Here is a 51,600-nt window from a genome sequence, read left to right on the forward strand (position 1 = left end):
CCCGCGCCCCGCCAGGGGCGCGGGGAACTGCGCGGGGAACCCCCCGTCAACGCGAAGATCCGCCCGGGGAAGGGAACTCCCCTCCCCGGGCGGATCCGCGGGCAGCACGTGTCAGATGTGGACCGAAGGTCCGCTCTCGTTCACGCCGCGGCGGGTGAGCAGGCCCAGGCCCGCCGCCGCCAGGGCGACGACCGCGGCGACCACGAAGGCCACGCCCATGCCGCTGACGAACGAGGAGTGCACGGCGTCGGCGACGCCGCGGGCGAACTCCGGCGTGGCGCTCGGGCCGAGGTCGGCCGCCTGCGGGGCGACGCCGAGCTGCGCGCCCTGCTTGAGCAGTTCGCCCTGTTCGCCGGTCGGGAAGGGGGCGCCGGTGGCGGCCCACTTGCCGGGCAGTTCGCTGGTGACCTTGGAGGCCATCACCGCGCCGAGCACGGCGGTGCCGAGGCTGCCGCCGACCTGCATCGCGGCCTGCTGGAGGCCGCCGGCCACGCCGGACAGCTCCATCGGGGCGTTGCCGACGATGACGTCGGTGGCACCGACCATGACCGGGCTGAGGCCCAGGCCCATCAGCAGGAACCAGAGCGACATCACGCCGGTGCCGGAGTCGACGTCCAGGGTGGACATGCCGAGCATCGCGGCGGTGGTGAGCACCATGCCGCCGACGATCGGGATCCGCGGCCCGACCTTGCCGATCAGGACGCCGGCCACCGGCGCGCCGACGATCATCATGCCGGTCATCGGGAGCAGGTGGACGCCGGCGTCGACCGGGGCCATCCCGTGCACGTTCTGCAGGTAGAAGGTGACGAAGAAGATGCCGCCGAAGAAGGCGAAGGCCATCAGCACCATCAGCAGGGTGCCGGCCGAGAGCGGCACCGAGCGGAACAGCGAGAGCGGGATCAGCGGCTCCTTGGCGTACTTCTGCCAGATCGCGAAGAACACCAGGGCGAGCAGCGCGCCGCCGAGGAACAGCAGGGTGGTGGGGTCGCCCCAGCCCCAGGTCGGGGCCTTGATGATGCCCCAGACCAGCATGAACATGGCGCCGGAGAGCAGCACGATGCCGGGGATGTCGAAGGACTTGGCGGCGTTCTCGGCCCGGACGTCCTTGAGCACCAGCAGGCCCAGCACCAGGGCGATGATGCCGACCGGGATGTTGATGTAGAACACCGACTCCCAGTTGACGTGCTCGACCAGCAGGCCGCCGACGATCGGGCCGGCCGCGGTGGAGGCGCCGATGACGCCGCCCCAGATGCCGATCGCCATGTTGAGCTTTTCGGCCGGGAAGGCCCCGCGCAGCAGGCCGAGCGCGGCGGGCTGGAGCAGCGCGCCGAACAGGCCCTGGAGCACGCGGAAGAGGATCACCTGCTGGATCGAGCCGGCGAAGCCGATCGCGGCGGAGGTGGCGGCGAAGCCGACCGCGCCGACCAGGAAGGTGGTCTTGTGGCCGAACCGGTCACCGATCTTGCCAGCGGTGATCAGGAAGACCGCGAGGGCCAGCAGGTAGCCGGAGGTGACCCACTGGATGTCGGAGGGGGTCGCGTTCAGGTCCTTGGCGATGGCCGGGTTGGCGATGGCGACGACGGTGCCGTCGAGGGCGACCATCATGACGCCGACGGCGACGGTGAGCAGCGTCAGCCAGGGGTGTCCCCGCAGCCGGCCGCCGGCGGCCGCAGCCGCTTCCTTGTCGAGTACTACGGACTGGCTCATGTCTCGGGACTTCCCCGTTCGTGTGGTGACGCTGGGACCGCTGGGAACGAAAAACGGCGGCGTCCGGCCCTCACGCCCGTCCCCACGAGCTCCAAGACAGACGGACACCGCCATCGCGGAACATTATGTCAGCTGCTGACATTCGACAAACGGTGACTCCTGTCATGTGATGCCAGTTCACGATCACGGCGCTATCGTTGGCCCCATGGCCATGCCCACCACCGCCGCCGACCCGCAGCCCGTCGGCCTGCGGGAACGCAAGAAGCGGCGCACCCGGGACGCCCTGGTCGACGCCGCCCACCGGCTGTTCCTCTGCCACGGCTACGGACGCACCACGGTGGACGAGATCGCGTCCGAGGTGGAGGTCTCCCAGCGCACCTTCTTCCGGTACTTCGCCAACAAGGAGGAGGTCGCCCTCGCCGTGCTGGCCGAGGCCGAGGAGGCGTTCCTGGCGTGCCTGCGCGCCCGCCCGGCCGGCGAGAACCCGCTGGAGGCGATGCGCGGCGCGGTCCGCGAGGTCTGGCAGACCGTCGACCGCGGGCGGGGCAGCGGCCCGGCCGCGCTGGAGCTGTTCGAGCTGATCGAGTCCACCCCGACGCTGCTCGCCGCCCACCTGCGGCACACCATCCAGCAGGAGGTGGAGGTCGCCCGGGTCCTCGCCGAGCGCGAGGGCCTCGACCCGGCCGTCGACCTGCGCCCCCGCCTGCTGGCCGCCGTGTTCGGCACCGTGGTGCGGATCTCGCACCTCTCGTACGCCGCCGCCCCGGCCGTCGACGGCCACTCGATGGACGGCATGCTGGCCCTGATCGAGCGCCACTTCGACCAGTTGGGCCCGGCCCTGGCCGGCTCCTGGCGCTGACCCGGCCGGGCGCCCCGCGCCCACCCCCTACCGCGGTGGCACCCGGACGCGCTACCGGGGTATGAGGACAGCGCCGCCTCCCCGGCCTACCCTCGGCCCGGTGACCATCCGGGAAGACTTCCTGCGCGCCCTCACCGAGCCCCTCGGCGTCCGCCGCCCGCCGCTGGCGACGGCCCGCCGGGCGTGGATCCGGGCGGTCCCGTACCTGCTGGCGGGGGCCGCGGTCGGCGCCCTGCTGCCGACCGGCATCGTGGCCCTGATCCGGTTCCACGGGGTGGACCCCTCGCTGGCCACCGTGCTCGCCGTGGTGCAGTCCGGGGTGCTGCTGCTGGGCCTGACCCGGCCGCTGCTCGCCTGGCAGCTGATGGTGCCGTCGGTGCTGGTGGGCGCGGCCGCCGCGCAGGGCACCGCCGCCGAGCAGCCCTGGCCGTGGCCGATCACCACGCTGCTGTCGTACCTGTTCCTGATGGTGCTGCTGGCGATCCGCGAGCGCGGCCGCACCCTGCTCGCCGTCTGGGTGGTCACCTTCCTCGGCTGCAGCCTGAGCTGGACGGTCTTCAACCAGCACTTCGACGGCACCTCGGTGGTGGTCACCGCGCTGTCCGGGGCGGTCCTGCTGCTCGGCTGGAGCCTGCGCGGGCGCGGCGAGGCCAAGCGGCTGCTGGCCGAGCAGGAGCAGATCTCCGGGACCGAGCGGGCCCGGCGCACCCTGCTGGAGGAGCGCGCCCGGATCGCCCGCGAGCTGCACGACGTGGTCGCCCACCACATGTCGGTGATCACCGTCCAGGCCGACAGCGCGCCCTACCGGATCGAGGGCCTGCCCCCGGCCGCCGTCGAGGAGTTCGGGCAGATCGCCGCCGCCGCCCGCGGCTCGCTCGCCGAGATGCGCCGCCTGCTGGGGGTGCTGCGGGCCGACGGGAGCGCCCCCGACAAGGCCCCGCAGCCCGGCCTGGCCGACCTGCCGAAGCTGCTGGCCACCGCCGGGCAGGCCGGGGTGCGGGCCGAACTCGCCGTCGAGGAGGGGGTGTCGGCGCTCGGCCCGGTGCCGGACGCGGTCGCCCTGTCCGCGTACCGGGTCGTCCAGGAGGCGCTGGCCAACGTCGTCCGGCACGCCCCCGGCGCCACCGCCGAGGTCCGGCTCTCCCCCGCGGACGGCGCGCTCGCCCTGACCGTCCGCAACGGCCCGCCGCCCGGCCGGGCCGCCGCCGTGGAGAGCTCCGGCGGCACCGGGCAGGGACTCGTCGGAATGCGCGAGCGCGTCCGCCTGCTGGCTGGCACCCTGGACACCGGCCCGACCGCCGACGGCGGCTACCGGGTGAGCGCCGTCCTGCCGCTGCACGGCGCCGCGACCGGCACCGGCCCGGGCGCCGAAGCGGAAGCAGGCGCAGGCACCGACGCAGGCACCGACCCCGGGGAGAGCACCGCATGACCATCCGCGTCCTGATCGCCGACGACCAGGCGATGGTCCGGGCCGGGTTCGCCGCCCTGCTGAACGCCCAGAGCGACATCGACGTGGTCGGCGACGCGGCCGACGGCCGGCAGGCGGTCGAGGCCAGCGGCCGCACCCGCCCCGACGTGGTCCTGATGGACGTCCGGATGCCCGAGATGGACGGCCTGGAGGCCGCCCGCCGGCTGCTCGACCCGCCGCCCGGGGTGGTCCACCGCCCGCGCGTGCTGATGCTCACCACCTTCGACGTCGACGACTACGTGTACGAGGCGCTGCGGGCCGGCGCCAGCGGCTTCCTGCTCAAGGACGCCCCGCCCGCCGACCTGATCTCGGCCGTCCGGATCGTCGCCGCGGGCGACGCGCTGCTCGCCCCCTCGGTCACCCGCCGCCTGATCGCCGACTTCGCCCGCAGCCGCCCGGCCCCGCGCCGCGACCCGCGGCTGCGCCTGAACGGCCTCACCCCGCGCGAGACCGAGGTGCTCGAACTCATCGCCCGCGGCCTGTCCAACCAGGAGATCGCCGCCCGCCTCGTCCTCGCCGAGCAGACCGTCAAGACCCACGTCGGCCGGATCCTCGGCAAGCTCGACCTGCGCGACCGCGCCCAGGCCGTCGTCCTCGCCTACGAGAGCGGCCTGGTCCAGCCCGGCGTGCAGTAGGGCGCACCCGCTACCCCTCCGGTATGACCCGCGGGTTGGCTCCGCGGGGTGACGCCCGGCCGCCCGTCCCGTTCCTACCTTCCTCCTCGTTGCCGAACGAGCGGAGGAGGAGCGGATGTCGTCGCGTCTGCGTCGGGGGACGGCCGCGGTCGGGCTGGTGCTGGCCGCGGTGCTGGGGGTGGGGTCGTGGGCGTCGGCGGACGCGCAGACGCCGCTGACGGGGCCGCCGCCGGGAACGGCGGCCTGGCGGGCCGACACCGCGCTGGGGGTGCGGCTGCCCGATCCGGCGAGCGCCCCGCCCGCCGAGGTCGCCGCGTTCTTCGCGGGCCTGGCACCGGCCCGGCGCGAGTCCCTCGCGGTGCGCCACCCGCAGGTGGTCGGCAACCTGGACGGCGCCCCGGTCGCCCTGCGGCTGCGGGCGAACGCGCTGGCCGTCGCGGAGGAGCGGGAGCACCAGCTGGCCCGCGCCCGGGACGCCGCGCTGCCGTCCGCCGAGCGCGCCGCGGCCGCCGCGCGGGCCGACCGCTACGGGGAGCTGGCGCACCGCGCGCTGCTGGCCTTCGACCCGCGCGGGCGCGGCCAGGTCGCCGAGGTGTTCGGCGACCTGGAGCACGACGAGCGGACGGCCGTGCTGGTGCCGGGCTCGGACACCGACCTGTCGACCTACGACCGGCCCTCCGCGGCCGGCTACGACACGCCCGCCGGGATGGCCCGCTCGCTGCGCGCCGCGAGCGGCGGCCGGGTCGCGGTGGTGGCCTGGGTGGGCTACACCACGCCGGTCGGCCTGGGGACGGACGCGGCCCGCGAGGAGCTGGCCGAGGCGGGCGCCGTACGGCTGGACCGGCTGCTGGCGGGGCTGGCCCCGGTGACCGGGCGGGTGGAGCTGTTCTGCCACTCGTACGGGTCGGTGGTGTGCGGGCGCTCGGCGCCGGACCCGGCGCTGGTGGCCTGGGTGGTGGCGGTGGCCTCGCCCGGGATGGGCCTGGAGCGGGCGGACGAGCTGCGGGTGCCGGTGTGGGCGGTGCTCCGCAACGCCGAGGACTGGGTCGGCGACGTCCCGCACGTCTCGCTGCTGGGTTTCGGCCACGGCGCCGACCCGACCTCGGGCGGTTTCCGCGCCCGGCTGCTGCCGTCCACCGGTTCGCACGGCCACAGCGGCTACTTCGCGCCCGGCTCGGTCTCCCTCGCGGTCCTCGCCGCCCTCGCCCTGGCCCCCGACGCCTGACCTCCCTGCGGCCCCTCCCCTCCGCCCTTCCCCGCCTCCCTCCCCCACTCCCCCCTTTCCCCCGACCGACCCCGACGGTCCGTCGGCGATCCGAGGAGACCCCGTGACCACTGCCCTGGCCCGACTGCGCCGCACCGCGGCGACGGTCGACGCGAAGACCCCCGCCACCCGGGACCGCGCCCTGGACGGACTGCGCGCCCTGGCCCTGCTGTCCGTCCCGGTCGGGCACTGGCTGCTCGGCGGGTTCACCGCCGGGGGCGGGGTGCTGCACAACGCCAGCCCGCTGGGGGCGCTGCCGTCCATGGCGCCGCTGAGCTGGCTGCTGCAGATGCTGGGGGTGTTCTTCCTGGTGGGCGGCCGGGCCTCGGCGCTGTCGCTGCGCCGGGCGACCGACCGCGGGGTGCCGGTGGGCAGTTGGCTGCGCGGCCGGGTGCTGCGGCTGGTGCGCCCGGTGCTGGGGGTGGCGGCGGTGTGGGCGGCGCTGGTGCCGCTGCTGCGGGGGCTGGGCGTGCCGGACGGGACGGTGCGCACGGGCGCGGTGCTGATGGTGCAGCCGCTCTGGTACGTCGCGATGTACCTGGTGCTGACCGCGCTGACCCCGCTGTGCGTCAAGTTCGGCGCCTGGGCCCGGGGTTGGGGCGCGGCCGGGCTGCTGGCGGCGGTCGCGGCGGTGGACCTCCTGCGGTACGGGCCGTGGGGCGCCTCGATGCCCGGCTGGCTGGGCCTGCTGAACCTGCTGCCGGGCTGGCTGTTCGCCTACCAGCTGGGCGTGGACTGGGCGCACGGCCGGCTGACCCGGGCCGGGGCGAAGCTGCTGGCGCTGGGCGGGGCGGCGCTGTTCGCGGTGCTGCTGCTGGTGTTCCACTACCCGGCGAGCATGGTCGGGGTGCCGGGCGCGGCCCGGACCAACTCGCACCCGCCGTCCCTGCTGGTGCTGGCGCTGGCCTCGGTGCAGGGCGGCGCGGCGGTGCTGCTGAAGGACCGGCTGGGCCGGGCGCTGCGGCGGCCGCTGCTGTGGCTGCCGGTGGTGGTGGTCAACCTGGGCGCGATGACGGTCTTCTGCTGGCACCAGAGCGCGATGTTCCTGACCGCGCTGGCCGGTTCGCGCTTCGGCGCGCTGCCCGGCCTGACCACCGCCCCGGACTCGGTCGGCTGGGCGCTGGCCCGGCTGGCCTGGCTGCCGGTGTTCGGCGCGGTGCTGGCGCTGATCGGCCACTGGGCCCGGCGCTTCGACGCCCCGTGGCCGTCGCGGACCTGGCGGGCGCTGGCGGGCGCGGGCGCGGCGCTGTTCGCGGTGTACGCGCTGGGCGCGGTCTGAGTCGGCGTCAACTGTCGGTGCGGGCGCCTACCCTGACGTCATGGCGACCTTCGAGGAACTGACCGCGCTGGCCCTGGCCCTGCCGGGCACCCACCAGGAGGAGACCTGGGAGCAGGTGACGCTGCGGGCCGGGCGGAAGATCTTCGCGATGGGCCGCCCGGAGACGGGCGAGGCCACGGTGAAGGCCGCCCCGGCCGAGCAGGCCGAACTGGTCGCCGCCGCGCCCGGGGTGTACTCGGTGGCGCCGTACACCGGCCGGTTCGGCTGGGTGCGGGTCCGGCTGGCCGGGGTGGAGGCGGACGAACTGCGCGAACTGCTCACCGACGCCTGGCGTTCGGTCGCCCCGAAGCGGGTGGTGAAGGAGTACGGGGGGTAGCGTCCGGGCGAATGTGACGGGGAACACTGTTTGCTCCCTGCCCCCGGGGTCGGTCGCCCTCTACGCTGGCTGACTAGTAGTTGGCAGTCACAGCACCGTCGGGCCCGTCCCGCCGCGATGTACCGGCCCGAGGGAGTGGACGCCATGCACCGCAGGCGGGTCAAGCGGATCCTGATCGGCGTGTTCGCCGGCTGCGCCGCGCTGGTGGACGCGGGTGCGGCCGCCGCGACGGCCGCCGCCTCCAACGAGCAGCTGACCATCACCACCCCGCCCGCGGGCAGCACCGCCTGGGTCGCCGACCACACCCTCGGCCGCCCGCTGCCGGACCCGGCCACCGCCGACCCGGCCGCCGTGGCCGCGTTCTTCGCCTCCCTGTCGCCCGCCGAGCTGGACCACCTGGTGGCCGAGTACCCGCTGGTGGTCGGCAACCTGGACGGCGCCCCGCCGGCCGTCCGCTACCGGGCCAACCGGGTGGCGATCACCGCCGAGCGGGACCGCGCCCGGCAGCGCGCCGCGGACGCCTCCCAGGACGCCACCACCCGCGCGCTGGCCGTCTCGCGCGCCAACGACTCGGACCGGCTGCTCGCCGGGGACCGGCAGATCCTGGCCTTCGACCCGCGCGGCCGCGGCCTGGTCACCGAGGTCTGGGGGGACCTCGCCACCGCCCAGCGGGTCGCCGTCCTGGTGCCCGGCTCGGACGCCGACCTCGGCCACTTCGACCAGAGCGGCGACCCGCTGCGCTCCCCGGCCGGCATGGCCCGCGCGCTGTACGCCGAGGAGCACGCCCAGTCGCCCGGCACCCGCACCGCGGTGATCGCCTGGACCGGCTACGTCACCCCGCAGGGCCTCGGCCCGGACGCGGTCACCTCCCGGCTGGCCGACGCGGCCGCGCCGCGGCTGAACCGGCTGCTGGCCGGCCTCAAGCAGACCACCCACCCGGACGCGCCGCCCGCGCTGCTGTGCCACTCGTACGGCTCGGTGGTGTGCGGCACCGCCGCCCCCGCGCTGCACGACGCGCAGCCCACCGACGTGGTGGCCTTCGGCAGCCCCGGGATGGGCGTCGACTCGGCCGCCGAGCTGGGCACCGGCGTCCAGGTGTGGGCGGCCCGCAACCTCAGCGACTGGATCGGCAACGTCCCCTACTTGGAGGTGGGCGGCCTCGGCCACGGCGCCGACCCGACCACCCACGCGTTCGGCGCGGTGTCGATCTCCTCGGTGGGCGCCAGCGGCCACACTGGCTACCTGGCCGAGGGCACCGCGAGCCGGCACAACTTCGCCGCCATCGCGCTCGGCCACTACGGCGAGGTCAGCGGCCCGTCCGAGAGCCAGGGCTGACGGGCCGCCACCTCCCCGGCCCTCAGACCTCGCGGGCGTCCGCCGTGGAGCTCATGTCGGCGTAGCGGCCGCCGGAGACCCGGCCGGAGACCGGCTCCAGCTCGGCCAGGTCCTCCTTGTCCAGCACCAGCCGGGTCGCGCCCAGGTTCTCCTCCAGCCGGCTGCGCTTGCGGGTGCCGGGGATCGGCACCACGGCGCTCAGGCCGTGCACCTCGGCCCGCTGCTGCACCCAGGCCAGCGCGACCTGCGCGGCCGTCGCCCCGTGCCGCTCGGCGATCGCCCGGACCGGGGCGACCAGTTCGGCGTTCCCGGCCGCGTTCGCACCGGTGAACTGCGGCAGGTGGCGGCGGAAGTCGCCCGCGTCCAGCTGCCCGGCGTCGGCGAACGCCCCGGTCAGGAAGCCCCGGCCGAGCGGCGAGTACGGCACCAGCGCCACGCCCAGTTCGGCCGCGGCGGGCACCGCGCTGCGCTCCACGCCCCGGGCGAAGAGCGACCACTCGGACTGCAGCGCCGCGATCGGGTGCACCGCGTGCGCCTCCCGCAGCTCCGGGCCGGTCACCTCGGACAGGCCCAGGTGCCGGACCTTCCCGGCCGCGACCAGCTCGGCCATCGCGCCCACCGACTCGGCCAGCGGCACGTTCGGGTCGCGGCGGTGCATGTAGTAGAGGTCGATCACGTCGACGCCGAGCCGGCGCAGCGAGGCGTCCACCGCCGTGCGGATGTACGCCGGGTCGTTGTTGATCCCCCGGTAGGCGGGGTCGTCGGCGCGCCGCTCGATCGCGAACTTGGTGGCCAGCACCACCTGTTCGCGGTGCGCCCGGACGAACGGGCCGATCAGCTCCTCGTTGGCGCCGGAGCCGTAGATGTCGGCGGTGTCGAACAGGGTCACGCCCAGTTCCAGGGCGCGCTCCAGGGTGGCCAGCGCCTCTCCGGTGTCGGTCGGGCCGTAGAACTCGCTCATGCCCATGCAACCCAGCCCCTGCACGCCCACGACCGGGCCGCCGGTGCCGAGCCGGGTGGTCTCGATGCTGCTCATGCGCTCTTCCTGTCCTGTGCGGAGTGGTCCGAGGTCGTCGTCTCGCCGGGGACCGGGTGGTCGGACCCGCCGTAGTGGTCGATCTTCTTGTCGATCACGGCGAGCGTGGCGTGCAGGTCGGCGAGCCGCTGCCGGACCTCCTCGCGGTGCGCGACCAGCAGGTCCCGCCGCTCGGTCCGGGTGCCGTCCCCGGCCCGCAGCAGCTCGACGTACCGGACCATGTCGGCCACCGGCATGCCGGTCAGCCGCAGCTTGGTCAGGAACGCCAGCCGGGCCAGGTCCGCGTCGCTGTAGCGGCGCTGCCCGGCGTGCGAGCGGTCCACCGGCTCCAGCAGGCCGATCCGCTCGTACCAGCGCAGCGTGTGCGCGCTCAGCCCGCTGATCGCCGACACCTCGCTGATGCCGTGCCGCGGCGTCGGGTCCGGTGCGGGCACCGGAGCCCCGAACGCCGTCGCGCACTCCGCCGCCCCCTGCTCGGGCACTGCCATGATCTCCGGACCCCCGTATCGACGACGACGACTGACGCTACCGAGTTGGAGCGCACTCCAAGCAAGCCTGGCACGCCGCCCGCCCTCCCGGGCCCGGCCCGCTGGGTAGAGTGCGCCCATGCAGAGCTTGCGGATGATCGAGGACTGGCCGGTACCCCACGCCGCGGCGGCGGTGGTCCGCGGGAGCGACGGCGCGCTGCTGGGCGCGCACGGCCCGCAGGAACACCTCTTCCCGCTCGCCTCGGTGACCAAGCTGCTCAGCGCGTACGCCGTGCTGATCGCGGTCGAGGAGGGCGTCTTCGAACTCGACGACCCGGCCGGCCCCGACGGCTCCACCGTCCGCCACCTGCTGGCGCACACCTCCGGCCTGGCCTTCGACGAGCACCGGGTGATGGCCGAGCCCGGCAACCGGCGGCTCTACTCCAACGCCGGCTTCGACGTGCTGGCGGCGACGCTGGAGGACGCCGCCGGGATCCCGTTCGCCCAGTACGCCGCGGAGGCCGTCTTCCAGCCGCTCGGCATGCACGCCACCCTGATCAACACCGCCCACCGCGCCCCCGCCGGCGCGGGCGGCCTCTCCACCCTCGCCGACCTGGTCCGCTTCGCCGCCGAACTGCAGTCCCCCAAGCTGCTCGACCCGGCCACCGTCCGCACCGCGACCCGCGAGGTCGCCTTCCCCGGCACCAGCGGCGTCCTCCCCGGCTTCGGCCACCGCCGCCCCAACGACTGGGGCCTGGGCTTCGAGATCCGCGACCACAAGTCCCCCCACTGGACCGGCACCGCCAACTCCCCCGCCACCTTCGGCCACTTCGGCCAGTCCGGCACCTTCCTCTGGGTCGACCCCACCGCCGACCTCGCCTGCCTCGCCCTCACCGACCGCGACTTCGGCCCCTGGGCCGCCGAGGTCTGGCCGCGGCTCAGCGACGCGGTCCTCGCCGAGAACGGCTGACGCCGGCCCCACGGAGGGCGCACCACCGCGTCAAACCCCCGCGAAGCCAGGGGCGCGGGGAACTGCGCGAGCAACCCCGCACCCACTGCGAGATCGCGGGCCGACATCAACTCGCCGCCCGCCTCGCGACCTTGCGGACGCCCACCTGCCGCCGCGCGCAGTTCCCCGCGCCCCTGGCCGCACCGTCCCGCCGAGCACCGCAGCCCTCAGCCGTACGTGACCGGGCTGTGCATCTCCCAGAGCAGCAGTTCGACGCCGTCCTCCCCCGCCGTCGGGTCCGCGAACGCGTCGCCGGTGATCCGGACGGAGTCGCCCGCGACCGCCGAGCGGCCGCCGCCCTGCGGGCCGGGGACGGTGCGGTAGCCGACCGAGCCGGACACCACGTGGACGTAGCGGTAGGGGGCGGCCGGCAGTTCGGGCAGCGGCATCCAGGCCGGGGTCCGGACCAGCCAGAGCGCCGCGTCCCCGCGCCGCAGCCGCAGCGCCCGTTCCGCGTCCGCCGGCCGGCCCGAGGCGAGCAGGGTGAGGCCGTCGCCCTCGGGGACGGTGCGCAGGCCGAGGCCGGGCGCGGCGCCGTACGCGTCGGGCTGGAGCCACATCTGGACGAAGGTGACGGGTTCGGCGGCCCCGCCGGCGTTGCGTTCGGTGTGGGTGATGCCGGTGCCGGTGGACTGCACCTGGACGGTGCCGCGTCGCACGACGCTCGCGTGGCCCGCGTCGTCGCGGTGCGCGAGGGCCCCCGACACCACCCAGGTGACGATCTCGGTCTCGCTGTGCCGGTGCGCCTCGTACCCGGCGCCGGGGGCGAGGGTCTCCTCGTTGCAGGCGAGCAGCGCGCCGAAGGAGGTGTTCTTCGGGTCGTAGTGGCCGGAGAAGGAGAAGGCGTGCCGGGTGGTGATCCCTTCGGCGGGTTCCGACAGGTAGCGTTCGGCGGTGCGCCTGAGGTCGGCGCGGCCGCGCTCCTTCCGGAGCGGACCGGACGCCGGTTCGAGGGGCTCGAATGCCTGCCCGCCCCGGGGCGAAGATTCCACGCTCACGGGCACCACGGTAGCCGGTGTGACGGGTGCCACCGGACGACATCGGGCCCGGCGTGCACGAGCACCCTTCGGCGTGAGGCAGGCTAGTGCCGTGCCAGCCGCTTCAGCGAAACCCGACAAGCCCTCCGACCGGTCGTCCGGCGAGCGCTCCTCCCCGGAGCGGCCCGCCGAGAAGGCGGCGGAGAGGAAGCCCACCCGGCGCGCCGCCGCGTCCGGGCGTCCCGCCGCGGTGCCGGGCCGGGGCCGGATGACGGCCGAGGAGCGCCGGTTGGCGGCCGACCGGGCGGAGTTGCGGGCGGCGACGCTGAAGCGGCTGGAGAAGTCGGCGGGCAAGCTGGCGTCGGCGGCGATCGCGCGGATGGACGACCAGCTGACCTGGTACCGGCGGATGCCGCCGGAGCACCGTTCGTGGATCGGCCTGGTCGCGCAGGCGGGCATCGCGGCGTTCACCGAGTGGTACCGGCGCCCGGAGGCGTCGCAGGCGATCTCCACGGACGTGTTCGGGACCGCGCCGCGGGAGTTGACCCGGGCGATCACGCTGCGGCAGACCGTGGAGCTGATCCGCACCACCATCGAGGTGATGGAGGAGGCCATCGAGGAGGTGGCCGCGCCCGGCGACGAGGCGGGGATGCGCGAGTCGGTGCTGGTCTACGCCCGGGAGATCGCCTTCGCGACGGCCCAGGTGTACGCGCAGGCCGCCGAGGCGCGCGGCGCGTGGGACGCCCGGCTGGAGGCGCTGGTGGTGAACTCGCTGCTGTCCGGGGACGCCGACGAGGGCGTGCTGTCGCGGGCGGCGGCGCTCGGCTGGGGGCAGCCCAGCCAGGTGCGGGTGGTGATGGGCAGCGCCCCGGACGGGGACAGCGAGCTGGTGGTGGAGGCGATCCGGCGCGCGGCCCGGTACGCCAAGCTGCACGTGCTGACCGGTGTGCTGGGCCGCCGCCTGGTGGTGGTGGTCGGCGGCGACAAGGAGCCGGTGCACGCGGCCCGGGCGCTGATCGGCCAGTTCGCGCCGGGCCCGGTGGTGGTCGGTCCGACGGTCGGCGACCTGCTGTCGGCGACCCGCTCGGCGCACGCCGCCGCGCAGGGCCTGAAGGCGTGCGCGGCCTGGCCGGACGCGCCCCGCCCGGTGCTGGCCGACGACCTGCTGCCGGAACGGGCCCTGGCGGGCGACGAGGTGGCGCGCCGTCAGCTGGTGGAGGAGATCTACACACCCCTGGAGGAGGCCGGCTCGGCGCTCCTGGAGACGCTGAGCGTCTACCTGGAGCAGGCGTCCTCGCTGGAGGGGGCGGCCCGGATGCTCTTCGTTCACCCGAACACCGTGCGCTACCGGCTGCGTCGTGTGACAGACGTCACCGGCTATGCTCCGTCAGACGTACGTTCGGCCTTCACCCTGCGCATCGCCCTTGCTCTGGGGCGTCTCGGTTCCGGCTCTGACCAGGGCTGAACCGACTGTAGGGACCCCACAAGCCGACGTGCTTTTCTTCGTCATCGTCGCCTACCCGCCCCCGGGCGTCCGGCGAGAGAGGGTTGAACCGTGCTCGTTATCGTCGCCCCTGGACAGGGTGCCCAGACTCCCGGCTTCCTCAACCCCTGGCTCGAACTGGACGGCGCCGCCGACCGGCTGCGCCGGTGGTCGGCGACCGCCGGGCTCGACCTGGTGCACGCCGGTACCGCGGCCTCCGAGGAGGAGATCAAGGACACCGCCGTCGCCCAGCCGCTGCTGGTGGCCGCCGGCCTGGTGACCGCCGCCGCGCTGTTCCCGCAGGGCCCGACCGGCCCGGTGGGCGCGGTGGCCGGTCACAGCGTCGGCGAGATCACCGCCGCGGCGCTGGCCGGGGTGCTCTCCGAGGAGGACGCGCTGGGCTTCGTCCGCGAGCGCAGCCTGGGCATGGCGGAGGCCGCCGCGGCGACCGCGACCGGCATGACCGCGGTGCTCGGCGGCGACCCGGCCGAGGTCCTCGCGAAGCTCGCCGAGCACGGGGTGACCCCGGCGAACAACAACGGCGGCGGCCAGATCGTCGCGGCTGGCACGCTGGAGCAGCTGGACGCGCTGAAGGCGGACCCGCCGGCCGGTGCGCGGCTGATGCCGCTGAAGGTCGCGGGCGCCTTCCACACCGCGCACATGGCCCCGGGCGTGGCCCGGCTGGAGAAGCTGGCGCCGACCCTCACCGTCGCCGACCCGGCCGTCACGTACCTCTCGAACAAGGATGGCGAGGTGGTCGGCTCCGGCGCCGAGGTGCTCGCCCGCCTGGTCTCGCAGGTCTCCAACCCGGTCCGCTGGGACCTGTGCATGGAGACCCTGCAGCGGATCGGCGCGACCGCCGTGATCGAGCTCTCCCCCGCTGGAACCCTCACCAACCTGGTCAAGCGCAACGTCAAGGGTGTCGCCACGCTGGCCCTGAAGACCCCCGCCGATCTCGACAAGGCCCGCGCACTCGTGGCCGAGCACGGCAACCAGGAGACGACCGCATGAGCGCGACCATCAAGCCGGCCACCGGCGCCCAGTACTCCCGCATCCACGGCGTGGGCGGCTACCGGCCGACCCGGGTGATCCCCAACTCCGAGGTGCTGAACTGGATCGACTCCTCGGACGAGTGGATCCGCACCCGGTCCGGGATCGCCGAGCGCCGCTGGGCCGGCCCGGAGGAGACCGTCGCCGAGATGTCGGTGCAGGCCGCCGGCAAGGCGATCGCGATGTCCGGGATCCGTCCGGAGCAGATCGGCGGCGTGATCGTCGCCACCGTCTCGCACCTGAAGCAGACCCCGGCGATCGCCACCGAGATCGCCCAGCGGCTCGGCTGCGGCACCGCCCCGGCGTTCGACATCTCGGCCGCCTGCGCGGGCTTCGGCTACGGCCTGAGCCTGGCCGACGGCATGGTGCGCGGCGGCAGCGCCGAGTACGTGCTGGTGATCGGCGTGGAGCGGCTGTCCGACCTGACCGACGTCACCGACCGCTCGACCGCGTTCATCTTCGGCGACGGCGCGGGCGCCGCGATCGTCGGCCCGTCCGAGACCCCCGGCATCGGCAAGGTGATCTGGGGTTCGGACGGTTCGCAGGCCGAGGTGATCTCGCAGACCCAGGCCTGGGACACCGCGTTCGCCAAGCCGGACGCCGTCAACGGCGCCGGTGCGGAGACCAAGTGGCCGGCCCTGCGGATGGAGGGCCAGACGGTCTTCCGCTGGGCGGTGTACGACATGGCGAAGGTCGCCGAGCAGGCCCTGCAGGCCGCCGGGATCACCGCCGACCAGCTGGGCGCGTTCATCCCGCACCAGGCGAACATGCGCATCATCGACGCCATGGTCAAGAAGCTGGACCTGCCCCCGAACGTCCCGGTCGCCCGCGACATCGCGGAGACCGGCAACACCTCCGCCGCCTCCATTCCGCTCGCCATGGAGCGGATGCTGGAGCGCGGCGAGGCCAAGAGCGGCGACCTGGCGCTGATCATCGGCTTCGGTGCCGGTCTGGTCTACGCCGCCGCGGTCGTTACTCTCCCCTAGGCGTTTTTCCCCGCCCCACCCCTGGAAACCCGCGCCGGTCCGCCGGACCGGCGCGTTCAACACCGAGAAGGAGCAGCCGATATGGCTACCCGCGAAGAGGTTCTCGAAGGTCTCGCCGAGATCGTGAACGAGATCGCCGGCATTCCCACCGAGGACGTCGCGCTCGACAAGTCCTTCACCGACGACCTGGACGTCGACTCGCTGTCCATGGTCGAGGTCGTCGTGGCCGCCGAGGAGCGCTTCGGCGCGAAGATCCCGGACGACGAGGTCAAGAACCTCAAGACCGTCGGCGACGCGGTGGACTTCATCGTCGCCAACGTCTGACCTCCCGTCAGACCCCCGGTCGGGGCGCGCCCCGCGCGTCCCGGCCGGACCCCTCCCCCTCCTGCCCCGGTCCTCCCCTCAGAAGTGAGAGAAGAAGAACCAGTGACTGCTGAAAACCGCACCGTGGTCGTCACGGGTATCGGCGCCTTCACGCCGCTGGGCGGCGACGCCGCCACTTTCTGGGAGGGCCTGCTGGCCGGCAAGTCCGGGGTCCGCGCCCTCACCGAGGACTGGGCGGCCGAGCTGCCGGTCCGGATCGCCGCCCGGGTCGCGGTCGAGCCCGGCGAGATCCTGCCCCGCCCGCTGGCCCGCAAGCTGGACCGCTCGGCCCAGTTCGCGCTGATCGCCGCCCGCGAGGCGTGGAAGGACGCGGGCTACGAGGCCCCGGCCACCGACGAGGCCAACCCGCTGGCCCCCGAGCGCCTGGGCGCGGTCATCGCCTCCGGCATCGGCGGCGTCACCACCCTGCTCGACCAGTACGACGTGCTCAAGGAGCACGGCGTCCGCAAGGTCTCCCCGCACACCGTCCCGATGCTGATGCCCAACTCCCCGGCGGCCAACGTCGGTCTGGAGGTCGGCGCCCGCGCGGGCGTGCACACCCCCGTCTCCGCCTGCGCCTCCGGCGCCGAGGCGATCGGCTACGCGATCGAGATGATCCGCACCGGCCGCGCCGACGTCGTGGTGGCCGGCGGCACCGAGGCGGCGATCCACCCGCTGCCGATCGTCGCCTTCTCCAACATGATGGCGATGTCCAAGAACAACGACGACCCGCAGCACGCCTCCCGCCCGTACGACAAGGCCCGCGACGGCTTCGTGCTCGGCGAGGGCGCGGGCGTGATCGTGCTGGAGTCCGCCGCGCACGCGGCCGCCCGCGGCGCCCGGGTCTACTGCGAGGCCGTCGGCCAGGGCCTGTCCTCGGACGCCCACCACATCGCGCAGCCCGAGCCGACCGGCGCCGGCGTGGCCCGCGCCATCGACGACCTGTTCGCCCGCAACGAGCTGGACCGGTCCGAGGTCGTGCACGTCAACGCGCACGCCACCTCGACCCCGCAGGGCGACACCGCCGAGATCAAGGCGCTGCGCCGCACCCTGGGCGAGCACCTCGACCACGTGGCGATCTCCGCCACCAAGTCGATGACCGGCCACCTGCTCGGCGGCGCCGGCGGCATCGAGACCGTCGCCACCGTGCTCGCGCTGTACAACCGGATCGCCCCGCCGACCGTGAACGTGGACGACCTGGACGACGACATCGACGCGGACATCGTCCGCGACGAGGCCCGCAAGCTGCCGGTCGAGGGCCGCATCGCCGCCCTCAACAACTCCTTCGGCTTCGGCGGCCACAACGTGGTGCTGGCCTTCCGCACCGTCTGACGCGCCGTCCGTTCCCGGGCATCCGGAAGGGGGTGCGGGGTCTCCTCCCCACGCCCCCTTCCGCCGTCGGTCAGACCACCTGGTGCAGCCAGCGCACCGGCGCGCCCTCGCCCGCGTAGCGGAACGGCTCCAGTTCGTCGTCCCAGGGCTTGCCGAGCAGCTTGGAGATCTCCGCCTCCAGGTCGCCGCCCTCGCTGCGGGAGCGCAGCAGCACGGCGCGCAGCCGGTCCTCGGGGATCAGGATGTCGCCGTGGATGCCCGTGACGGCGTGGAAGACGCCGAGCGCGGGCGTGGAGGAGTACCGCTCGCCCTCCGCCGTGGCGCAGGGCTCGCTGGTCACCTCGTAACGCATCAGCTGCCAGCCGCGCAGCGCGGAGGCGAGCTTGGAGGCGGTGCCGGGCTCTCCCTGCCAGGAGAGCTCGGACCGCCAGTGGCCGGGCGCGGCGGGCTGCCGGATCCAGTCGAGGTTGATCCGCACGCCGAGCACCCCCGCGACCGCCCACTCGACGTGCGGGCACAGCGCGCGGGGCGCGGAGTGGATGTAGAGCACACCACGTGTCGTCACCGGGACCTCCTGGCTGTGGACGAGGGTCGCCTTCCCCAGCTGCCTCGCACCGCCGCCGGCAGGTACTGACCAGTGGCTACCCCGTGAAGCTCAACTTATTCGACATTAGGTCATCAAATCGAGCAAAACGGACAAGCTTTCACCCCATGCTAGTCGGTTCCCCCGACAGGTCTACCCCCGCAGCGCCCACCTCCCCCGAACGGCCGCACGCGCGCGCCCCCACCGGGAACCGCGCTCCGGTGGGGGCGTGCTGACGGCCGGGCAGCCGACGGGACGTCAGACCTTGACGACCATCTTCCCGGTGTTGGCGCCGCGCAGCAGGCCGATGAAGGCCTCGACGGTGTTCTCCACGCCCTCGACCACGGTCTCGTCGAAGCGCAGTTCGCCGCTGCGCAGCCAGCCGCCGACCTCGGCGAAGAACTGCTCGCGCAGCGCGGCGTGGTCGCCGACGATCATGCCCTGCAGCCGCAGCCGCTTGCCGATGGCCAGCGCCAGGTTGCGCGGCCCGGCGGGGGCGGAGGTGTCGTTGTACTGGGCGATCGCCCCGCACAGGGTGACCCGGCCGTGCACGTTGAGCGCGCCGATCGCGGCCTCCAGGTGCTCGCCGCCGACGTTGTCGAAGTACACGTCGATGCCGGCCGGGGCGGCCTTCGCGAGCTGCTCGGCGACCGGGCCGGCCTTGTAGTCGAAGGCGGCGTCGAAGCCGTACTCCTCGACCAGGGTGGCCACCTTCGCCGCGGAGCCGGCCGAACCGACCACCCGCTCCGCACCCTTGAGCCGGGCGATCTGCCCGACCAGCGAGCCGACCGCGCCGGCCGCGCCGGAGACGAAGACGGTGTCGCCCTCCTTGAAGGAGGCGACCTCCAGCAGCCCGGCGTACGCGGTCATGCCGGGCATGCCGAGCACGCCCAGGTAGGCGGAGAGCGGGGCGAGCTCCGGGTCGACCTTCACCGCGTGCGCGGCGCCCAGCGTCGCGTACTCGCGCCAGCCCAGCCCGTGCAGCACGGCGTCCCCGACCGCGAACCCCTCCGCCTCGGAGGCCACCACGTACCCGACCGCCCCGCCGTCCATCGGCGCGCCGAGCGCGTACGGCGGGGTGTAGGACTTGACGTCGTTCATCCGGCCGCGCATGTACGGGTCGACCGAGAGGTAGGCGTTGCGCACCGTGATCTCGCCCGGGCCGGGGCGCCGGACGGGGGCCTCGACCAGGGCGAAGTCCGCCGGGACGGGCCAGCCCTGCGGGCGCGCCGCCAGGTGCCACTCGCGTCCGGTGGCGGGGACGTCCTGCTCTGCTGCCATCACGCACTCCTCAGGGTGAAATGTTCACTAGCTAAAGCAATCGTGGAGATGAAAGGTTCAGGTTGTCAAATGTTCAGTTAGACTCGAAGGCATGGCGCAGCGGGAGGAGCAGGTCATGGCCGAGGAGCAGGCACCGACTGTCGACCCGATCACCCTGGAGGTCGTCGACCTGATGGCGCGCCTGGTCGGGGTCTTCCACCGCGAGTACGAGGAGGCCGCGGCCGCCCGTTCGCTCACCGGCGCCCAGGCCAAGGTGCTGGCCCTGCTGCGGCGCGGGCCGATGCCGATGCGGCACATCGCGCAGACCCTCTCCTGCGAGCCCTCCAACATCACCGGCATCGTCGACCGGCTGGAGGGGCGCGGCTTCGTCACCCGGGAGGCCGACCCGCAGGACCGCCGGGTCAAGCTGGTCGTCGCCACCGACGCCGGCCGCTCGGCCTCCGCCGAACTGCGCGAGTCGCTGAACTTCGCCCGCGAGCCGCTGGCCGCCCTGGCGGGCGAGGAGCGCGCGCAGCTGCGCGACCTGCTGCGGCAGATGCTCGACTCCACCGGCGGCAAGACCGGCTGACCCCCCGTCGGGGGCGCCGCGCGCCGCCCCCGGAAGGCACCCCCGCCGCGGCTCCGCGAGACCGCTGTGGCACTGTGTCACCGGCCCCCGCCCCGGTTCGAAGAAACTCTCGAAAAAGATGGTTCGCGTGTAACCATTCCGTGCGGCGAACCGTCCAAGTAATGACGAGTGCGATCCGCAGTGCCGCGGATCAGCCGGGTGCCTGCCCTCGGGCACGAGTTGCCGCTGCGCGCAGAGAGACCGCCGACCGATGACCGACGCCACGCCGACGACCGCCCCGGCCCGTTCCCGGGGCCGCCGAATAGCCCGGGGCCTGGGGGCCGCCGCCGCCGCGCTGGTCGTCACCGCCGCCGGGGCGGGCGCCTGGTACTACCAGCGGCTGGACCGCAACATCACGACCTTCGCGCCCGAGGGCATCGCCTCCAGCCGCCCCCCGGTCGCCACGCCCGCGCCCACCGGCGGGGTGCCCGTCAACATCCTGCTGCTCGGCTCCGACACCCGCGACGACGGCAACGGCGCGCTGGGCGGCGGCGACGAGGGCGTGGGCCACTCCGACACCGCGATCCTGCTGCACGTGTACGCCGACCACAAGCACGCCGTCGGCGTGTCGATACCCCGCGACACCCTGGTCACCATCCCGCCCTGCCTGCTGCCGGACGGCGGGTGGAGCCCCCGGCGGACCAACCAGATGTTCAACTCGGCCTTCACCGTGGGCGAGTTCCAGGCGGGCAACCCGGCCTGCACGCAGAACACCGTGGAGACGCTGACCGGCCTGCGGATCGACCACACCCTGGTGGTCGACTTCAAGGGCTTCGCGGCCATCACCAGCGCGGTCGGCGGCGTGGACGTCTGCGTGCCCAACGACGTCGACTCCTACGGCATCCACCTCAGCAAGGGCCGGCAGACCGTCTCCGGCCAGCAGGCCGTGGACTACGTCCGGGCCCGGCACGGCATCGGCGACAACTCCGACATCGGGCGGATGCTCCGCCAGCAGGCGTTCATGTCCTCGCTGATCAAGAAGGTGCAGAGCAAGGGCTTCGACCTGACCACCCTGCTGCCGCTCGCCGACGCCGCCACCAAGTCGCTCACCGTCGACCCCGGACTCGGCTCCCCCTACAAACTCGCCGAGTTCGCCCAGTCCCTCCAGGACATCCAGCTCTCCGACATCCAGTTCGTCACCCTCCCCTGGCGCTTCCAGGGCGCGCGCGTCGCCGTGGTCGAACCCGACGCCGGCATCCTGTGGAACCTGCTGCGCCAGGACCGCACCCTCGACGGCCGGCTCACCGGCACCGGCGCCACCCCGAGCGCGAGCCCGAGCCCGGGCTCCGACGCGGGCCCGGACGCCGGCGCCACCCCCGGCTCGCCCTCGCCCGGCACGTCGCCCTCCGCTCCGGCCTCCCCGACCGGCGGCGTCGGCGCCGCCGATCCCGCCCTGCTCGACGTGCCCGTCACCGTGCACAACGCCGCGCTCTCCGGCGGCCTCGCCGGCCGCACCGCGCTCGCCCTGCAGGGCAAGGGCTACACCGACATCACCATCGGCGCCGACACCAAGGCCCGCCGCACCACCCTGATCGAGTACGCCCCGTCCCGGCGGGCCGCCGCCGAGCAGCTCGCCCGGCTCTACCCCGGCGCCGAACTGCGCGCCGGAAGCGTCGACGGCATCGTCCTCACCCTCGGCCAGGACAGCGCCACCCCCAACACCCCCGACCCGAGCACCACCGGCCTGCCCGACGCCTCCGGCGCCACCGGCAGCGGCTCCCCCGCCGCCCTCCCCTCCAGCATCCCGTCCGGGATCGCCGACAACACCCGGCCCGCCGACACCGACCTCTGCAACGACCTCAGCTTCGGCTGACCGACCGCGACGGCACCCGGCGGGGCCGGGCCGGGAGCAGGGCCGGAAGCGGGGCCGGGAGCGGGGCGGCTTCAGTCCACCGGGTCCGGCACCCCGGTCACCACCACCGTCACCCGGCGCCCGCGCAACCCGCCCGCCCGCAGCATCCCGTACGCGCCCCACAGCGCCTTGGCCACGTAGCGGCGCTCCACCGGGACGCCGTGCGTCTCCTCGAACCGCCGGGCGAACCGTTCCAGCTCCAGCGGGACGCGTCCGTAGCCGCCGCCGTGCCAGTCGTGCGACAGCCGCCAGTTGGCGAACTCGCGGCCGTACCCGGCCCGCTGCAGCGCCGTCACCTCCGCCTCCAGGTAGCCCTCCCCGCGCAGCACCGCCACCCCGAGCGCCCGCGGTCCCGCGGGCAGCCCCGCCGCGATCCCGGCCAGGGTGCCGCCGGTGCCGACCGCGCAGCACACCACGTCCCGGGGGCCGAAGTCCGGCTGCTGGTCGGCGAGTTCCCGGGAGATCTGCGCGGCGCCGCGCACGGCCGGGCCGTTGGAGCCGCCCTCGGGCAGCACGTAGTAGCCCTCCCGGTGCTCGTGCCGACCGGAGGACGCCTCCCGGTAGGCGGAGCGCTCGACGAACTCCAGCACCATGCCGTCCCGTTCGGCGCGCGCCAGCGACCAGTTGCGCGGCCGCCCGGCGAGCTCCGCGCCGCGGATCACCCCGGTGCTCGCCAACCCCAGCCCGCGCGCCGCGGCGGCCACCGCCCGCACGTGGGTGGAGTACGCCCCGCCGTAGGTGAGCAGCCCCCGGGCGCCTCGGGCGAGGGCCAGCTCCAGGTTGGGCGCGAGCTTGCGCCACTTGTTGCCGGGCACCGTCGGGTGCGCCAGGTCGTCCCGCTTGAGCCACAGCTCCGCCCCCGCCGCGGCGAACTCCGGATCGTCGACCCTCGTCAACGGCGTGGGCAGGGCAGCAGCAGGAAGCACCCGCCCACCCTAGTGCCGCGTCAGGCAACCTTCGCCCGTCGCGACGCCCGGCACGCACTCTCGCCGCACCGGCCGAAAACCCAAGTACATCCAGTACGAGGGCTTCCGGCCGGCACGCCGACAGCACGCACCGGACGCCGCTCCTTCCCGGCAAAGGCTGCCTGACACGGCACTAGTGCCCGCCCCGGACCGGCCCACTGGGGCACCGCGCTCGGGGCGGGGTGCCCGGGTGTCGCACTCAAAGCGCCGCAGGCTCGGGGCCCGCACGCTCGGGGCGCCGCACGCTCAGAGCACCGCCACTCCCAGTGGTCGCTGTCCGGCCTCCAGCCGGTGGGTGGCCCCGGTGTCGAGGTCGACCAGGGTGATCCCGTCCCAGTAGCCGTCCCGGGTGAAGCCCCCGGTGACGTACGCCGTCCGCCCGTCGGCCGAGACCGCGACGTTCTCGTGCGGGAGGCCGAGCGGGTAGACCCGTTCGCTGCCGTCGGGGTCGCGGACCGTCAGGCTGGGGCCCCGGTCGTCGCGGGTGATCGGGCCGGAGCCGACCACGAACAGCCGCCCGTCCGGGGTGACGGTGGCGCCGTGCTGGTGGGTGTTCGCGGTCATCGGCTCGATCGACACCTGCCCGGTCGCCGGGTCGACCACGGCCAGCCGCTCGCCCTCGAAGGGCAGCAGCAGCCTGCCGTCGCCCGGCCGGACCACCGCGTAGTGCGGTTTCAGCCAGGAGCCGAGCCCGCCCTCGGTGCCGTACGGCGCGACCTGGATCCGTCTCGTGGCCAGGCCGTCCGCCGCGACCACCGTCACGTCGAAGGAGTCGTGACCGGTCGCGTAGACCTCCCGCCCGTCGGTCGAGACGTCCACGTCGAAGGGCCGCCGGCCGACCGGAGCCACCCCGGTGACCTCGCCCTTCGCGGTGTCGACGACCTCCAGCACGCCGGAGCGCCCGGGCACGTTCACCCCGACGTACAACCGGGTGCCGTCCGGCGACAGGGCCAGACCCATCGCGCCGCCCCGGTACTCGCCGGCCCCGGCCGGGCCGGTGTCGGTGCGCGAGGCGACCTTCCGGAGCAGGGTGCGGCTGCCGGTGTCGACCTCGGCGACGCCCTCCGCGGTGCTCACCCAGGCCCGCCCGCCCGGGCCGAGGGCCACCGCGTACGGCGCCGTGCCGACCCGCACCGAGCCGATCGCCCCCTGCGCCGGGTCGACGAAGGTGACGGTGTCGGCCCCGAAGTCGGCCACCAGCAGCGCCCCGGAGGGGGTCCGGGCCGGGGAGCCCGCCGGGGCGGACGGGGCGGCCGGGGCGGCCGGGGCGGGAGCGGATGGGTCGGTCGGGAAGGCCGGGGAGGCGGGAGCGGCTGCCGTCGGCCGGGGCGGGGAGGGCAGGCCGCCCGCCCCGCTGCCGCCGGGGTCGGCGCAACCGGCCAGCAGCACGGCCAGCACGGGGGCGGCCACCAGCAGCAGCGGGCCGGTGTGCCTGCGGCGGGCGGTCATCGCGGCCCCCCCCGGGCGCCGCGGTCTCGGCCTCCCGCAGCAGCGCGGCCAGGGCGTCGAAGCCGCGCCGTTCGGCGTGCTGCCGGGCGGTCACGCCGTCGGAGTCGGCGAGCCGGGGATCGGCGCCCGCGGCCAGCAGCAGCCGGACCACCTCGGCGTGCGCACGGCCGCCCTCGCCGAGGATCACGGCCTCCAGCAGGGCCGTCCAGCCGAGCCGGTTGACGTGGTCGACGTCGATGCCGGTCTCCGCCAGCACGGCCCGCACGTAGGGCACGTGGCCGCGTTCGGCGGCGGGTATCAGACTCACGCCGCCGAACCGGTTGGTCAGCCCGAAGTCCGGCCCGGCGGGCAGCAGGGCGCGCATCATCGGCACGCTGCCGGTGACGCCGGTGACCAGCCACGGGCTGTCCTCCCGCTCGTCCTGCGCGTTCGGGTCCGCCCCGGCGGCGACCAGGAGTTCGGCCACCGGCACCCGGTCGGCGAGCGCGGCGAGCAACAGCGCCGTCCGCCCGTGCGGGTCGCGGGCCTCCGGGTCGGCGCCCTCCGCCAGGGCGGCCCGGGCGGCGTCGAGGTCGCCGGCGTGCGCGGCGGTGAGCAGGCGTCGGTCGATCGCGGTCATCACGGTCCTCCTCCTGAGGGACGGCAGGTACAGCACGGAATGCCTCAACAGGTGCGGGGCGGCGGGTGGGAGCGGACGGGTCGGCGTCCTGACTCCATACTTGCCCCGCTCCAGGCATCGCTTCGTCGGCGAACCGGCCAGACCTGGCTGGCGTTCCGGTGGACCCCGGCATCATCCGATCGGTCGATGCGCGAGCGCGCAGGCCGCGTTTCCGCAGCTCAGCACCGCCCTCCGGGCCGCAGCGGAACGCCCCGCCCGCCGTCGCCCCTGGCCGTGAGCAAAAAGCTGCCCCACCCGCGCCCGCACCGCCCGGGAACCGAACCCCCGACCGCCACCCGGCGGCCCCGGAATTCAGCTCACCCCGGCCCCTGCACCAAGGCGATCACTGGCACCTTGTCGTTGACGGACCGCCCCGGGAACGCCTTGCCGAGCGCGGGGAACGCCTCCCTCGACTCGGGGCAGTCGGCCAGGGCGAGCGCGGCGACCTCGTTGCTTCCAAGGATTGAGGAAGGCACTCGGTTGCGGGAGCCGATCCGCTCGACGTGTGCCTCGAACAGTCCCTGAAGCTTTCCGGTTGCCCAGCGCGTCTGCCCTGAGCCCGGCGTCCCGTTCCGCGAAGCAGCGCAAGCGCTCTGGTGGCGGTCCTCGCGCAGCCGGTCCGGCCGGACGTGCCGGCTGGAGTCGATCAGCTCCAGCGCGAGGGCGGTGTCGAGGATCTCCCGCTCGACTTCGCGCGTCTTCCCCGCGCCCTCCCGACGCCTCTTCTCGTCCCGGTCGCCGCCGAGCCGCTGGGCTTCCTCGACCTTCTGCGCGAGGGCCTTGGCGTCGGGCTCACCGTCCTCGGCGAGGACCCGGGCCTTGGCGATGGGGCCGGCGCAGACCGCGGTCCGGGTGAGGACGACCGCGGCTCGCGGGACGCCGGTGGCGTAGCACCGGTGGGCGTCTTGGACGAGTGGTCGGACGTCGGGGTCGTGGACGCGGGTGAGGCGTTCTTCGAGGTCGATCACCGGCTGGCCGTTCTTCCTGACCTCGCCGGGGTGCCCGCGCCGGGCGCCGCGGCGAGGTGCCGCTTCCGTCGTCGGCCGGGCGGGCGGCGGCGGCCGGGTGAAGGCGTGTCAGGCGGCGGCTCTGCTGCGCCGTGTCCACTGGAGGGTGAACTTTCGGGCTGGAGGAGGGCGAGCGGCGAGCCGGTGCTCTACGATTTGCGTGACCCGTCCGGCGTTTCGCCTGATCAGGGGGCCCCACCGGCTGACTCTCCGTCAGCGGCCGAGGTAGGGCGGGTGGGACTCGAACCCACGACCAAGGGATTATGAGTCCCCTGCTCTAACCGGCTGAGCTACCGCCCCCCGACTCGACCCGCCGGGGCCGACGACGCGGTCCTGGCAGCAGCAGACGGCCGCTCGGGCCGTCCCCGGCAGCATAGCCGGTCGATCACCCGTGGTGCGCGCCGGGGGCGCATCCGAGTACGCACGGTCCGGCACCCGTCCGGGCCACCGCCGCACCCCCTTCCGCACCCCCTTCCGGCCCCTTCCCGGTGCGGCCCAACGGCGGTGGCGGGCCGCCCGTCGGCGGGTGAGGCTGGACCCTCGGGTTGGCGCGAGCGGGAGCGGGTGGCCGGGATGGAGCGGTCCGTGGGTGCGGCGGTGTCGGCCGCCCTGCCGGCGCTGGCGGCGGCCGGCTGCGGCTCCTCCGGGGACGGCGGGCCGGACCCGTCCGGCGGCCCGGTCTCGCCGCCCTCGCCGGTCCCGGCCGCGCTGTCCTCCGGCGGCCCCGCCGCGGCCGTGCGGGGCTGGAGCCGGGAGCGGCTGCGCGCGGCGCTCGACAAGCACCGGGGCACCACCCGGGCCGCCGCGCGGGCCCCGTCGAACAGCCGGGTCGGCGCGGTGTTCGCGCACGGCGCGGACGGCGACCACTTCTGCACCGCCGGCGTGGTGGACAGCCCGGGCCGGAACCTACTGATCACCGCCGCGCACTGCCGGGTCGAGCCGCGGACCGGCCGGACCCGCACCGACCTGGTGTTCGCCCCCGGCTACCGCGACGGTGACGCCCCGTCGGGCGTCCGGCCGCTCGACGCGGTGACCGTCGCCCCGGCCCGGCGCCGCAGCGGCGCCCCGGACGCGGACGTGGCCTTCGCGACCGTGCGGCCGCAGGACGGGCGGCAGGTGCGGGAGGTGCCGGGCGGCAACCTGCTCGGCACCGACCGGGGGTACGCCCTGGAGGTGGAGGGCACCGGCCACCCGAGCGGCGCCGACCAGCCGATCACCTGCGGCAGCACCACCGGCGAGCGGAGCCCCGCCCGACTGCGGATCGACTGCCCCGGCTACACCGGCGGCACCAGCGGCACCTCGTGCAGCGGTTGCTTCGGCCCCCGGGTCCGGGGGCTGTACGAGCAGGCGTCCGGCGGCTCGTGACGTCCCGTCGGCTCCCCGGCCGGGCCCGGCCTCGGACCGCCCCGCGGACGCCCGGGGACGGCCCGGGGAGGGTGGTTGCCCAGCCCGCGCGGACCCTGGTAGATCTTGCTGCGACCGCCGCCCGGCGCCCCGGGCGGGCCGCCGAACGGAAGCGAGCGCCGGTGCCGCGCACCTCCCCCAGCCCGCGGCCGTCCGGAGCGGGGCCGTCCGGAGCGGTCCCGTTCGCGGCCGGTGCGCTGGTGCTGCTGCTGGCCGCCACCGGCTGCGGCTCCGCGGCGCGGTCCGCCGTCGCCCCGGAGCGGTCCGCCGTCCCCGCCCCGGCCGGCCCGGCGGCCGACCGGATCGGCGCGCTGTTCCTCGACGGCCCGGACGGCGCCCGGGTCTGCACCGCGGGCGTGGTGCACAGCCCCGGCCGGAACCTGCTGATCACCGCCGCGCACTGCGCGGCGCCCGGCGGCGTCCCGCTGGACGGCCTGGTGTTCGTCCCCGGCTACCGGGACGGCCGGACCCCGCACGGGACGTGGCAGGTCACCGGGGTCACCGTCCACCCGGACTGGGAGGCCGGGCAGGACGAGGACGAGGACGTCGCCTTCCTCACCGTCGGCCCGCTCGACGGCCGGCAGGTCGAGGACGCGGTGGGCGCCGACGCGTTCGCCGCCGGTCTCGCCCCCGGACAGGAGGTCACCGTCACCGGTTACCCCAACGAGGACGACGCCCCGATCACCTGCCGGGCCCCCGGCAGCGCGCACGGCAGCGCCCAGCAGCGCTTCGACTGCGCCGGGTTCACCAACGGCACCAGCGGCAGCCCGTGGGTCACCGACGACGGCCGGGTGACCGGGGTGATAGGTGGCTACCAGGAGGGCGGCGACACCGCCGACACCTCGTACAGCGTGGTCTTCGGCGCGCAGGTCGACGAACTGTACCGGCGGGCCGCCGGCTGAGGGCGCCCGCCGGGGGGCCGGGGACGGGTCCGGGGAACGGGCCCGGGAAACACGAGGGCCCCCGGCAGTGCCGGGGGCCCTCGCTCTGTACCGATCACCGCGACTTCCGGTGAAGCTCCCCCAATTGGACTCGAACCAATAACCTGCCGATTAACAGTCGGCTGCTCTGCCAATTGAGCTATGGGGGACCGCGCTCCTCCAATTGGACTCGAACCAATAACCTGCCGATTAACAGTCGGCTGCTCTGCCAATTGAGCTATGGAGGATCGTACTTCCGCCGCCAGCACCCCGCCCGCCGGATCGCTCCAGCCCTGCGGTGCTCGCTGCGGGTCATACATTAGCGCACTCAGGGGGGTGTTCCGCCAATCGCTTTGCCCGGACCCGCTCCCCCACCTCGGTCCCGTCCCGCGGCGGGCCGGTCCGGCGCGCCCCGCGCGCGCCCCGCGCGGCTGGCGGGGATGCTGGTGCACGGCGGCCGGCTGGCCCGGACCCGCCACCGGTCGGGTGGTTCGCGACCCGGCCGGACGGGTAGACGCGGCACACAATCGCGCGGCGACGAAGGGTGGTAACCAGGCATGTGGAAGGTGTCGTTGATCGTGGGCCTCGGGATCGGGTACGTCCTCGGTACCCGGGCCGGGCGCGAGCGCTACGAGCAGCTGGCCGGCGCGGCCCGGCAGGTGCGGGACAACCCGCGGGTGCAGGACGCGGCGGGCAAGGCCAAGCAGCAGGCCGGCGCGGTCGCCGGGAAGGCCGCCGGGGCGGTCGCCGACAAGGTCGGCGAGAAGCTGCCCCACGCGCTGACCGAGCACGTCCCGTACTTCGCCAAGCAGCACGGCGAGGACGACGGCTGGGGCACCGTCCGCCCCTGAGCGGGCGCACCCCGCCGGGCCGGGGCGGCCGCCCTTCGGACGGGGTGGTTCCGGTACCGACTGGGCAACACTTGCGGCAGTCGGGCCCGCCCCGGCCACCGTCTGCGGCATGATCTCGGCATGGCCATCGTCGCGGGCATCGACAGCTCCACCACTCGCACCCGGATCGTCGCGTGCGACGCCGACACCGGCGCCGTCCTGCGACAGGGCCGGGCCCCGCACCCGCTGCCCGAGGGCGAGGACGCCCGGACCACCGAGGTCGACCCGCAGACCTGGCTGCACTCGCTGGGCGACGCCGCCGCCGGGGGCCTGCTGGAGGGCGTCCGGGCGATCGGCGTCTCCGCGCAGCAGCACGGGCTGATCGGGCTGGACGCCGGCGGCGTGCTGGTGCGGCCCGCCCTGCTGTGGAACGACCCCCGCTCGGCGGGTTCGGCGGCCGCGCTGCTGGACGCGCTGGGCGGGCCGCAGCCCTGGGTGGAGGCGATCGGCGCGGTGCCCGGCCCCACCTACACCGTCGCCAAGCTGCGCTGGCTGGCCGAGTTCGAACCGGCCTCGGCGCAGCGGATCGCCGAGGTGCTGCTGCCGCACGACTGGCTGGTCTCCCAGCTGCTGGGCGGCCCGAAGCGGCGCACCACCGACCGCGGCGACGCCTCCGGCACCGGCTACTGGTCGCCGGTCACCGGCGAGTACCGGCAGGACCTGATCAAGCTGGCGCTCGGCCACGAGCTGACCGTCCCGCACGTGCTGGGCCCGGCCGAGCCCGCCGGGCACACCCCCGAGGGGCTGCTGATCTCGGCCGGCACCGGGGAGAACATGGCGGCCTCGCTGGGTCTCGGGCTGGGCCTGGGTGACGCGGTGGTGTCGCTGGGCGGCAACGGGACGATCTTCGCGGTGCACGACCGGGCCGTGGTCGACCCGTCCGGCCTGGTCTCCTCGTTCGCCGACGCCTCCGGGCGGCACCTGCCGATGGTGGCCACCCTGAACGCGGCGCAGGTGCTGCGCTCCACCGCCGCGATGCTCGGCACCGACCTGGCGGGTCTGTCCGAGCTGGCCCTGCAGTCCTCGCCCGGCGCGTACGGGATGGTCTTCCTGCCGTACCTGGACGGCGAGCGGACGCCGAAGCTGCCGCACGCCGCGGGCACCCTGACCGGGCTGCGGGCCGAGTCGATGGCACCGCAGCACGTGGCGCGGGCCGCCGTCGAGGGCATGCTGTGCAACCTGGCGGAGGCGCTGGACGTGCTGCGCGGGCACGGGGTCGCGGTGAACCGGGTCTTCCTGCTGGGGACGGCCGGGCGGCTGCCCGCGGTGCGGGAGATCGCGCCGCAGCTGTTCGGACTGCCCGTGGTGGTGCCCCCGCCGGGCGACCACGCGGCGCGCGGCGCGGCCCGGCAGGCCGCCTGGGCCCTCGCCGGGACGCCCGAGCCCCCGCACTGGGAGCTGCCCGACCTGACCGTGCTCGCCCCCGAGCAGGAGCACGACCTGGCGGTCGGCAGCGCGGTGCGCCAGCAGTTCGCGGCGATGCGCGAGCAGTACCACCCGGAGACCGCCTGACCGGCCGCCTGATGTGCGGGCGCCCCGGCCCGGTGCCACCGTGGAATTTCCACGAGTGGAGGGACGATCCGCCATGGCGTTGCACAAGGGGAAGAAGGACGAGGAGAAGCGGCTGCCGTTCAGTCCGCTGCACGTACTGACCGATCCGCTGGGGGCGATGCAGCAGGCCCCGCCGCTGCACCAGCTGCCCGCGGTGCCGATCCCGCCGTCCGTCGCCTACCAGCTGATCCACGACGAGCTGATGCTGGACGGCAACGCCAAGCTCAACCTGGCGACCTTCGTCACCACCCAGATGGACGAGTACGCGGACCGGCTGATGTCCGAGTGCCGCGACAAGAACATGATCGACAAGGACGAGTACCCGCAGACCGCCGAACTGGAGCGGCGCTGCGTGGCGATCCTCGCCGACCTGTGGCACGCGCCCGACCCGGCCGCGGCGGTGGGCTGCTCGACCACCGGCTCCAGCGAGGCGTGCATGCTCGCCGGGATGGCGCTCAAGCGGCGCTGGATGGCCCGCAACGCCGACCGGTACGCGGCCGGGGCGCGGCCGAACCTGGTGATGGGCGTCAACGTGCAGGTCTGCTGGGAGAAGTTCTGCAACTTCTGGGAGGTCGAGGCCCGGCTGGTCCCGATGGAGGGCGAGCGCTTCCACCTGAGCGCCGAGCAGGCCGTGGCGCACTGCGACGAGAACACCATCGGCGTGGTCGGCATCCTCGGCTCCACCTTCGACGGCTCGTACGAGCCGATCGCCGAGATCTGCGCCGCCCTGGACGAGTTCCAGCAGCGCACCGGGCTGGACGTGCCGGTGCACGTGGACGGGGCGTCCGGCGGCATGGTCGCGCCGTTCCTCGACCCGGACCTGCAGTGGGACTTCCGGCTGCCCCGGGTGGCCTCGATCAACACCAGCGGCCACAAGTACGGCCTGGTGTACCCCGGCGTCGGCTGGGCACTGTGGCGGGACGGCGAGGCGCTGCCCGAGGAACTGGTGTTCCGGGTCAACTACCTGGGCGGCGAGATGCCGACCTTCGCGCTCAACTTCTCCCGGCCGGGGTCGGAGGTCGTCGCCCAGTACTACGCGTTCCTGCGGCTCGGGTTCGCCGGTTTCCACGCGATCCAGCAGGCCTGCCGGGACGTCGCCGGGTACCTGGCGGCGGAGGTCGAGAAGCTCGGCCCGTTCCGGCTGATCACCAGGGGCGACCAGCTGCCGGTGTTCGCGTTCACCACCGTCGACGACTGCCCGTTCGACGTGTTCGACGTCTCCCGGCGGCTGCGCGAACGCGGCTGGCAGGTGCCCGCGTACACCTTCCCGGAGAACCGGGCCGACCTGGCGGTGCTGCGGGTGGTGTGCCGCAACGGGTTCACCCGGGACCTCGCGGACCTGCTGCTGGCCGACCTGCGGCGGTTGCTGCCCGAGCTGCAGCGCCAGCCCGCGCCGCTCAGCGAGCTGGGGATGCCCCAGCGCAGCGGGTTCCACCACTGAGGACCGGCCCGGGCTCCGGCGGGTGCTCCGGACGGGGCTCCGCGGCTCAGTCCAGGTAGCCGCGGAGCTGGTCGGCGAAGGCGTGGTCGCGGAGCTTGCCGAGCGTCTTCGCCTCGATCTGCCGGATCCGCTCCCTGGTCACCCCGAACAGGTGGCCGATCTCCTCCAGGGTCCGCGGCCGGCCGTCGTCGAGGCCGTAGCGGAGCTGGACCACCTGCCGCTCGCGCTCGCCCAGGGTGGCCAGCACCGCCTCCAGGTGCTCGCGCAGCAGCAGGAAGGAGGCGCTCTCGGCCGGCGAGGCGGCGTCGGCGTCCTCGATCAGGTCGCCGAGGGCCACGTCGTCCTCCTCGCCGACCGGGGTGTGCAGCGAGACCGGCTCCTGGGCCAGCTTGAGGATCTCCCGGACCCGCTCCGGCGACAGCTGCAGCGCCGCGCCGACCTCGGCGGGCGTCGGCTCGACGCCGCGCTCCTGCAGCATCGAACGCTGCACCCGCAGCACCCGGTTGATCAGCTCCACCACGTGCACCGGCACCCGGATGGTGCGGGCCTGGTCGGCGAGGGCGCGGCTCATCGCCTGGCGTATCCACCAGGTCGCGTAGGTGGAGAACTTGTAGCCGCGCGCGTAGTCGAACTTCTCCACCGCCCGGATCAGGCCCAGGTTGCCCTCCTGGACCAGGTCGAGCAGGGTCAGGCCGCGCCCGACGTAGCGCTTGGCGACCGAGACGACCAGCCGCAGGTTGGCCTCGATCAGGCGGCGCTTGGCGATCCGGCCGAGCACGACCAGCCGGTCCAGGTCGCCGAGCAGCCGCCGGTCGGCGTCCGGGACGCGGTCCAGCGCCTCCTCCGCGAACAGCCCGGCCTCGATGGCCCGGGCCAGCTCCACCTCCTCGACCGCGGTCAGCAGCCGGATCCGGCCGATCTCGCGCAGGTACTGGCGCAGCAGGTCGGCTGCCGGGCCGGTGCCCTCGTCCAGGGCGGGTTCCGGCGGCTCGTCGACGAACTCCTCGGGGGCGGGCTGGTCGATGGCGGGCTGGTCGGTGGCGGGCTGCTCGGGGGTGGACTGCTTGGTGGCGGGCTGGTCCTCCGCGGTGGGTCGCCCGGCGCCGGCTCCGGGGGGCGGGGCGGCGGCCGGGCCGGGGAGCGGGGTGCGCCCGGCGTCGGACGGGCCGGGCTGGGTCGGGATCGCGGCGCCCCGGACGGGGGCGGTCTGGGGCGGGCGGGCGACGGAAAGCTCCACGGGCATCCCTCCAGGGGCCGCGCGCGGCCTGGGGGGGTTGCCGCGCCACACCCGAGGGATACCCATCCCGGCGGGCCCGGGCACCTGCGAGCGGCCGCGAGGTGGCCGGACGGCACCCGGCGGGCGGCCGGGCGACCGGTCCTGACGGCGGGTCAGAGCGCGGCGGCGCCGCGGGAACGGAGCTGCTGGCCGTACTGCTGCAGGGCCCACAGCTCGCTCTGCACCGGGTGCTGCTCCTCGGCGGTGGCCCGGTCGCCGAGCCGACGCAGGTGGGCGCGGACCTCGTCGATCCGGCGGTCCACGGCCTGCAGCCGCAGCTTGACCAGGAACTCGCCCGCGTACACCTCGTCGGCCTTGCGGCGGGAGCGGATCGGCTCGACGGTCAGCTCGGTGACCAGGCCGCGGACCTGGTCGTCCGGGCTGGCCTCGCGGACGGCGGCGGTGAAGTCGGGCAGCCCCGCGCCGTACGCGGTGCCGCCGACCTGGCCGATGGCGCGGCGGACCGCCCGGTACGGCGGGGTGGGGAACTCGTCCTCGCCGTACTGGTCGAAGGCCGGGCTGACCAGGTCGGGGTGCTGGAGGGCGAGCTTGAGCAGTTCGCGCTCCACGAACTGGGCCGGGTCGCGCGGGTTGAGCCGGAAGACCGGCCGCTCGGGGCGGGCCGGCGGCTGGGCGGCGTCGGGGCGGCGCAGCGTGCGCTGCGGGCCGTTCTGCTGGTTCTCGCGCTGCCAGCGGGCCAGTTGGGCGATCCGGTTGACCACGAAGCGCTCGTCCAGGATGCCGACCATGCCGGCCAGCTGGACGGCGTACTCGTGCTGGATCGAGCGGTCCTTGATCTTGACGATGATCCCGGCGGCCTCCTCCAGGGCGGCCGCGCGGCCCTCCGCGGTGTCCACCCGGTGCCGGGCGACGGCGGAGCGGAGCGCGAACTCGAACAGCGGGACGGGGTTGTCCACCAGGGTGCGGACCGCCTCGTCGCCCTGGGCCAGGCGCAGTTCGCACGGGTCCATGCCGCCCGGGGTGATGGCGATGGAGGTGCGGGCGGCGAACTTCTGGTCGTCCTCGAAGGCGCGCAGGGCGGCCTTCTGGCCCGCGGCGTCGCCGTCGAAGGTGAAGACCGTCTCGCCGCGGTAGGTGGAGGTGTCCATCAGCAGCCGACGGATGATCTTGATGTGGTCCTCGCCGAAGGCGGTGCCGCAGGTCGCCACCGCCGTGGTGACGCCCGCCAGGTGACAGGCCATCACGTCGGTGTAGCCCTCGACCACCACCGCCCGGCCGGACTTGGCGATCTCCTTGCGGGCCAGGTCGATGCCGTACAGGACGTTCGACTTCTTGTAGATCGGCGTCTCGGGGGTGTTCAGGTACTTCGGGCCGTTGTCGTCCTCGCGCAGCCGGCGCGCGCCGAAGCCCACCACGTCGCCCGCACTGTCCCGGATCGGCCAGACCAGGCGGCCCCGGAAGCGGTCGATCAGGCCGCCGCGCTGGCCCTGCGAGGCCAGGCCACCGACCGAGATCTCCTTGTCGGTGAAGCCGCGGCCGCGCAGGAAGCGCACCAGGTGCTCCCAGCCGACCGGGGCGTAGCCCACCCCGAAGTGCTTGGCGGCGGCCTCGTCGAAGCCCCGCTCGGCCAGGAAGCGGCGACCGATCTCCGCCTCCGGCGTGGCCAGCTGCTCCTGGAACCAGGCCGCGGCCACCTTGTGCGCCTCGACCAGCCTGGTCCGCTCGCCCTGCTGGTGGCGCGGGCTGTAGCCGCCCTCCTCGTAGCGCAGGGTGATGCCCGCCTGGGCGGCCATCCGCTCGACCGCCTCCGCGAACGAGCAGTGCTCGATCTTCATCAGGAAGGTGATCGTGTCGCCGGACTCACCGCAGCCGAAGCAGTGGAAGACGCCCTTGCCCGGGTGCACGTAGAAGGAGGCGGACTTCTCGTCGTGGAACGGGCAGACGCCCTTCAGCTGCGCGCCGCCGCCCGCCGCCAGCTGCACGTAGTCGCCGACCACGGCGTCGATCGGCAGGGCGGCACGCACCGCCTGCACATCCTCGTCCCTGATCCGACCGGCCACCGGGAAAGTCTACGGGAGCGGGGGTGACACTCCGGGCCCGCCGGCGCCGGGGCGGGAGCCCGGGCCCGCCGGCGCCGGGGCCTAGCCGCGCTGTCCGACCAGCTTGGCGTGCAGGGCGAGCGCGGAGGCGTCGGTGAGGGTGGCGATCTGGTCGATCACGGTGCGCAGCGCGGCCCGGTCGTCCTCCGCCTCCGCGTACTGGGCGGCGAACACCGGGTCCAGCCGGTGCGGGGCCTCGTTCAGCAGCGCGTCGGCCAGCTCGGCGATCACCACCCGCTGGCGGGAGCGCAGTTGGGCCTGCTCGTCGCGCTGCATCACGTACCGGACGGCGACCGCCTTGAGCACCGCGCACTCCAGCCGGACGCCGCGCGGGACGACCAGCTCGGCGGCGTACCGGGTGAGCGGGCCGGGGCCGTAGCGGGCCCGGGTGGCCTGCTCGGCGGCCAGGCAGAAGCGGCCGATCAGCTGGCTGGTGAGGTCCTTCAGACCGGCCCGGGCACGGGCGGTGCCGTCGTAGCCGGACGGCCACCAGTCCTCGGCCCGCAGCCGGTCCAGCGCCTCGTCGAACTCGGCCGGCTCGGCCTCGGCGAACCGCTCGGCGATCTTGAACAGCTCGGCCCGCTCCTCGGCGGAACGCAGCGCCGCCGGGTCGATGTGGCCGGCCTGCAGGCCGTCCTCCACGTCGTGGGTGGAGTACGCGACGTCGTCCGACCAGTCCATCACGGTGGCCTCGAAGCACTTGCGGCCGTCCGGCGCGCCGGTGCGCATCCAGCGGAACACCGGCAGGTCGTCCCCGTACACGCCGTACTTCGCGGAGCCCGGGTCGCCGGGGTGCCGGCCGCGCGCCCACGGGTACTTGGTCGCGGCGTCCAGCGCGGCGCGGGTCAGGTTCAGGCCGACGCTGCGGCCGGGCCACGGGGCGAGCCGGGCCACGGGCTCGCCCGGCGGGGCGAAGCGCTTGGGCTCCAGCCTGGTCAGGATGCGCAGCGACTGGGCGTTGCCCTCGAAGCCGCCGCACCCCTCGGCGGCCTGGTCCAGCGCCTCCTCGCCGGTGTGGCCGAACGGCGGGTGGCCGATGTCGTGCGCCAGGCAGGCGGTCTCCACCAGGTCCGGATCGCAGCCGAGCGCCGCGCCCAGCTCGCGGCCGACCTGGGCGCACTCCAGCGAGTGCGTCAGCCGGGTGCGCGGGAAGTCGCTGCGCATCGGCGCCACCACCTGGGTCGTCCCCGCCAGGCGGCGCAGCGCCGCGGAGTGCAGCACCCGGGCGCGGTCGCGCTGGAAGGCGGTGCGGCCGGGCCGCTTGTCGGGCTCGGGCACCCAGCGTGCTTCGGACTGCGGATCGTACGGTGCCGTGTTCTCCATATGCCAGCCACGGTACGCCGGATGACGGACATTCGGTCCTGCGCCGCGCGAACGGGAGCGCGAACGGGAGGTGGCGGGCGGGCGGTGGCGGGCGGGCGGTGGCGGGCGGGCGGTGGCGGGCGGGCGGTGGCGGGCGATCGAATGGTGCAGAGGATTCTCTGCAGAGAGGTCTATGCAGAGAATTCTCTGCAACCTATGCTGGGGCCATGACCGAGCACCGCCCCGAAGACCCGATCCCCACCCCCACCCCCGCCACTGCCCCGGCGCCCGGGGGCGCGCCGCGCCGCAGGCTGGACGCGGGTTCGCTGCGCGGGCTCGCCCACCCGCTGCGGATGCGGCTGCTGGACGAGCTGCGGCTGAACGGCCCCGCCACCTCCGCCCGGCTGTCCGAGCGGACCGGCGAGTCCACCGGCACCGTCAGCTGGCACCTGCGGCACCTCGCCGAGCACGGCTTCATCGAGGAGGAGACCGGCCGCGGCACCAAGCGGGAACGCTGGTGGCGCGCCGCGCGCGGCGCCATCGTGCTGTCCGCCACCGACTTCGACCGGGACCCCGCCTCCCGCGCCGCGCTCTCGGTGTACCAGGCCGAGAACCTGCGCCGGCAGTACCAGCAGGTCGCCGACTCGCTGGCCGCCGACTGGCAGGGCGAGTGGCGCGGCACCGGCTCCGTCACCGACTGGAGCAACCTGCGGCTCACTCCCGCCCAGCTCCAGGCCCTCATCGACGAGCTGTCCGCCGTGGTCGCCCGGCACACCCCCGACCCGGACGCCGCCCCCGACCCGGCGGCGCGGCCGGTCGTCGTCCAGATCCAGGCACTCCCCAGGAAGGACCCCGACCGGCCGTGACCGCTCCCGTCCCCGAGGCCGTCCTCGCTCCCGCGCCCGCTCCCGCCGGGCTGCTGCGGCGGCACCGCGACTTCCGGATGCTGTGGGTCGGCGAGACCGCCAACAAGTACGGCTCCTCGGTCACCGGCCTGGCCCTGCCGCTGATCGCGGTCAGCACCCTGCACGCGAGCACCCTCCAGGTCGGGCTGCTCGGCGCGGCGGGCTGGCTGCCCTGGCTGCTGATCGGCCTGCCCGCCGGGGTGTGGGTGGACCGGCTGCGCTGCCGCCCGATCATGCTCGTCGGGACCGCCGTCCCGCTGCTGCTGTACGCCACCGTCCCGCTGGCCGCGCTCGCCGGGGTGCTGACGCTGTGGCACCTGCTGGCCGTCGCGCTGCTCGCCGGGGCCGCCGGGGTGTTCTTCCAGACCGCGTACACCGCGTACCTGCCGCAACTGCTCGCACCCGCCGACCGGTCCGAGGGCAACGCCAAACTGCACGGCAGCGCCTCGGCGGCGAGCATCGTCGGGTTGGGCAGCGGCGGCCTGATCGCCCAGCTGGCCGGGCCGGTCAACGGGCTGCTGGCCAACACCGCGACGTTCCTGCTCTCGCTCCACTGCACCGCCCGGATCGGCCACCGGGAGCCCCGGCCCGGCGGACGGCCCCGCCGGGCGCTGCGCCGGGAGGTCGGCGAGGGGCTGCGGCTGCTCGGCTCCGACGTCTGGTTCCGCACCTTCGCGCTGTTCGGCGCCGCGTCCAACCTGGCCCTGACCGGCTACCAGTCGCTCCTGGTGGTCTTCCTGATCCGCGAGGTCGGCGTCGGCGAGGGCGCCGTCGGCCTGCTGGTCGCGGCCGCCTCCACCGGGGGCATCGTCGGCGCGGCCGTCGCCCGCCGGACCGCGGCCCGGCTCGGCACCTCGCGGGCGGTGCTGGTGCTGGAACTCGCCCTGCCCGCGCTGACCGTGCTGATCCCGCTGACCGGCCGCGGCGCCGGACTGGCCTGGTACCTGATCGGCGGCTTCGGCGCCTCCTGCGGGGTCGTCGCCGGGAACGTCATCAAGGCGACCTTCCAGCAGCGCTACTGCCCGCCGGAACTGCTCGGCCGGCTCTCCGCCAGCAGCGCGGTGCTCAACTTCGGCTCCATCCCGCTCGGCGCACTGCTGGCCGGCGTCCTCGGGACCCAGCTCGGCGTGCGGCCCGCGATGTGGCTGATGACCGCCGGCGTGCCGCTGGCCGCGCTGGTCCTCTGGTGCTCGCCGATGCGCCGCGTCCGCGACCTGCCCACCGAACACCGCGCGCCGGTCCGCGGGAACTGCCCGCGGACGACCGCCCACGGGGGCGGGGGCGCACACGGGGACGGAGCCGGGAGCGCGTACGGGGACGGAGTGGCGGGCGGCGGGTGCCCGGAGCCGTGCGAGTCGGACGGCAGGGAAGCACGGTGACCGTCGGCGTCCCGTCGGTCGTCCTGCCAGCCGTCCCGTCGGCCGTCTCGGCGGCCGTCCCGTCAGTCGTCCCGTCGGTCGGACGCCGGGGCTGGTGACGGCCGGTCAGCCCGCGAGCCGGAGGGTCCGGGTGACGCAGGACTGGTACCGCTCCAGGACCAGCCCGGCCAGTGCGGGGTGGTCGCCGAGCGGGGCGGAGGTCAGTGCGCCACCGGCCGCCGCGGCCAGGCGGGCGAAGTCGCCCGGTGCGGTGAAGTAGGAGGCGACGGCGACCCGCGGGTGGCCCTCGGCGGTGAGTTCGGCGACCCGCTCGGCGACGCTCGGACCGCTCGCCGCCACGTACCCCGGCCGGACGGTGACGCCCAGCTGGGCCGACAGCAGCGCGGCCTGCGCCCCGGCGTCCTCGGCGGCGTCCCGGTCGCGGGAGCCGGAGGCCGCGAGGACCACGGGCTCGCCCCGCCAGCCCGCCGACACCAGGCGGTCGGTCAGCGCCTCGGTGAGCAGCGGGTCCGGTCCGAGCGGCGGGGCGCACACGCCCGCCAGGTGCGGCGCGGCCGCCAGCGTCCGGGGAATGTCCACCTTGCTGTGGTAGCCGCGGCCGAGCAGCAGCGGCACCAGCACCACCCGGCCGCTCAGCCCGTCCAGCACCTCGGGCAGCAACGGGTCGTTCAGGCCGAGGTGCCCGAGCCGGATGTCCAGCTCAGGCCGGACCCGCCGCAGCCGGGCGTGCAACAGGCCGAGCTCGGCGGCCGCGGCCGGGTCGTGCGAGCCGTGCGCCACCAGCACCAGGGCCGGGCGGCGGGCCGCGTGCAGCACCCGCAACGGGGCGAGGCGGCCGGGGAACGATGTGGCGGTCATACCTCCACTCTGCCGGACCCCTGTTTCGCCCCGGTTGCCCACCGGTCACGGGTGGTTACCCCACTCTCACCCGACCGCCCCACCCGGGTGAGCCGCCCGCCCGGCGGTCGGCCGCCCGAACGGTCGGACCGGATGGCGGGCGCGCGGCACGGCGGTGCGGGTCAGGGCCCCGCCGGCGGCCGCGTCCCGGGCTGCCGCGGCACCCGCGACGGACGCACCGGGTCGCCCCCGGACGGCACGGCGGGCACGGCGGGCACGGCGGGCCCGACTGTAGGAGCGGCCGTGGCCGTTCGTGCCGACCGGGCCGGTGTCCCCTGTTCCTGGAGGAGCATCAGCGCCTCGCGGTGGGCGAGCGGGTCACCGGCGTCGGCGGCCCGCTGGTACCACTGCGCGGCGCGCTGCGGCTGGCGGCGCTCGGCGAGCATCCGGGCGGCGGCGAGCAGCGCGTCCCGGTCGCCCTCGTCGGCCGCGCGCCCGTACCAGGCGAGCGCGTCGTCGACCCGGCCCCGGCTCTCCAGCATCTCGGCGGCCTCCCGGACGGCCCGCCCGTCGCCCGCGTCGGCGAGCCGCTGGACCCAGGCGATGGCCCCGTCCCCGTTCGTCGCCCCGGACAGCATCCGGGCCGCCTCGCGCAGCCGCTCCCGCTCCGGGCGGTCGGCGGAGCGCAGCAGCAGGCCCGCTTCGAAGAACCGGCCGGCCTCCTTGAGCAGTTCCACCGCCCCGTCCAGCGTCGCGGGCCCGGTCGGCGCCGCGGGTGCTGTCGCGGGGCGGGTCGGGCCCGCGTCCCGGACGGCCGGGGCCGCGGGCGCCTGCGGTGCCCGGCGTTCGAGGCCCGGCGCGAGGACGACGGCGGCCCGGGCCGGGTCCGGCAGGAGGCGCCGGTCGCCGGCCGCGAGCGCGGCCCGGTACCAGTGCGCGGCCTCCCGGGTGCGGCCCAGTTCGCCCAGCAGGCGGCCGAGTTCGCGCATCGCGTAGACGTCGCCGCGGGCGGCGGCGCGTTCGTACCAGTGGACGGCGCGGGTGCGGTCGCCGTGCCGTTCCAGCATGTCGGCGGCCTGGAACAGGGCGGTCTCGCAGCCCGCTTCGGCCGCCTTCCGGTACCAGTTCAGCGCCCCGTCCGGGTCTCCGTCCCGCTCGCACCGCTCGGCGCGGTCGCGCAGCGCCTGCGGGTCGCCGATGTGCGCGTACCAGGGCAGGTTGCCGTACTGGCCGTGCCGGGCGAGCAGGGCGGCCGCCTCGTGCCAGGCGGTCTCGTCGCCGCGGGTGGCCGCGCGCTCCCACCAGGCGGCGGCTTCGTCGATCCGGCCGGCGGCCTCCAGCATCCCGGCGGCCTCGTGCACGCCGGTCACCGCGCCCACGGCCCAGGCCCGTTCCCACCAGGCGGCCGCTTCGTCGATCCGGCCGGCCGCGGCGCAGAGCCGGGCGCAGTCGGCGGCCGCCCCGGGGTGTCCGTCCTCCGCCGCCCGGGCGAACCACGCCAGGGCCTCGTCGCGGCGGCCGAGTCCGGCGAGCAGTTGCCCGGCCCGGTGGCGGGCGGCGGGGTGGCCGGCCCGGGCGGCCTGCTCGAAGCGCTGCAGGGCGGGGGCGATCCCGTTCCCGCCGGAGCGGCCGAGGAGTTCGGCGCCCCGGTAGCGGGCGTCGGTGCTCCCGGCCAGCGCGGCGCGGTCGTACCAGGCGACGGCCTGGTCGAACCTGCCGTCCCGTTCCAGCAGTTCGGCCGCCCGGAGCGCGGCCTGCGGTACTCCCCGGTCGGCCGCCGCGGCGTACCAGTCGGCGGCCTCGGCGGTCCGGCCGGCGTCGGCGAGCAGGGCGGCGCCGACCGACAGCGCGGCGGGGTCGCCCGCCTCGGCGGCCGAGGCGCAGAGCCCGACCGCGATCCGGGTGAGCCCCCGGGTCGCCGCCGACCGGGCGAGGGTGGACCGGTCGGCGGGGTGGGCGTACCGGGCCAGGCACTCCCACAGCCCGGCCGGGACGGTGCGGCCCTCGCGTTCCGGCCGCAACTGCCGGACCAGGGCCTCGGCGAGCCGTACTTCGGGTCCGCCCGCGCCGCGGGCCGCCTCCGCGCCCCGGGGCGCCACGGCGCCGCGCGGCACCCGGGCGGACAGCGCCCGGCCGGACGGCGGGTCGCCGGCCGTCAGGAGCGCGCCCGTCCCGGGGACCGCCTTGCGCAGGTACTCCAGCCCGTCGGCCATCCAGCCCGGCCGGAGGGCGTTCCGTTCCCGGGAGGTCAGGTAGTGCGGGGCGGACGCCGCCAGCAGCGCGGCCGGCAGGACCGGAGGGTGGCCGAGGCGCACCGCGTCCAGCGCGGCGTCGACGACGGCCCGGGCGGCCGGGGGCGCCGCGCGGTAGCGCTTCACCAGCCGGGCCCCGGCGGGCCCGGGGCCGGGGCCGCGGCGGACGCTGCCGCCCGCTCCGGCGACCACCGTGGACCGGATCCGGCGGGGCGCGCCGTCGGCGGTCCGGACCACTGCCGTTCCCCGGACGGCCACCACCCGCCTGACGGCATGGCACGGCGCGGCACCGACCGGGTCCCCGGGATTCCCCGGCCCGCCGGACGGGTCCTCGACCTGCTGACGGGGGATCCGGGCCCGGTCCCGGTCGGCTTCCAGGAGCGCGGCCCAGTAGGAGGGCGGCCGCACCGGCCGGCCCGCGGCGCGGGCCAACTCGCCCGCCACCAGGGTGAGCCGGTCCACCTCGCGGGGCACCGAGCGTCCGGAGAGCCAGCCGTACAGGGTGGACGGGCCGATGCCGCCGATCCTGGCCAGCCGTTTCTGGGTGATCGCCGACCCGTCGGCCCGGCGGGCCTCGTCCCAGAGCGACAGGAGTTCGCGCAGCACCGCGGAGTGGACCGCCCGGCCCCTCACCTGCACGTCTGTGGTCATGCCAGCTCCCGGCCGGACGCGGACCGGATCTTCGAATCCGCTCCCCTGCGTGCAGGGTACGCACTCCCGCACCCCGTCGTACCGACTTCACCGCGAATCACGTTCCAGATCGGCGTTCCTGCCTCCGCGGGGGTCCGCCGCCTGGTATTGGGCCCTCGGAACGCCGCCCCGGGCGCCTCCGGGCAGCTCCGGTCCGCCGGCCGTCGCGCCGGCGGACCGGAGCTGCCGGCGGGCTCTCGGACGCGGCCGGGGTCCGGACGCTCTCACAGCCGCCGCCCGGTGCCGCTGAGGGCGAAGTTCCGACGGTGAAACAGGGCGGCCCCGGTCGGGAAACACCCCCCGCGCATGCTCGGTGCCACGACAGCGACCAGGTCGCGGGCCACCGACGGCCCGCCCGGTCGAGGCCTCCGGCGGGACCGGAGGTGCGCTGCGCCACCGGACCGAAGGCGATCCGGTCGGCGCCCGGTCAGCCCGCCAGCTCCGACCACCCACCGTCCGGAGCACGACCTCGGAGGGACTTCCCGATGACCACCACCAAGCCCACACTGCTCCTGGTCGGCTACGGCATGGTCGGCCACCGCTTCCTGGAGGCCCTGGCCGACACCGGGGCCGCTGCCCGCTACCGGGTCGTCGTCCTCGCCGAGGAGCCCCGACCCGCCTACGACCGGGTCGGCCTGACCTCCTACTTCTCCGGCCGGAGCGCGGACGACCTGCTGCTCGCCGAAGAGGGCTTCACCGATCGGCACGGGTTCGAGGTGCACCTCTCCTCCCCCGCCGTCTCGCTCGACCCGGCGGCCCGGACCGTCACCACGGCCGCCGGGCGCACCCTCTCCTACGACACCCTGGTGCTGGCCACCGGCTCCTACCCGTTCGTCCCCCCGGTGGACGGCCGGGAGGCCGAGGGCTGCTTCGTCTACCGCACCATCGAGGACCTGCAGGCGATCGAGTCCTACGCGGCCGGCGCCCGGGTCGGCGCGGTGGTCGGCGGCGGCCTGCTCGGGCTGGAGGCGGCCGGCGCGCTGAAGGGCCTGGGCCTGGAGACCCACGTGGTGGAGTTCGCGCCGCGGCTGATGCCCGTGCAGGTCGACGAGGCGGGCGGCGCCGCACTGCGCCGGACCATCGAGTCGATGGGCGTGGTGGTGCACACCGGTGTCGGCACCAAGGCGATCACCGTGGCCGGGGGGCGCGCGGTCGGCATGTCCTTCACCGACGACTCCGAACTGGCGACCGACCTGGTGGTGTTCTCCGCCGGTGTCCGCCCCCGCGACCAACTGGCCCGCGAGGCCGGCCTGACGGTCGGCGAGCGCGGCGGCATCGCGATCGACGAGCACTGCCGCACCTCCGACCCGCACGTCTTCGCCATCGGCGAGTGCGCCCTCGCGGTGGACGGCCGGGTGTACGGCCTGGTCGCCCCCGGCTACGAGATGGCCGTCTCGGTGGCCCGGCAGCTCGCCGAGCAGGCCGCGCAGCCGTTCACCGGCGCGGACCTCTCCACCAAGCTCAAGCTGCTCGGCGTCGACGTGGCCAGCTTCGGCGACGCCTTCGGCGCCACGCCCGGCTCGCTCGACGTGGTGTACTCCGACTCGCGTTCCGGCGTCTACAAGAAGCTGGTGGTCAGCGGCGAGGGGGCGCTGCTCGGCGGCATCCTGGTCGGCGACGCCTCGGCCTACGCCACGCTCCGCCCGCTGGCGGGCACCGGGCGCCCGCTGCCCGTCCCCGCCGAGTCGCTGGTCCTGCCGGCCGGCGCGGACACCGCCGTCTCGCTCGGCAGTTCCGCGCTGCCCGACGACGCGGTGGTCTGCAGCTGCAACAACGTCACCAAGGGCACGGTCCGGGCGGCGGTCACCGACCACGCCTGCACCACCGTCCCCGAGGTGAAGAAGTGCACCCGGGCGGGCACCAACTGCGGTTCCTGCGTGAAGCTGCTCGGCACGATCGTCGCGGACGAGCTGGAGGCGAGCGGCGTCGAGGTCGACCGGGGCCTGTGCCCGTGCTTCGCCCACACCCGCGCCGAGCTCTACGAGATCGTCCTGGTCAAGCGGATCCCGACGCACCGACAGCTGCTCGCGGAGCACGGCCGGGTGCCGGAGGGCTCCGAGGGCTGCGAGGTCTGCAAGCCGACCGTCGCCTCGATCATCGCCTCGCTGGCGCCCGAGCTGGAGGCGTCCGGGCACATCCTGGACGGCGAGCAGAGCGGTCTGCAGGACACCAACGACCACTTCCTGGCCAACCTGCAGAAGAACGGCTCCTACTCGGTGGTGCCGCGGATCCCCGGCGGTGAGATCACCCCGGACCGGCTGATCGTGATCGGCGAGGTGGCCAAGGAGTTCGGCCTCTACACCAAGATCACCGGTGGTCAGCGGATCGACCTGTTCGGCGCCAGCGTGGACCAGCTGCCGATGATCTGGAGCCGGCTGGTCGCGGCGGGCTTCGAGTCCGGCCACGCCTACGGGAAGTCGCTGCGCACCGTGAAGTCCTGCGTCGGCTCCACCTGGTGCCGCTACGGCGTGCAGGACTCGGTGGCCATGGCGATCCAGCTGGAGCTGCGCTACCGGGGCCTGCGCTCGCCGCACAAGCTCAAGTCGGCCGTCTCCGGCTGCGCCCGCGAGTGCGCCGAGGCCCGCGGCAAGGACTTCGGCGTCATCGCCACCGCCACCGGCTGGAACCTGTACGTCGGCGGCAACGGCGGCGCCACCCCCCGGCACGCCGACCTGCTCGCCCAGGACCTGGACGACGAGCAGTTGGTCCGCCTGATCGACCGCTTCCTGATGTTCTACATCCGCACCGCCGACCGGCTGGAGCGCACCTCCACCTGGTTGGAGCGGATCGAGGGCGGCCTGGACCACGTCCGCGAGGTGGTGGTCGAGGACACGCTCGGCATCGCCGACGAGCTGGAGGCGCTGATGGCGCGCCACATCGGCGACTACCAGGACGAGTGGGCGGCGACCCTGGCCGACCCCGACCGGATGCGCCGGTTCGTCTCCTTCGTCAACGCCCCCGGGGTGCCCGACCCGAGCATCCGCTTCGTGCCCGAGCGCGACCAGGTCAAGCCGGACCTGGTGCTGCTGGCCACCGCGGACCAGCTGCTGGCCGCCCTCGACCCCGACAACACCCCGTCCGCCCGCATCCTGGAGGAAGCCCGATGACCGCCACCGCCACCGCCGCCCGGGTCGAACTGCTCTCCCCCGCCGGCTGGTCCCCGGTCTGCGACTGGGAGCTGCTGGTCCCCGGTCGCGGCGTCGCCGTCCTGCTGCCGGACGGCCGCCAGGCCGCCGTGTTCCGCGACGGCAACGACCGCCTCTACGCCGTCGACAACCGCGACCCGTTCACCGGCGCGTACGTCCTCTCCCGGGGCCTGCTCGGCTCCACCGCGGACGGCCGGGTGTACGTGGCCTCGCCGCTACTCAAGCAGCGCTTCGACCTGCTCACCGGGGAGTGCCTGGACGACGAGGACGTCCGGATCGCCGTCCACACGGCCCGCTCCGTCTGACCGGGGCGGCCCGGCCCGCCCCGCACCCGGCCGATCCCGTCCGACCGGCCCGGTTCGACCGCCCTTCCGACCGACCCCGTCCCCGCCGTCCCGCCGGCGGGGGCGGGGTCAGTGCCGCTGCCGGAGCGCGGCGAGTACGGCGGCGGCCATGCCCTGCTGGCCCTGGGCGTTCGGGTGGACCGGCGCCAGCCCCTGCCCGGCAGCGAGGGGCTCTATCCAGCGGGTGGCCGCGTCCTCGCACATGTCGTGGCCGGCGGAGGAGGAGTAGGTGTCGACGAACGCCACCCCGGCGGCTTCGGCCCGCTGCCGGAGCATCTCGTTCAACCGCTGCTCCTGCTGGGAGACGAAGCCGACGTCGGCACCGGCGATGCCTCCGCCCAGCGTCCCGGCGCAGCGGCCCGGGTCCTCGGGCAGCAGGGCCGGGTACCCGACGAGCAGCACCTCGGCCTGCGGGGCGCGCCGCTTGATCTCGTCGAGGGCGGTGCCGAGCCGTTCGCCGGTGGCCGCCAGCTTCTGCTGGACCTCGCCCCGCCCGGCGCCGGTCGTGTAGTACGCCCGGCAGGGGGCGTCGTCGCCCTCGCCGGTCAGGCCGTGCCGGACGTTCTCGATCGCGCAGCGGCCCAGCACGTCGAGGAAGCCGGCGTCGTTGCCGCCGATCCCGAGCGTCACCAGCCGGGTCGTCGCTCCGAGCGCGTCCAGTTGCGGCGGGTTGGTCCCGTCGTCGGTCCGCTGGGAGGCCGTCAGGTCTCCGGTGCGCGCGCCGCTGCAGCTGACGTCGGTGAAGTCCCCGAGGTCGAGCCGCTGGGCCACCAGCGACGGGTAGTTGGCGCCCGAGCGGCCGCAGCCCTGCGGGGAACCGCTCTGGGGCGGGATCCGCAGGCCCGAGGTGTAGGAGTCGCCGAGGGCCACGTACGGCCCGGTGACCGGGGTAGCGGAGGGCGACGGCGAGGGTCGCTCGGGCTCGGGCGCCGGGGCGGTCGCCCCCGCGCCGCACCCGGCGGTGCCGATCAGGACCACCCCGGCCAGGGCCGCCGCGGCCGAGAACCGGCGGCGCACCCTACTCGGCGCCGCGCTCGTGCTCGGCCAGGAACTCCTCGAACCTCCGGCCGAGTTCGTCGGCCGAGGGGAGGTCGCTGGCCTCGGCGAGCAGGCTCTCCCGGTCGACGGCGCCGGAGACCGCGTCGTACTGGCCCTCCATGCCCTGGATCGCCGAGCGCAGTTCGCCGTCGCCCTGGGAGAGCTGGTCCTCGATCTCGGCGTAGACCTCGTTGACCCGGGTGCGCAGCTCGCTGCCGGGCAGGACCAGGCCGGTCGCGGACTGGGTGGCCTCCAGGATCGCCAGCGCGGCGGCCGGGTAGGACGAGCGGGCGATGTAGTGGGGGACGTGGGCCGCGAAGCCCAGCACGTCGTGCCCGGCCTCGCTGAGCCGGTACTCGACCAGCGCCTGGGCGCTGCCGGGCACCTGCGCCTGGTCGAACCACTTGGGGTGGCCGGCGGCCAGGTCGACCCGGTTGCCGTGCGTGGTGAGGCCGACCGGACGGGTGTGCGGGACGCCCATCGGGATGCCGTGGAAGGAGAGCGCGAGCCGGATCTCGAACCGCTCCACCAGGTCGCCGACGGCGGCCGCGAACAGCTCCCACTCGGTGTCCGGCTCGGGGCCGGTGAGCACCAGGAAGGGTGCGCCCACCGAGTCGCGCACCAGCTGGAGCAGGATCTCCGGCGGGTCGTAGTCCGTCCAGCTCTCGCGGTCGAAGGTCATCGCGGGGCGGCGGGCCCGGTAGTCGACCAGCCGGTCGTGGTCGAACCTGGCCACCACCTGCGGGGAGCCCTGCTCCAGCAGGTGCGCCACGACCTGGCCGCCCGCCTCGCCGGCGTCCATGAAGCCCTCGAAGTGGTAGAGCAGCACCAGACCGGTGCCGGCCTCGGCAGCGGCACGGGCCGCGGCCAGGGCGGTCACACCCTGCGGTTCCAGCTCGTACAGCTCCTTGGGATCACGCACGGCGCACCCATCCCCGTTCCGTCTCGTCGTCTCGGAATGCTTCCGGATCTGATCTCTCCAGCGTGCGACGGCCCGCCGGAATTCCCGCCCGCGCACGAGTCTTCACGCCGTCTCTCGAATCCTCTCACCTCCGGGCAAAGCCCCTGGTCGCAAGCGTGGCAACCGGGTCGGCCGGTAGGATGAGGGGGCGTCCCGGCGTGCCGAAAGGACCCGCACGCCCCCGTTGGCGCGCCGCGAAGTGACGCACCGCCTTCTGGCGGGTATCGTCCTCTCGCTGCCTCGCATCGTCGCGTCGTCGCGCCACGCCGTCTGTCACGTCGTGGGCCACGCCCCGGTCCGTTGCGCGGCCAGCCATCCAACGCGCACCTTGCCTTCACCTGGCCGCCTGCTTCGCTTCGTGATCTCGTTTCTCTCTCGGCCATCTCGCGGACGCACACTGTCCCGTCGCTCATCTCCCGCCGGATCGGTCCGTCGACCCGTGTCCGTACCGGCACCGCGCTGCCCGCCTCCGGGCTGCCGTCCCGCCGCACGCCCGAGCCTCTGGCGTAGCGCCCCCGGGCGGCCGTTCTCCGGGGCCGGGGCGACATCGACCACTGCCCGCGCGCCGCGAACCCGGCACGCCGGCCCCGACGACCGCCGAAGGACCGAAGGATCCGTGCCCGTACCCGTCACCCTCTACGGCCGCACCGTGCGGCTGGAGCCCCTCGCCGAGCACCACGCCGCGGCCCTGGCCGTGGCAGGCTCCGAGGACCGTACGACCTACGCCTTCACTCCCGTTCCGCACGGCCTGGAGGCCGCCCGGGAGTACATCGCCCGCGCCCTCGCCGATCGCGCGGCGGGCCGGTCGATGCCGTTCGCCACCGTGAGCACGGCCGACAACCGGGTCGTGGGCTCGACCCGGTTCCTCGAACTCGACTACTGGCAGGGCCCGCTGGTCTGGCCGCCCGCCCCGGGCGTGCCGCACGGCGACCCGCTGGAGGCCGTCCCGGACGCCGCGGAGATCGGCAACACCTGGCTGTCCCCGCGGGCCCAGGGCACCGGCATCAACACGGAGGCGAAGCTGCTGATGCTGCGGCACGCCTTCGAGGTGTGGCGGGTGCAGCGGATCTCGCTGCGGGCCGACGCCCGCAACACCCGTTCCCGGGTCGCCATCGAGCGGCTGGGCGCCACCTCCGAGGGGGTCCGCCGGGCGCACTCGCGCGGCCTGGACGGGGTAGTCCGGTCCACCGCGTTCTACTCCATCCTGGACGAGGAGTGGCCCGCCGTCCGGGACATCATCGAGCTGCGGATCGCCGCCGCGACCTCGCCCAGTGCGCCGGACCCGGCGCCGCTCAACCAGGAGTGCCTTAGACACGGCAGCTCCCTGGTCGCCGATCCGATGATCGGCGACTCCCTGATGCCGGCGGCCTGAGCCGGCGGCCGGCCGTTTCCTCCCGGGGATTCTCGGCACTCTGTCGAGTTGTCAAGGAGCACGGACCGCACGGGGTTCGGCCCACCTCCGTTCCTGGGTGTGATCCTGCTGACACTCCGCCAGGCCGCACCCGCGCTCCGCCCCGGCTCAGCCGCCGTCCCCGCCCGCCCGCGCCCCGCCCCCGGCCCCCGGGTCGGGCCCGGGGTCGGGCTCGGAACCCGCCGGGGAACCGGCCGCGGAACCGGCCGCCTCCGCGGCGGCGGCCAGTTGCTGGAGGGCCGCGAGGTGCGCCGTCAGCAGGGCGCGGCCCTGCCGGGTCGCGGAGAGCCAGGTGCGGGGCCGCTTCCCGACGTAGCCCTTGCGGGCCCGCAGGTAACCGGCCGCCTCCAGGCCCGCCGCCGTCTTGCTGAGCACCGAGTCCGAGACCTGGCAGTAGTCCCGGACCACGGAGAACTCGGCTTCCTGGCACCCGCTGAGGAAGGCCAGGACGGTGAGCCTGGTGGGCTGGTGGAGTATCGGGTCGAGACCGTTCACCGTTCGTCGCTCATGCTCTGCTCCTTGATTTCCCGATTGGCCATGGCGATGACGCCCCAGACGGCCAGGCCGCCGACCGCGCCCGCGGCGGCCATCGCCCACGCCTGGTCGTCGGTGGCCAGCCAGGTGCCGAGCCAGGCCAGCACCGCCAGCAGGACGCTCAGGCCGAGCGCGCGCAGGACGCCCGGCGGGACCTTGGTCTTCTCCAGCCGCGCGGCGACGCCGCTGGAACGCATGGCCACCCGCACTATGGCCGCCACCACCACTGCGAGGGCGGCCGCGCACAGCGGTATCAACCACTGCGCCTGCCGCTGGAAACTCTGCCCGATCGCCGCGCAGTAGACCGCGAGGACCGCGCCCACCCCGGGGCCGTACCACCAGGGCATCGGCGCGGGCCGCCGGGCCGCGGCCTGCGCGCGCCGGGCGAGCGCCAACGCCTGCGCGGGCGTGAACTCCTCGGACTGCTCGTGCTGCTTGTCGTCAACCATCGGATCCCCCGAGCGGACGTGCCGTCGGACCCGGCCTACTGCCGGATCAAGTTCTCACACTCTGACACATACTTTCTGGAAGGGAAACTATTTTTTGACTGCCCGTCAGTCCGCTGCTCAGCAGCGCGGGTCGATCTCCTGGAAGGTGCCGTAGTGGTCGGGCGTCCAGTACTGCTCGCCGGTGCTCCCGGTGACGATCCGCCTGGTCCCGCGGTCGTCCGACCCGGGCGTGACCACGGTGAACTCGTGGTAGTAGCCGCTGCCCTGACGGGGCAGCCGACCCTCCCGGTTCTCGAAGACGATGCCGTCCGAGCGGTACGGGTAGGGGCCGCCCCGGGCGATCAGGCCGAGGGTGTCGAGGGCCTGGGCGGGCAGCTTGCCCCGGCAGACGTCGGCCAGCGCCGGGTCGTCGGGCACCCAGCTCCCCCGGGCGGTGGGCGACTTGGCCGGAGCCGAGGGCTTGGGCGCGCTCGCGGCTCCACTGCGGGAGGCGGAAGCGGAAGCGGTGACGGGGGCGGACGCGGCGGACGGGGACTTCGCGCCGCCCGCGCTGCCCGCGCCGCCCGGATCGTTCCCGCCGTTCAGCAGGGCGGCGACGCCCGCGGCGATGCCGAGGAGGACCACGGCAACGAGGCTGATCAGGCGGTTTCGGCTGTTCATGGCCCCAGCCTGCCGCATCCGCTCACCCGGACGGCGCACGGCACACGGCGGCACGGCGTGCGGCAGCACGGCGCTCGGCCGCGCGGCACGCGGCACGCGGCACGCGCCCGATCCGCGGCGAC

44 protein-coding genes, 3 tRNA genes and 1 pseudogene are annotated in these 51,600 nt (G+C 75.0%); 25 read left to right on the forward strand and 23 right to left on the reverse strand.

From position 1 onward, the window contains the following. Positions 1–111 precede the first annotated feature (111 nt). On the reverse strand, positions 112–1,707 hold the full coding sequence (locus ACWEO5_RS16090) for an MFS transporter (RefSeq protein ID WP_452162973.1): 1,596 nt from the start codon (positions 1,705–1,707) through the stop codon (positions 112–114). Positions 1,708–1,912: 205 nt separating this feature from the next. Here ACWEO5_RS16090 and ACWEO5_RS16095 point away from each other — a divergent pair, with 205 nt between their 5' ends. The 7 genes from ACWEO5_RS16095 (at position 1,913) to ACWEO5_RS16125 (ending at position 8,923) form a co-directional block, all read left to right on the forward strand. Further along, positions 1,913–2,566, forward strand: a complete 654-nt coding sequence (locus tag ACWEO5_RS16095) for a TetR/AcrR family transcriptional regulator (protein ID WP_452162974.1) — start codon at positions 1,913–1,915, stop codon at positions 2,564–2,566. Positions 2,567–2,666: 100 nt separating this feature from the next. Then, positions 2,667–3,995 carry a sensor histidine kinase gene (locus tag ACWEO5_RS16100; RefSeq protein ID WP_452162975.1) on the forward strand — a complete coding sequence of 443 codons (1,329 nt, stop codon included), beginning with the start codon at positions 2,667–2,669 and terminating at the stop codon, positions 3,993–3,995. Then, entirely contained in the window at positions 3,992–4,669 is a 678-nt protein-coding gene (locus tag ACWEO5_RS16105; RefSeq protein WP_452162976.1) for a response regulator, read from the forward strand. Before ACWEO5_RS16100 ends, ACWEO5_RS16105 begins: the two co-directional genes overlap by 4 nt. Positions 4,670–4,784: 115 nt before the next feature. Next, positions 4,785–5,894, forward strand: a complete 1,110-nt coding sequence (locus ACWEO5_RS16110; RefSeq protein WP_452162977.1) for an alpha/beta hydrolase — start codon at positions 4,785–4,787, stop codon at positions 5,892–5,894. 103 nt (positions 5,895–5,997) lie between these two features. Next, entirely contained in the window at positions 5,998–7,212 is a 1,215-nt protein-coding gene (locus ACWEO5_RS16115) for an acyltransferase family protein (protein WP_452162978.1), read from the forward strand. Between the two features lie 40 nt (positions 7,213–7,252). Continuing rightward, the gene (locus ACWEO5_RS16120) at positions 7,253–7,588 is read left to right on the forward strand and encodes an MmcQ/YjbR family DNA-binding protein (protein ID WP_344556977.1); all 336 of its coding nucleotides are present in this window, start codon (positions 7,253–7,255) and stop codon (positions 7,586–7,588) included. Positions 7,589–7,732: 144 nt separating this feature from the next. Continuing rightward, positions 7,733–8,923, forward strand: a complete 1,191-nt coding sequence (locus ACWEO5_RS16125) for an alpha/beta hydrolase (protein WP_452162979.1) — start codon at positions 7,733–7,735, stop codon at positions 8,921–8,923. A 22-nt stretch (positions 8,924–8,945) separates the two neighbouring features. Here the strand turns inward: ACWEO5_RS16125 and ACWEO5_RS16130 are convergent, their stop codons facing one another. Both ACWEO5_RS16130 and ACWEO5_RS16135 read right to left on the reverse strand, forming a co-directional pair. Next, the gene (locus ACWEO5_RS16130) at positions 8,946–9,959 is read right to left on the reverse strand and encodes an aldo/keto reductase (protein ID WP_344556981.1); all 1,014 of its coding nucleotides are present in this window, start codon (positions 9,957–9,959) and stop codon (positions 8,946–8,948) included. Next, positions 9,956–10,447, reverse strand: a complete 492-nt coding sequence (locus tag ACWEO5_RS16135; RefSeq protein ID WP_452162980.1) for a MerR family transcriptional regulator — start codon at positions 10,445–10,447, stop codon at positions 9,956–9,958. The genes ACWEO5_RS16130 and ACWEO5_RS16135 overlap by 4 nt, the downstream gene beginning before the upstream one ends. 118 nt (positions 10,448–10,565) lie before the next feature. On the opposite strand from ACWEO5_RS16135, the gene ACWEO5_RS16140 reads away from it, so the two are divergent. After that, on the forward strand, positions 10,566–11,396 hold the full coding sequence (locus tag ACWEO5_RS16140) for a serine hydrolase domain-containing protein (RefSeq protein ID WP_452162981.1): 831 nt from the start codon (positions 10,566–10,568) through the stop codon (positions 11,394–11,396). Positions 11,397–11,602: 206 nt separating this feature from the next. Here ACWEO5_RS16140 and ACWEO5_RS16145 read toward each other — a convergent pair whose 3' ends face one another. Next, a complete protein-coding gene (locus ACWEO5_RS16145) occupies positions 11,603–12,433 on the reverse strand; it encodes a pirin family protein (RefSeq protein ID WP_452162982.1) in 831 nt (276 codons plus the stop codon). Positions 12,434–12,680: 247 nt separating this feature from the next. On the opposite strand from ACWEO5_RS16145, the gene ACWEO5_RS16150 reads away from it, so the two are divergent. The 5 genes from ACWEO5_RS16150 to fabF all read left to right on the forward strand — a co-directional run bounded on the left by ACWEO5_RS16150 (position 12,681) and on the right by fabF (position 17,626). Continuing rightward, the gene (locus ACWEO5_RS16150) at positions 12,681–13,877 is read left to right on the forward strand and encodes a PucR family transcriptional regulator (RefSeq protein WP_344557048.1); all 1,197 of its coding nucleotides are present in this window, start codon (positions 12,681–12,683) and stop codon (positions 13,875–13,877) included. A 90-nt stretch (positions 13,878–13,967) separates the two neighbouring features. After that, positions 13,968–14,906, forward strand: a complete 939-nt coding sequence (locus ACWEO5_RS16155; protein WP_344556987.1) for an ACP S-malonyltransferase — start codon at positions 13,968–13,970, stop codon at positions 14,904–14,906. Further along, on the forward strand, positions 14,903–15,931 hold the full coding sequence (locus ACWEO5_RS16160; RefSeq protein WP_344556988.1) for a beta-ketoacyl-ACP synthase III: 1,029 nt from the start codon (positions 14,903–14,905) through the stop codon (positions 15,929–15,931). Before ACWEO5_RS16155 ends, ACWEO5_RS16160 begins: the two co-directional genes overlap by 4 nt. An 81-nt stretch (positions 15,932–16,012) precedes the next feature. After that, positions 16,013–16,255, forward strand: a complete 243-nt coding sequence (locus ACWEO5_RS16165) for an acyl carrier protein (protein ID WP_014135627.1) — start codon at positions 16,013–16,015, stop codon at positions 16,253–16,255. A gap of 102 nt (positions 16,256–16,357) precedes the next feature. Beyond that, the gene (fabF, locus tag ACWEO5_RS16170; protein WP_344556989.1) at positions 16,358–17,626 is read left to right on the forward strand and encodes a beta-ketoacyl-ACP synthase II; all 1,269 of its coding nucleotides are present in this window, start codon (positions 16,358–16,360) and stop codon (positions 17,624–17,626) included. A gap of 70 nt (positions 17,627–17,696) precedes the next feature. On the opposite strand, the gene ACWEO5_RS16175 is transcribed toward fabF, so the two are convergent. Both ACWEO5_RS16175 and ACWEO5_RS16180 read right to left on the reverse strand, forming a co-directional pair. Then, positions 17,697–18,191: a DUF3145 domain-containing protein gene (locus tag ACWEO5_RS16175; RefSeq protein WP_452162983.1), complete on the reverse strand. Its 495-nt coding sequence runs from the start codon at positions 18,189–18,191 to the stop codon at positions 17,697–17,699. Between the two features lie 276 nt (positions 18,192–18,467). After that, the gene (locus tag ACWEO5_RS16180; protein ID WP_452162984.1) at positions 18,468–19,490 is read right to left on the reverse strand and encodes an NADP-dependent oxidoreductase; all 1,023 of its coding nucleotides are present in this window, start codon (positions 19,488–19,490) and stop codon (positions 18,468–18,470) included. A gap of 91 nt (positions 19,491–19,581) precedes the next feature. On the opposite strand from ACWEO5_RS16180, the gene ACWEO5_RS16185 reads away from it, so the two are divergent. Next, the gene (locus ACWEO5_RS16185) at positions 19,582–20,058 is read left to right on the forward strand and encodes a MarR family winged helix-turn-helix transcriptional regulator (RefSeq protein WP_452162985.1); all 477 of its coding nucleotides are present in this window, start codon (positions 19,582–19,584) and stop codon (positions 20,056–20,058) included. Positions 20,059–20,308: 250 nt separating this feature from the next. Next, on the forward strand, positions 20,309–21,910 hold the full coding sequence (locus ACWEO5_RS16190) for an LCP family glycopolymer transferase (RefSeq protein WP_452162986.1): 1,602 nt from the start codon (positions 20,309–20,311) through the stop codon (positions 21,908–21,910). Positions 21,911–21,981: 71 nt separating this feature from the next. Here ACWEO5_RS16190 and ACWEO5_RS16195 read toward each other — a convergent pair whose 3' ends face one another. The 5 genes and pseudogenes from ACWEO5_RS16195 to ACWEO5_RS16215 form a co-directional block, all read right to left on the reverse strand. Beyond that, positions 21,982–22,845: a 1-aminocyclopropane-1-carboxylate deaminase/D-cysteine desulfhydrase gene (locus ACWEO5_RS16195; RefSeq protein WP_452162987.1), complete on the reverse strand. Its 864-nt coding sequence runs from the start codon at positions 22,843–22,845 to the stop codon at positions 21,982–21,984. A 315-nt stretch (positions 22,846–23,160) separates the two neighbouring features. Further along, complete coding sequence (locus ACWEO5_RS16200; RefSeq protein ID WP_452162988.1) at positions 23,161–24,363, reverse strand: hypothetical protein; 1,203 nt, start codon at positions 24,361–24,363, stop codon at positions 23,161–23,163. Between the two features lie 7 nt (positions 24,364–24,370). Continuing rightward, positions 24,371–24,982, reverse strand: a pseudogene (locus ACWEO5_RS16205) (ankyrin repeat domain-containing protein); the annotation flags it as partial. Positions 24,983–25,338: 356 nt separating this feature from the next. Next, the gene (locus tag ACWEO5_RS16210) at positions 25,339–25,989 is read right to left on the reverse strand and encodes a hypothetical protein (RefSeq protein ID WP_452162989.1); all 651 of its coding nucleotides are present in this window, start codon (positions 25,987–25,989) and stop codon (positions 25,339–25,341) included. A gap of 265 nt (positions 25,990–26,254) precedes the next feature. Then, positions 26,255–26,328 (reverse strand) — tRNA-Ile (locus ACWEO5_RS16215). A gap of 273 nt (positions 26,329–26,601) precedes the next feature. On the opposite strand from ACWEO5_RS16215, the gene ACWEO5_RS16220 reads away from it, so the two are divergent. Together ACWEO5_RS16220 and ACWEO5_RS16225 are read left to right on the forward strand one after the other, a co-directional pair. Beyond that, positions 26,602–27,393, forward strand: a complete 792-nt coding sequence (locus tag ACWEO5_RS16220; protein ID WP_452162990.1) for a trypsin-like serine peptidase — start codon at positions 26,602–26,604, stop codon at positions 27,391–27,393. Between the two features lie 161 nt (positions 27,394–27,554). Beyond that, positions 27,555–28,334 carry a trypsin-like serine peptidase gene (locus tag ACWEO5_RS16225; protein WP_452162991.1) on the forward strand — a complete coding sequence of 260 codons (780 nt, stop codon included), beginning with the start codon at positions 27,555–27,557 and terminating at the stop codon, positions 28,332–28,334. Positions 28,335–28,449: 115 nt separating this feature from the next. On the opposite strand, the gene ACWEO5_RS16230 is transcribed toward ACWEO5_RS16225, so the two are convergent. Both ACWEO5_RS16230 and ACWEO5_RS16235 read right to left on the reverse strand, forming a co-directional pair. Further along, a tRNA-Asn gene (locus ACWEO5_RS16230) sits at positions 28,450–28,522 on the reverse strand. A gap of 5 nt (positions 28,523–28,527) precedes the next feature. Next, a tRNA-Asn gene (locus ACWEO5_RS16235) sits at positions 28,528–28,600 on the reverse strand. Positions 28,601–28,930: 330 nt separating this feature from the next. On the opposite strand from ACWEO5_RS16235, the gene ACWEO5_RS16240 reads away from it, so the two are divergent. The 3 genes from ACWEO5_RS16240 to ACWEO5_RS16250 all read left to right on the forward strand — a co-directional run bounded on the left by ACWEO5_RS16240 (position 28,931) and on the right by ACWEO5_RS16250 (position 32,234). Beyond that, positions 28,931–29,203, forward strand: coding sequence for a hypothetical protein (locus ACWEO5_RS16240; protein WP_452162992.1), 273 nt, complete (start codon positions 28,931–28,933; stop codon positions 29,201–29,203). Positions 29,204–29,323: 120 nt separating this feature from the next. Continuing rightward, entirely contained in the window at positions 29,324–30,754 is a 1,431-nt protein-coding gene (locus ACWEO5_RS16245) for an FGGY family carbohydrate kinase (RefSeq protein ID WP_452162993.1), read from the forward strand. A 73-nt stretch (positions 30,755–30,827) separates the two neighbouring features. Further along, positions 30,828–32,234, forward strand: coding sequence for a glutamate decarboxylase (locus tag ACWEO5_RS16250; protein WP_452162994.1), 1,407 nt, complete (start codon positions 30,828–30,830; stop codon positions 32,232–32,234). A 46-nt stretch (positions 32,235–32,280) separates the two neighbouring features. On the opposite strand, the gene ACWEO5_RS16255 is transcribed toward ACWEO5_RS16250, so the two are convergent. The 3 genes from ACWEO5_RS16255 to ACWEO5_RS16265 all read right to left on the reverse strand — a co-directional run bounded on the left by ACWEO5_RS16255 (position 32,281) and on the right by ACWEO5_RS16265 (position 36,893). Next, the gene (locus ACWEO5_RS16255; protein WP_452162995.1) at positions 32,281–33,477 is read right to left on the reverse strand and encodes an RNA polymerase sigma factor; all 1,197 of its coding nucleotides are present in this window, start codon (positions 33,475–33,477) and stop codon (positions 32,281–32,283) included. Positions 33,478–33,623: 146 nt separating this feature from the next. After that, positions 33,624–35,531 (reverse strand): DNA primase, encoded by a 1,908-nt coding sequence (gene dnaG, locus ACWEO5_RS16260; RefSeq protein WP_452162996.1) that lies wholly within the window; start codon positions 35,529–35,531, stop codon positions 33,624–33,626. An 81-nt stretch (positions 35,532–35,612) separates the two neighbouring features. Further along, positions 35,613–36,893 (reverse strand): deoxyguanosinetriphosphate triphosphohydrolase, encoded by a 1,281-nt coding sequence (locus ACWEO5_RS16265; protein ID WP_452162997.1) that lies wholly within the window; start codon positions 36,891–36,893, stop codon positions 35,613–35,615. Positions 36,894–37,099: 206 nt separating this feature from the next. On the opposite strand from ACWEO5_RS16265, the gene ACWEO5_RS16270 reads away from it, so the two are divergent. Both ACWEO5_RS16270 and ACWEO5_RS16275 read left to right on the forward strand, forming a co-directional pair. After that, positions 37,100–37,738: a helix-turn-helix domain-containing protein gene (locus ACWEO5_RS16270; RefSeq protein WP_452162998.1), complete on the forward strand. Its 639-nt coding sequence runs from the start codon at positions 37,100–37,102 to the stop codon at positions 37,736–37,738. A gap of 77 nt (positions 37,739–37,815) precedes the next feature. Beyond that, the gene (locus ACWEO5_RS16275) at positions 37,816–39,156 is read left to right on the forward strand and encodes an MFS transporter (RefSeq protein WP_452163007.1); all 1,341 of its coding nucleotides are present in this window, start codon (positions 37,816–37,818) and stop codon (positions 39,154–39,156) included. A gap of 105 nt (positions 39,157–39,261) precedes the next feature. Here ACWEO5_RS16275 and ACWEO5_RS16280 read toward each other — a convergent pair whose 3' ends face one another. Beyond that, positions 39,262–40,014 carry a sirohydrochlorin chelatase gene (locus tag ACWEO5_RS16280; RefSeq protein ID WP_452162999.1) on the reverse strand — a complete coding sequence of 251 codons (753 nt, stop codon included), beginning with the start codon at positions 40,012–40,014 and terminating at the stop codon, positions 39,262–39,264. Between the two features lie 161 nt (positions 40,015–40,175). Next, positions 40,176–42,896 carry a hypothetical protein gene (locus ACWEO5_RS16285; protein ID WP_452163000.1) on the reverse strand — a complete coding sequence of 907 codons (2,721 nt, stop codon included), beginning with the start codon at positions 42,894–42,896 and terminating at the stop codon, positions 40,176–40,178. Between the two features lie 524 nt (positions 42,897–43,420). On the opposite strand from ACWEO5_RS16285, the gene nirB reads away from it, so the two are divergent. Both nirB and nirD read left to right on the forward strand, forming a co-directional pair. After that, on the forward strand, positions 43,421–46,042 hold the full coding sequence (nirB, locus tag ACWEO5_RS16290; RefSeq protein ID WP_452163001.1) for a nitrite reductase large subunit NirB: 2,622 nt from the start codon (positions 43,421–43,423) through the stop codon (positions 46,040–46,042). Further along, entirely contained in the window at positions 46,039–46,386 is a 348-nt protein-coding gene (nirD, locus tag ACWEO5_RS16295) for a nitrite reductase small subunit NirD (protein ID WP_344549975.1), read from the forward strand. The genes nirB and nirD overlap by 4 nt, the downstream gene beginning before the upstream one ends. A gap of 108 nt (positions 46,387–46,494) precedes the next feature. Here nirD and ACWEO5_RS16300 read toward each other — a convergent pair whose 3' ends face one another. Next, positions 46,495–47,442, reverse strand: coding sequence for an SGNH/GDSL hydrolase family protein (locus tag ACWEO5_RS16300; protein WP_452163002.1), 948 nt, complete (start codon positions 47,440–47,442; stop codon positions 46,495–46,497). A 1-nt stretch (position 47,443) separates the two neighbouring features. Continuing rightward, positions 47,444–48,385 (reverse strand): PAC2 family protein, encoded by a 942-nt coding sequence (locus ACWEO5_RS16305; protein WP_452163003.1) that lies wholly within the window; start codon positions 48,383–48,385, stop codon positions 47,444–47,446. A 655-nt stretch (positions 48,386–49,040) separates the two neighbouring features. On the opposite strand from ACWEO5_RS16305, the gene ACWEO5_RS16310 reads away from it, so the two are divergent. Beyond that, on the forward strand, positions 49,041–49,796 hold the full coding sequence (locus tag ACWEO5_RS16310) for a GNAT family N-acetyltransferase (protein WP_344549978.1): 756 nt from the start codon (positions 49,041–49,043) through the stop codon (positions 49,794–49,796). A 147-nt stretch (positions 49,797–49,943) separates the two neighbouring features. Here the strand turns inward: ACWEO5_RS16310 and ACWEO5_RS16315 are convergent, their stop codons facing one another. The 3 genes from ACWEO5_RS16315 to ACWEO5_RS16325 form a co-directional block, all read right to left on the reverse strand. Further along, positions 49,944–50,330, reverse strand: a complete 387-nt coding sequence (locus ACWEO5_RS16315) for a transcriptional regulator (RefSeq protein ID WP_452163004.1) — start codon at positions 50,328–50,330, stop codon at positions 49,944–49,946. Next, complete coding sequence (locus ACWEO5_RS16320; RefSeq protein WP_452163005.1) at positions 50,327–50,818, reverse strand: hypothetical protein; 492 nt, start codon at positions 50,816–50,818, stop codon at positions 50,327–50,329. Before ACWEO5_RS16320 ends, ACWEO5_RS16315 begins: the two co-directional genes overlap by 4 nt. A 117-nt stretch (positions 50,819–50,935) precedes the next feature. Next, positions 50,936–51,478: a ribonuclease gene (locus ACWEO5_RS16325; RefSeq protein ID WP_452163006.1), complete on the reverse strand. Its 543-nt coding sequence runs from the start codon at positions 51,476–51,478 to the stop codon at positions 50,936–50,938. Positions 51,479–51,600: the final 122 nt, after the last annotated feature.

Source organism: Kitasatospora sp. NPDC004272 (assembly GCF_053603035.1).

What these genes read in the sequence shown, in the direction of transcription:
- ACWEO5_RS16090 (WP_452162973.1), bottom strand. Translation starts at nt 1,707, where the DNA reads ATGAGCCAGTCCGTAGTACTCGACAAGGAAGCGGCTGCGGCCGCCGGC.
- ACWEO5_RS16095 (WP_452162974.1), top strand. Translation starts at nt 1,913, where the DNA reads ATGGCCATGCCCACCACCGCCGCCGACCCGCAGCCCGTCGGCCTGCGG.
- ACWEO5_RS16105 (WP_452162976.1), top strand. Translation starts at nt 3,992, where the DNA reads ATGACCATCCGCGTCCTGATCGCCGACGACCAGGCGATGGTCCGGGCC.
- ACWEO5_RS16110 (WP_452162977.1), top strand. Translation starts at nt 4,785, where the DNA reads ATGTCGTCGCGTCTGCGTCGGGGGACGGCCGCGGTCGGGCTGGTGCTG.
- ACWEO5_RS16120 (WP_344556977.1), top strand. Translation starts at nt 7,253, where the DNA reads ATGGCGACCTTCGAGGAACTGACCGCGCTGGCCCTGGCCCTGCCGGGC.
- ACWEO5_RS16125 (WP_452162979.1), top strand. Translation starts at nt 7,733, where the DNA reads ATGCACCGCAGGCGGGTCAAGCGGATCCTGATCGGCGTGTTCGCCGGC.
- ACWEO5_RS16130 (WP_344556981.1), bottom strand. Translation starts at nt 9,959, where the DNA reads ATGAGCAGCATCGAGACCACCCGGCTCGGCACCGGCGGCCCGGTCGTG.
- ACWEO5_RS16135 (WP_452162980.1), bottom strand. Translation starts at nt 10,447, where the DNA reads ATGGCAGTGCCCGAGCAGGGGGCGGCGGAGTGCGCGACGGCGTTCGGG.
- ACWEO5_RS16140 (WP_452162981.1), top strand. Translation starts at nt 10,566, where the DNA reads ATGCAGAGCTTGCGGATGATCGAGGACTGGCCGGTACCCCACGCCGCG.
- ACWEO5_RS16150 (WP_344557048.1), top strand. Translation starts at nt 12,681, where the DNA reads ATGACGGCCGAGGAGCGCCGGTTGGCGGCCGACCGGGCGGAGTTGCGG.
- ACWEO5_RS16160 (WP_344556988.1), top strand. Translation starts at nt 14,903, where the DNA reads ATGAGCGCGACCATCAAGCCGGCCACCGGCGCCCAGTACTCCCGCATC.
- ACWEO5_RS16165 (WP_014135627.1), top strand. Translation starts at nt 16,013, where the DNA reads ATGGCTACCCGCGAAGAGGTTCTCGAAGGTCTCGCCGAGATCGTGAAC.
- ACWEO5_RS16180 (WP_452162984.1), bottom strand. Translation starts at nt 19,490, where the DNA reads ATGGCAGCAGAGCAGGACGTCCCCGCCACCGGACGCGAGTGGCACCTG.
- ACWEO5_RS16185 (WP_452162985.1), top strand. Translation starts at nt 19,582, where the DNA reads ATGGCGCAGCGGGAGGAGCAGGTCATGGCCGAGGAGCAGGCACCGACT.
- ACWEO5_RS16190 (WP_452162986.1), top strand. Translation starts at nt 20,309, where the DNA reads ATGACCGACGCCACGCCGACGACCGCCCCGGCCCGTTCCCGGGGCCGC.
- ACWEO5_RS16200 (WP_452162988.1), bottom strand. Translation starts at nt 24,363, where the DNA reads ATGACCGCCCGCCGCAGGCACACCGGCCCGCTGCTGCTGGTGGCCGCC.
- ACWEO5_RS16220 (WP_452162990.1), top strand. Translation starts at nt 26,602, where the DNA reads ATGGAGCGGTCCGTGGGTGCGGCGGTGTCGGCCGCCCTGCCGGCGCTG.
- ACWEO5_RS16245 (WP_452162993.1), top strand. Translation starts at nt 29,324, where the DNA reads ATGGCCATCGTCGCGGGCATCGACAGCTCCACCACTCGCACCCGGATC.
- ACWEO5_RS16250 (WP_452162994.1), top strand. Translation starts at nt 30,828, where the DNA reads ATGGCGTTGCACAAGGGGAAGAAGGACGAGGAGAAGCGGCTGCCGTTC.
- ACWEO5_RS16255 (WP_452162995.1), bottom strand. Translation starts at nt 33,477, where the DNA reads ATGCCCGTGGAGCTTTCCGTCGCCCGCCCGCCCCAGACCGCCCCCGTC.
- ACWEO5_RS16265 (WP_452162997.1), bottom strand. Translation starts at nt 36,893, where the DNA reads ATGGAGAACACGGCACCGTACGATCCGCAGTCCGAAGCACGCTGGGTG.
- ACWEO5_RS16270 (WP_452162998.1), top strand. Translation starts at nt 37,100, where the DNA reads ATGACCGAGCACCGCCCCGAAGACCCGATCCCCACCCCCACCCCCGCC.
- ACWEO5_RS16275 (WP_452163007.1), top strand. Translation starts at nt 37,816, where the DNA reads ATGCTGTGGGTCGGCGAGACCGCCAACAAGTACGGCTCCTCGGTCACC.
- ACWEO5_RS16280 (WP_452162999.1), bottom strand. Translation starts at nt 40,014, where the DNA reads ATGACCGCCACATCGTTCCCCGGCCGCCTCGCCCCGTTGCGGGTGCTG.
- ACWEO5_RS16285 (WP_452163000.1), bottom strand. Translation starts at nt 42,896, where the DNA reads ATGACCACAGACGTGCAGGTGAGGGGCCGGGCGGTCCACTCCGCGGTG.
- nirB (WP_452163001.1), top strand. Translation starts at nt 43,421, where the DNA reads ATGACCACCACCAAGCCCACACTGCTCCTGGTCGGCTACGGCATGGTC.
- nirD (WP_344549975.1), top strand. Translation starts at nt 46,039, where the DNA reads ATGACCGCCACCGCCACCGCCGCCCGGGTCGAACTGCTCTCCCCCGCC.
- ACWEO5_RS16320 (WP_452163005.1), bottom strand. Translation starts at nt 50,818, where the DNA reads ATGGTTGACGACAAGCAGCACGAGCAGTCCGAGGAGTTCACGCCCGCG.
- ACWEO5_RS16325 (WP_452163006.1), bottom strand. Translation starts at nt 51,478, where the DNA reads ATGAACAGCCGAAACCGCCTGATCAGCCTCGTTGCCGTGGTCCTCCTC.